Origin of the sequence: Cupriavidus sp. UME77 (genome assembly GCF_014170355.1) — a bacterium.
GTDB lineage: Bacteria > Pseudomonadota > Gammaproteobacteria > Burkholderiales > Burkholderiaceae > Cupriavidus > Cupriavidus basilensis.
The window spans coordinates 1-55,644 of the sequence record NZ_LZZU01000095.1 but is presented as its reverse complement, the minus strand read 5'-3'; the positions used below and the strand labels follow the sequence as shown (position 1 = coordinate 55,644).

Sequence of the window (55,644 nt, the reverse complement as noted above, 5' to 3'; positions counted from 1 at the left end):
TGAGGAATGTGCGCCAGTTGGCTACACTTCGGGCCTACGCTCTTTCCAATGGATATTCGCGTCATGGCTAGCTGGCCCAGCGCACGACAGTGGCTCTTTTCACTGAAGGCGTTTGCCGCCTCGATGCTAGCGCTCTATATCGCGCTTGCGCTGGGTTTGCCCCGCCCGTACTGGGCCATGGCAACCGTCTATTTTGTTTCTCACCCGCTGACCGGCGCGACCCGCTCCAAGGCCGCTTATCGCGTGGCGGGCACGGTCCTGGGCGCGACGGCCGCGGTGGTCACGGTGCCGTTGCTGGTCAACGCGCCGGTGTTGCTGATGGCCGCGATCGCCCTGTGGACAGGGGGCTTGCTCTATTTCTCGCTGCTGCAGCGCACGCCGCGCAGCTATGTCTTCCTGCTGGCCGCCTATACGTTGCCGATCGTGGCGCTGCCGGCGGTCAGCGAGCCTGCGCAAGTCTTCGACATTGCCGTGGCGCGCATCGAGGAGATCGTCATCGGCATCCTGTGCGCCGGCATGGTGGGCTCCATCGTCTTCCCGGCCAAGGTGGCGCCCGCGCTGCGCGCCCGTTCCGCCACCTGGCTGGCCGACGCGGCACTGTGGGCCACCGACATGTTGTCCGCCGATCCTGATGCCAATGCCACGCGCCACGGCAGCCGCCACCGGCTGGCCGCCGACATCCTCGCGCTGGACCAGCTCATCACCCAGCTCTCCTACGACACGGAAAGCGCGCACACGCTGCGCCACGCGCGCGCCTTGCGCGAGCGGATGACGATGCTGCTGCCCGTGCTGTCCTCGCTGGCCGGCGTGCTGCAGGCACTGCGGCGCCACGCCGAGGGCATACCGGATAGCCTGGCGCGCCATATGGCCGCCATGTCTGCATGGATTCGCGCGGGCTTCGACGGCCCCGCGCCCGCGCTGGAGCCGGAAGCGCTCCCGTGGGCGGACTACGCGCGCGCGCCGGGCTGGCATGGCGGGCTGGTTGCCACCGCCAACGATCAGCTGCGCACGTTGGCCGCGCTGTGCGAAGACTGCCAGGCCCTGCAGCATGGCATTGGCGACCAGGCGGCCAGCGCCGCCGCGCCATCCGTGCGCGCGCCTGGGCGCGGCGCCGAGCGCGCCGACCGGGCGCATCACCACGATCACGCCATGCTGCTGTTCTATGCCTGCTCCACCAGCCTGGCAGTGTTCTGCGCGGGCATGCTGTGGATCGCCTCCGGATGGGAGGACGGCGCGGGATCGGTCGCGGTGGCGTCCATCGCCTGCTGCTTCTTTGCCACCATCGAGGAGCCCCGGCCGGTTGCGCATTCGTTCTTGCGCTGGAGCGGATTCTGCTTCGCCGTATCGTCGTTCTACCTGTTCCTGGTGGTGCCGAACGCGCACAACTTCGAAACCCTGGTGGGCATGCTGGCGTTGCCCTACATGGGCATCGGCATGCTGATATCGCGGCCCGGCTTCAACCTGATCGCCATGCTGCTGTCGGTCAATACGGCGTCGTTCGCCAATGTGCAGAGCGTCTACGACACGAATTTCCTGACCACCTTCAACGGCAGCCTGGCCAGCATCGGCGGCATGCTGTTCGCGCCTTTGTGGGCCATGGCGACGCGGCCGTTCGGCGCGCGCGTGGCGGCGCACCGGCTGATCCGCGCGAGCTGGAAGGACCTGGCGCAAGCCGCCACGCGGCGCGAGCCGGGCGAGCACGCCCGCTTAGGCGGGCGCATGCTGGACCGGCTCAGCCAGCTGGTGCCGAGGCTTGCGGCCAGCGACGACAAGATGGCTTCGGATGGCTTTGCCGAGCTGCAGGTCGGGTTTGGCGCGCTGGCGCTGCAGCGCAGCTTGCCTGGGCAGAGCCCGGCCGCGCGCCGCGCCGTGGCCAGGGTGCTCAACGCGGTTGCCTTGCATTTCCGTGCGCGCCTGAAGGCCGGCCACGCGATGGCGCCGCCGGATGCGCTATCCGAGCGGATCGACAAGGCGCTGCGCGAGGTGGCCATGCAAGGCGGCGCATCGCAAAGTCCCGGCGAGCATGCGTGCTGTGCACTGGGCGCGCTGATTGCGTTGCGGGTCACGCTGTACCCAACGCAGACGCAGACCCTGCCGCAAGCCGCGGCGCCGCAGGTGCAGCCCTTGCGGGCCGTGCCTCTCCCGTTACGCGCGGAGCCCCGATGCTAAGCGCGGAAATCGATCTCTACGGCGTCTTCGTGCCCGGCTTGCTGGCGTTGATGCTCCTTACCTTCGTCATCACCGCCTGCATGCGCGCGGCCCTTGCGCGCGCAGGCTTTTACCGGCTGGTCTGGCACCGGTCGCTTTTCAATCTAGCCCTTTACGTCATCGTGCTGGGTGGCGTGGCCGCCATGGCCCGCTGGCTGCAATCATGAAATTCAAGTTCCGTTTGCTGGTCCCCGTGATGTTGACCCTGCTGGCCACCGTGGCCGCGCTCTTTGTCGGCAAGCATCTGTGGGATTACTACACCGTGGCGCCATGGACGCGCGACGGCCACGTGCGGGCCGACGTGGTGCAGGTCGCGCCGGATGTCTCGGGGCTGGTGACGCAGATACTCGTCAAGGACAACCAGCGCGTGCGGCGCGGGCAGGTGCTGTTCGTGATCGACCAGGACCGCTACCAACTGGCGCTTCAGCAGGCCATAGCGAGTGCCGCCGCGCAGCGCGCCACGCTGGCGCAGGCGCGCCGGGAGGCCGCCCGCAGCCACGCCTTGTCCGAGGTGGTTGCCACCGAGGTGGTGGAAGAAGGGCAGGCGCGCGTGCAGCAGGGCGAGGCGGCGCTGGCGCAGGCGGAGGCGGCGGTCGCGCTGGCCAGGCTCAACCTCGCCCGCACCCGGGTGGCCAGCCCCGTGGATGGCTTTCTCAACGACCGCCTGCCGCGCCTGGGCGACTATGTGGCTTTGGGCCGGCCGGTGCTGTCGATGGTCGACCTGAACTCGTTCTACGTCGAAGGCTATTTCGAAGAAACCAAGCTGGGGGGCATCCGCATTGGCAACCCGGTCTCCGTGCGCATCATGGGCGAGCGCACGATCCTGCACGGCCACGTGCAGAGCATCGCCGCCGGCATCGAGGACCGCGACCGCAGCAATGGCAGCAACCTGTTGCCCAATGTGAACCCCACGTTCAACTGGGTGCGGCTGGCGCAGCGTGTGCCGGTGCGCATCGCGCTGGACGACGTGCCGGCGGATGTGCGGCTGGTGTCGGGCCGCACGGCGACGGTATCCGTGGCGCAGGCGCGCAAGACCATCGCCGTGCTGCGCGACGAGACCACGCAGGAGCGCACGCAATGAGCAAGCTCGGCCTTGCCCTGCTGCCAGCCTTGGTCCCGTTGCTGTTCGCCTGCACCACCGTGGGCCCTGACTATCACGTGCCGGAGCAGGCGGCCGTGCGCGCGCCCGAGGCTAACGGTCCCTTGCTCGGCACGGACGGCCCGGCCGTCTCGGTGGCGCCGGTCCCGGACGACTGGTGGCGCCTGTACGACGACCCCAAGCTCGACGCACTGGTGCAGCAGGCGCTCAGCGCCAATACCAGCTTGCGCGTGGCCGCCGCCAACCTGCGCCGGGCCGTGGCGATCTATCACGAGGTGGAAGCGGAGAACCTGCCGCAGGCGGCCTTCTCCGCCAAGGCCGAACGCGCGCAGATCGCGGGCGAGAGCTTCCTGCTCAAGGAGAAGGTGCCGGTCTTCAACCTGGGCGACGTCGGCTTCTCGGTGTCGTACCTGGTGGACTTCTTCGGCAAGCTGGCCCGCGCCGACGAGGCCGCGCTGGCTAGTGCCCAGGCCAGCCAGGCCGCGCTGGACATGGCGCGCGTGAGCGTGGTCGCGCAAACCGTGCGGGCCTATGTGCAGGGTTGCGCCGCCACGCATGAGCTGGCGGTGGCGCAGGAGCAGCTTGCGCTGCAAACGCGCGGCGTGGAGATTGCCGCCAAGATGGTGGCCGCCGGCCGTGGCCAGCCTGCCGACATGCTGCGCGCCCGCGCGCAGGCCGAGACCCTGCGCGCGGCATTGCCGCGCTTCAAGGCGGAGAAGGAGGGCGCGGCCTACCGGCTCGCCGTCATGCTGGGCCAGCCGCCGGCAGCGTTGCCGCAAGCCGTATCCGAGTGTCTTGAGGAGCCGACGCTGCGCCAGGCGATGCCTGTCGGCGACGGTGCCGCGCTGCTCAAGCGCCGCCCCGATATCCGCCAGGCGGAGCGCGAGCTGGCGGTGGCCACGGCGAAGATCGGCGTGGCCACCGCCGATCTCTACCCCTCGGTCCGCATCGGGGCATCGGCCGGCCTGAGCGGCATCCTGAGCGATCTCGGCACCGGCCCGACCGCGCATTGGGGCATGGGCCCGCTGATCACCTGGAACCTGCCCACCAATGGCGTGCGCCCGCGCATCCACGGCATGGAAGCTGGCGCGGACGCGGCACTCGCCCGCTTCGACGGCGTGGTGCTCAAGGCGCTGGAGGAGACCCAGAGTGCGCTCAGCACCTACACGCGCGAGCTGGAGCGCAACCAGTCCTTGCGCGTGGCGCGCGACGACGCCAAAGAGGTCGCCCGCCAGCACCGGCTGCTGTACCAGTCCGGCCGCGTACCGTATTTGTCCAGCCTGGATGCCGACCGCACGCTGGCCGGGGCCGAGGCGGCACTGGCGGCGTCGGACAGCCAGGTGGCCCTCAACCAGATCAACCTGTTCCTGGCGCTGGGAGGCGGCTGGCAGAACAGCCCGAAGGTGGCAGAGCGCAGGATGAGCGAGGCACACTGAGTGGCTGCGGCCCTATCCCTATCCCTATCCCTATCCCTTGCCGCGTGCGCGCTTAGCCTTGGTGCCGGTGACATGCCGGACCGATTCGATAAAGCGCTGCACGCGTGGCGAGTGGCGCGCCGCCGAATACACGAACTCGATATCGACCCCATCGGTCAGGTCGGCCAGCGCGATGAAGGCGATGGTGGGCGGCGTGTGCAGCTGTGAGCTGGCGGGCACCAGCGCGCAGCCCATGCCGGCGGCGACCAGTCCCAGGATGGTTGGCGTGTCGGTGCCGATCTGGACGATATGCGGCGTGAACCCGGCCTTGGCGCACGCCGCAATCAGCAGGCTGTGCTGCGCGCTTGACTTCTCGCGGTTGAACCACACAAAGCGTTCGCCGGCGATGTCGGCCAGCCGCCGCGCGCGCTTTGCCGGCGCGACATGCTGCGCCGGCACGGCTAGCACAAAGCGCTCCCGGTACAGCGCGATGCCGCTCAGGCTGGCATCGTCCGGCGTGCGCCAGGCCATGATGCCGCCGTCCAGCTCTTCGCCGCGGATAGCCTGTGCCTGCTGCAACGACAACAGCGGCTCGATGCAGAGCAGGATGTCCGGGTTGTGCTCCCGGAAGTGCGCAAGGATCGCCAGCGTTACCGGCGAGGCCAGGTAGCTGGGCATGATGCCGAGCGAAAACGAGCCGGTCTGGCCCTGTGCAATGCGATAGGCCCGGTCGCGTGCCTGTTCCAGCTGTAGCAGCGACTGCTTCGCGTCGTGCAGCAGGCTGGTGCCGGCATCGGTGAGTTGCACGCCCTTGGCATGCCGCTCGAACAATGGTGCGCCGATCGTCGCCTCCAGATCCTGGATCTGCCGCGACAAGGCCGGCTGCGTGATGTTCAGCGCCCGGGATGCCGCAAGGATGCTGCCTTCTTCCGCGACGGCGATGAAGTAGCGCAAGTGCCGCGTTTCGATGTTTCGCATGCTCTGCCGGTTGCCTCTGAATGTTGCTATGCGCTGGAAGTATAGCTTTCAGGCTTGATAGGCATTTGACCGCATAGGCGGCAGGCTTCTACCATTCAAGGTTCTTCATGCCAGAACCAAGAAGCGCCGCTATGCCCCATGCTGACAACGCCCTGCCCGTGAGCCTGCACATCGTCACCCCGCTACTGCGATCCACGTCCTACTCGGCACGGTTGGGGCGATCGGTGTGGTTCAAGATGGAGGCGCTGCAGCCCCCGGGCTCGTTCAAGGCGCGCGGCATCGGCCATGCATGCCAGACCTACAAGGAGTGGGGCGCAAAACGCTTCGTGTGCTCCTCGGGCGGTAATGCCGGCATTGCCGTCGCCTACAGCGGGCGGCTGCTTGGCGTGCCGGTGACCGTTGTCGTGCCCGAGACCACCTCTGCCGCGGCGCGCGAGCGTATCGCGGCGGAAGGCGCCGAACTGGTGGTGCACGGACGCGCATGGAGCGAGGCCAACGATCATGCGCTCTCGCTGATGCGCCCGGAGTACGCGTTTATCCACCCCTTTGACGATCCCCTGCTGTGGGAAGGCCACGCGACGATGATCGACGAGGTGGCCGCCGCAGGCGTCAAGCCGGGCGCGGTGGTGCTATCGGTAGGCGGTGGCGGCTTGCTTTGCGGCGTGCTGGCCGGGCTGGAGCGCAATGGCTGGCACGATGTGCCCGTCATCGCGGCCGAGACCGTTGGTGCGGATGCCTACGCTGCCTCGCTGGCGGCCGGCGCGCAGGTCGAGCTGCCCGCCATCACCAGCATCGCGACCTCGCTGGGTGCCAAGAGCCCTTGCGCCAAAGCGCTCGAGTGGGCAAAGCTGCATCCGATCGTCAGCGAGGTGGTCACCGACAAGGAAGCGGTGGGCGCGTGCCTGCGCTTTTTGGCCGAGCACCGGATCGTGGTGGAGCCCGCATGCGGCGCTGCGCTGGCCGCGCTGGAGCGCAAGCCTGCAGCGGTGACAGCGGCGAGCGACGTGCTGGTCATCGTCTGCGGCGGGGCGGGTGCCACGGCCGAACAACTGCAGGCCTGGGATCGCGCCGCCTGACCGAAGCCTGGTGTATGGCGCCCTGGCGCCTTAGATGCCATTTCAAAAGGATTCTGGCGTCGTTGCGCGGGCCGACCCCGAGTTCATCAATCGTTCATGCGCGGCTCGCGCGGTTTTCTGTTGTGAAAAATTCGACTGGAAGTGAGACGTTTAATTCATCCCAGGAATGATCTGCCGTGGCTACACTGTGTGCTTGTACCGCGCTGCTCAATGCATCGAACGCAGTGAATACGCGGTGCAGATCAAAAGGCGAAACAGACGACATGCGGGACGCAAGAATCCGCCTATCCCGCTCCACACCCAGTGGAAAGTGCCGCCCAATCTGGAATTTAGCAGCAATCATGAATAAGAAGCGCTTCACGACCCTTGTTTCCGCAGCCGCCTTCGGCGTCTGCTTCCTGGCCGCAACGCAAGCCGGTGCAACGGGTCCGAAAGATAGCACCAACGCCGGCGACAAGTACGGCTACACACTCCACAACGGCAAGCGCGACCCCTTCACCGACGGTGCCCGCGTTGGCGACCGCCGCGACCCCTTCACCGATGGCGCTCGCGTTGGCGACCGTCGCGATTCGTTCACGGACGGCGCGCACGGCAGCGCAGCCGCGGCACTGGACCTCGCCGGGCGCGACCTGAGCGGTGTGTCGGCCCCGCCGGCGCATGGCGCGGCGGACAACCGCCAGGCCAGCGCCTGATACAGCGCTGCCGGTCCGGCCCTGGGACCCCTCCACCCACGGCCGGACCGGCAAGTCTCAAGATCCTCCACGCAATGTCAATGCCATTGCCAATTCTGTCTCAAGACAAATCATGAAAACCATCGTGCTGGCGCTGATGAGCGTCACGGCCCTCGCTGCCTCGCTGCCCGCCTTTGCCGGTCCCGACTGGACCGTTATCGAACGCGCGCGCGCCCAGAAGCAGGCGCAGGCAAAGCAGCAGGCGCAGACGCCCTGCGCACTGAAGTCCAACCAGGCAACGGCCACGTCCGGCGCCGACGGCAAGCAAGGCTGAGCTTTACGTTGTCGCTCGCCTGCGGGCCGGCGTCGCACGGTGTTCATCGGAACACCAGCGTCCGGCCCCCGCATCCATGGCATGGTCCACGCGTGACACTTCCTGCTCGATGATGGGCCCCTCGTCCAGTTCCGCCGTGACGTAGTGCGCGGTGGCGCCGATCAGCATCACGCCTTGGCCCTCGCGCTGGTCGGGTCGTAGGGCGCGCGCAGGTGCACGGTGGCGGGCAGCAGAGCGCCGGCCAGGTCGAGGTGATACGTGCCTTCGGCAATCCACTCGGCATTGGCCGCGCCATCGTCGCGCTGCAAGAGCGCCATGCCCACCGGGCAACCCAGCGTATGCCCGAAGGCCGCCGAGGTGACAAAGCCCGCCGGGCGCACCCCGCCATCCGGGCCGGTGCGCAGCACGGCTTCGCCGCCCCACAGCATGGCCTGGCCGGCGCCGTCGAGCGTCACCACGGCCACGCGGCGCTTCACCTGCGCCGCGCCGCCGGCCGCGCGCAGCTTCAGCAGTGCCTCGCGGCCACGGAACGGGATTGGCTTGTCGAGCTTGCAGGCAAAGGACAGCCCCGCCTCGAAGGGGTTGATGTCGGTGGTCAGCTCGCGGCTCCAGGCGCGGTAGCCTTTTTCGATGCGCAGGGATTCAATGGCGTAGTAGCCGGCGTTGGCCAGGCCAAGGGGTTTGCCCGCGGCCTGGAGCGTCTCGTAGACGCCCACCGCAAACTCCACCGGCACGTAGAGTTCCCAGCCGAGTTCGCCCACATAGGTCAGGCGCGTGGCCCGCACGGTGGCGTAGCCCAGGTCGATCTCGCGCGAGCTGCCGAACGGGAAGGCTTCGTTGGAGAAATCCGCGCGCGACACGCTCTGCAGCAACGCGCGCGAGCACGGGCCCATCACCGCCAGCACGCTGTACTGGCCGGTGACATCGACGATGGCGCAGCGCTGGTCGGCGGGGATCAACCGCTCGATGTAGTTGAAGTCGCGCGTGGTCTGCGCCGAGCCGGTCACCAGCAGGTACTGGTCGTGTGCCAGCCGGGTCACGGTCAGGTCCGACTCATAGGTGCCGCGCTCGTTGAGCATCGCGGTGTACACGGTCTGGCCGGCGGGCACGGCCACGTCGTTGCTCATCAGTTGCTGCAGCACGGCCTCGGCATCGGCGCCCTTGACGATGTACTTGGAGAAAGAGCTCATGTCGAACAGCGCCACGCCCTCGCGGCAGGCGCGATGTTCGGCGCCGCTCCACGGCAGCCAGTTCTGCTGCCCGAAGGAGTACGCGATCTCCGGCGTCTCGCCGGCGGGCGCAAAGAAGTTCGGCCGCTCCCAGCCCATCTTGCTGCCGAAGTTGGCGCGGGCGTCGCGCAGGTGCGCATACAGCGCAGAGCGGCGGAAGGGCCGCGCGGTATCCAGCTCGCGGTTGGGCCAGGGCATGGCGTAGTGCAGGCCCAGGGTCTCCTTGACGCGGTCGTGCAGCCAGCTTTGGTTGCCGTTGAAGCCGGCAAAGCGGCGGATATCGACCGGCCACAGATCCATGGTGGGCTCGCCCGCGACGATCCATTCGGCCAGCGCCATGCCCGCACCGCCGGCGGAGGCGATGCCCATGGAGTTGAAGCCCGCGCCCACGTAGAAGTTACGCAGCTCGGGCGCCTCGCCCAGGATGAAGTTGTTGTCGGGCGTAAAGGATTCCGGGCCGTTGTAGAACTGCTTGACCTGCGCCGTTTCCAGCGCCGGCACGCGTTGCAGCGCGTGGTGCATCAGGATCTCGAACTGGTCCCAGTCGTCGGGCAGCAACTGGAACTCGAACGGCTCCGGAATGCCTTGCATGCCCCAGGGCTTGGCGTTGGGCTCGAAGCCGCCCATGACCAGCCCGCCCACTTCCTCTTTGAAGTAGATAAAGCCGTCCGGGTCGCGCATCACCGGCAGGTCGGGATGCACGCCGGCGATGCGCTCGGTGACGATGTAGTAGTGCTCGGCCGAATGCAGCGGCACCGTCACGCCACACAGCTGGCCCACCTGCCTGGCCCACTGGCCCGCGCAATTGACCACGATCTCAGCGCCGATGGTGCCGCGGGCGCCGTCCTTGTCCTGCCAGCTGACGCCGCTGGCGCGGCCATCCCGGGTATGAATGGCGGTGACCTTGGTGTCCTGCACGATCAGCGCCCCCCGGGTGCGCGCGCCGCGCGCCAGCGCCTGGGTGAGGTCGGTGGGATTGGCCTTGCCATCGCCCGGCAGCCATACCGCGCCTTGCAGGTCGTCGGTGCGCATCACCGGCCATAGCTCGCCCGCCTCGCGCGCCGAGATGACCTGGCAGTCCACGCCGTAGGCGCGTGCCACGGCCGCGGTGCGCTTGAGCTGCGTCATGCGCTCGGCGGCGCGCGCCACCGACAACGAGCCGCACTGCTTCCAGCCGGTGCCCAGCCCGGTTTCGGCCTCCAGCTCGCTGTACAGGCGCGTGGAGTAGCGGATCAGCTTGGTCATGCTCTCCTGCGCGCGCAACTGCCCCACCAGCCCGGCCGCGTGCCAGGTGGTGCCGCACGAGAGCTGGCCCTGCTCGAGCAGGACGACGTCGTTCCAGCCCAGCTTGGTGAGGTGATAGGCCACGCTGCAGCCAATGATGCCGCCGCCGACGATGACGACGCGGGCGTGCTCGGGAACGGGGCGGCGGGGAGAGGCAGACATGGAGGCACCTGTGTAAAAAGCGCGCCGGAGGGCGCTGGGATTGTCTTGCCACAGTTTGCCAACAAAAAACACAATATGCAACATAACGAGCAATGAAAAAGCCACGCCGACGTGACTGGCGTGGCTTCCAGCATCAGTCTGATGCAGCGCGGTTCAGGACTCCATGACAATGACCATCCACAACAAGCCGAAGCGGTCGGCCGTCATGCCAAAGCGTGGCGAGTAGAAGGTCTTGCCCAGCGGCATCATCACCTGGCCGCCCTCGGCCAGGGCATTGAACACGCGGTCGGCGCTGGCTACGTCGGGCACGGTCACGGACAGCGAGAAGCCCTGGAAATCGGGCTTGCCCGTGCACCGGCCATCGGACATCATCACCGTGGTTTCGCCGATGCGCATGGACATGTGCATGATCTTTTCTTCGGTGCCGGCCGCGGGCGCGCAAGCGCCTTCGGGCGGGGAAGACTCCGGCGCAGGCGCCTCCTTGAAGCGCATCATCATGACCACCTCGGCGCCTACGGCGCGCTTGTAGAACTCAGCCGCTTCCTCGCAACGGCCTTCAAAGAACAGATAGGGTTGGACTAGCATCTTGTCTCCTTTCCACTTCCAGGGTTGAAACGCGTCAGGGGTTGAAACTCACCGGCATCGATGCGTGCTCATGCACCACCAGCCATCGGCCAGCGATCTTGCGAAAACAAACGGTGGCGCGCCTCCGGGCTGCGCAAGTGCACGGGCGGCGCCACATCGAAGATGACCACGTCTTCAGCATAGTTGCGCATCATGACAACGCCGTCTTTCGCGCGCATGGCGCTGACCCGGGTGTCGACCAGGGCACGCACTTCGGCTTCGCTGCCAGGGTGCGACGCGGGCTGGGAGGGCAGGGAGGTGTTCACCATCTTTGCTCCTTGAGCCAAGGGGGGCGCGGTGTCGTGGCGCCGATTCGCTCAATCATGTGTACACTGTCCACTACAATAGTAAAGAAAATGGACGCTGTCCACATGGTGAGGAAATGACCGGCGCAAAGCGCTCTTCAAGCATCCGGCGCACCGCGCGCACCGCGCGCACCGCGCGCATCGCGAGTTCAACGGATTCGGCCGACGCCGGCGGCACTGCCGTTCCCGCCGTTCCCGAGGATGCGGCGGTAGCCACCCCCCCTGCCATCCCAACGCCCCGCAGCACCTACCGGCATGGCGACCTGCGCCGCGCGTTGCTCGACGCCGGCATCGAACTGGCGCGTGATGGGGGCCCGGATGCCGTCGTGCTGCGCGAGGCCACCCGGCGCGCCGGGGTCGTGCCCAACGCCGCCTACCGGCACTTCGCCAGTCGCCAGGACCTGTTGCAAGCGGTGCGTGCCGCCGCGCTTGCGGCGCTGGCGCAAGCCATCGAGGCGGAGCTTGCCGCGCTGGACGAGAGCGCGCCGCCCGCGGACTTCGCCCGCGCCAGCCTGCGCGCGGTCGGCACCGGCTACATGCAGTTCGCGCTCGCCGAGCCTGGCCTGTTCCGCACGGCATTCTCGGTGCCGGACGAACTGGAAGGCGTGCCGGTCCCTGACAAGGCGGGCGACAGCGGCCTCAATCCCTACCAACTGCTCGGCGCGGCGCTGGACCGGATGATGGAGGCCGGCGTGCTGTCCACGGCGCGCCGTCCCGGCGCCGAATACCTCGCGTGGTCCGCCGTGCATGGCTTATCGATGCTGGTCATCGACGGGCCGCTGCGCATGGTGGCGATGTCGCCAGGGCAGGCACACCAGATCGGGCAGCGGTTGCTGGATATGGTGGAGAAGGGGCTGCAGGCGGCCGATGAGCGGTGACCGGTAACCGGTAACCGGTAACGCGCGCTGGGATTACCTCGCGCATTGGCGCCGCCTTTCCGTTACCAAGCGCTAAGAAGCCCTAACAAAATGCGCATCAAGGTGTTAACTTCAAATATCTTTTGTTAGCCTTTGCGTTGTTTCGCGCGCGCAAAGGACGTGGCCAAAGCAATACTTGACGACGGACCGTGGGCGCTTATCCAGCCACCGCTATCGCCGGCTTGTCAGGGATGGAAGGGGAGCGTCGCATGAGTCCTGACAGTGGGGAACAGAAAGGGGAGCAGAAAGCTGTGGCCCTTGCACTGCAGGGCGGTGGCATGCATGGCGCGTTTACATGGGGGGTCCTCGACCGGCTGCTCGAGGACGGGCGGCTCGGCATCGAGGGCGTCAGCGCGACGAGTGCGGGCGCCATGAATGCCGCCGTGCTGGCTTATGGGCTGTTGCAGGGCGGGCGCGACGGCGCGCGCCAGGCGCTGCACGACTTCTGGCTCGCCATCGCCCAATCGGCGCAAAGATACAGCCCGCTGCGCTGGGTGCCGTGGATCAAGGGAACCCATACCCTGGGCCTGGACCATTCTCCGCTGTATGCGATGGCCGACATCGTTCTGCGTCTCCTGTCGCCATACCAGTTCAATCCCAACAACATGAATCCGCTGCGGGATGTGTTGGCCAAGCAGGTAGATTTCGAGGCGTTACGCCAGCGCTGCCCCATTCATCTTTACCTGTGCGCGACCAATATCGAGACCGGAAGGATACGCATCTTTTCAGGCCACGACCTGTGCATCGACGCGGTACTGGCGTCAGCCTGCGTGCCAACGCTGTTCCAGGCAGTGGCCATCGATGGCCAGCACTATTGGGACGGCGGCTATGTGGGCAACCCGGCGATTTTCCCGTTGATTTATCACTGCAATACCCACGATGTCGTGATTGTGCACATCAATCCGATCGTGCGCCGTGGGGTGCCGACCACGGCCGCGGACATCCTCAATCGCGTCAGCGAAGTCAGCTTCAACTCATCCCTCATCCGAGAGATGCGCGCCATCGCATTCGTGACTTCGCTGATCCAGCAAGGCAAGGTCGACCGCAGTGAAATGAAGGAGATGATGATCCACTCGATCCGGTCCGATGAGACGATGGCCGCGCTGGGCGTGTCGAGCAAGTACAACGCCGACTGGGCCTTCCTTTGTTCGCTGCGTGACAAGGGAAGGACTGAGGCCGGGACGTGGCTGGAGGCGCACTACGACCACATTGGCCAGCGTTCGACCGTTGACATCAGAGGGGAATTTCTTTGAAGGAAGACGAGGCCCCGGATGCCGCCGGCTGCGCAAGCCGCCACGCCAGGTTGCGGCGTGCGCGCGCTTCATAGCGGGCATGGAACAGATCGGTCTGATAGATGCGAGGCAGATCGAGCAGGGCGCCCAGGAACGCCCGCTCGGCGCAATCATAGGCAACCTCACCCAGGTCAGGACGCTCGGCCCGTAAGTGCGCGCCGTTCTGGCGAAAGCGCGCGCGGGCACAACCCAGCACGGCAAGGTCGATGTCGGCGGTAAATTGGCCCGCCAGATCCGTGGCCATGCCAGCATGCGAGGTGCACAGGATCATCCCGGCGATGCGTTCCGTTGCGGCTATCCGGCCTCGGGCCCAGTAGCGGAGCCACTCAACGCTGCGTTGCTCGTTGTCGTGCGCCCCGGGAATATAGATGACGTCGTGACACCAGAGCGCCAGCTCGACGGCGTCAGTATCGGGAATCGCGCTGCGCGCCCAGTCCAGATCGCGCAGGCAGCGGCGAACATGGTGGAGCGTGTGATAGTGCCGTGCCGGCTCGGCATAGCAGCGGGCAAGATCCGCATAGGCCTGGACAGCCTGCGTGCCGCCTGAACGCGACCACAGTGCCAGGAAGCGGGTTTGCATCTGGGTCATTCGGGAGAAGGCACCGGGGTCGTGCCAATTTGCCGCGTCAGATCATCCAGCAGGGTTTTGGCCTCTTGCCAGTCGGCGGTATCGGCGCCCTCGCGGATGCTGCCATGGATCGCCGCCAGCGCATCGCGCGCCGCGTTCAGCTTTCCTTGTTGGCGCCATAGGACGGCCAGGCTCAGCACGGCCTGCAGTTCCAGTGACCTGGCACCTTGGGCGCGGGCGACCGCGATCGCTTTCTGAAAGCATGCTTCAGCTTCATCGCTGCCGGTGGTCGGGAAGGGCGCCAGGCTTGACTGCCGGAGTATCAGTTCTCCCTTGAGGCGATACAGCGTCGCTTCGTCAAGCCGCTCTCCCGTCTCTTCCGCCAAGGCTTGCGCCTCGGCCAGCGCATCCAGTCCGGCCTGGATTTGCCCCGCCCGTCCGTAGGCATGCGCGAGCAGGGCCAGGAGATTGGGTTGTCCCAGCGCTGCGCCGGTCTCCTGATAGGCGGCCAGGCCCCGCTGTATCTGGGCTATCCCCTGCGCATGATGCCCTTGTTCGGCCAGCACCCAGCCTAGCAGGACGGTGCCCCACGCCAGATAGATCGGGAATCCCTGCTCGCACGAGACCGCGATGGCGGCCTCGGCGTACTCTCGGGTCAGTTGCACCTCCCTGCGGCACAGGTGCACTTCAGCTGCGAAGACAAGGCAAAGTGCGAGGTTAAAGGCGTCGGGGCGCGTCCTGGCCATCGCCAGGGCCTCCTGGCTGCGCGTGCGGGCCTGATCCGGCATGCCGAGGTACCACAGGACCCAGCCCAATGTGCTCATGGCGTGGACGGCCGGATCGCGCCCGTATCCCATGAGAAAGTCATACACCGGCGGGTCCGGGCGCTGCAATGCCAGCACCTGTTCTATATGGTCGCGGGCCATGTCCAGCTTGCCAAGGCGGAACACCGTGGCGCCGATCGCGCGATGCGCCTCGGCAAGCTGCTTAGGCTTGTGCGTTTGCAGGGCGAGGCCAAGCAGCCGTTCCCCAAGTGGGTGTGCGATCTCGTATTGCGCACGCAGCTGATAAAACGCCCACAGTCCGAGCTGAGCCGAGAACGCGTATGGTGTTTGCCTCTCCTGCTCGCACAAGGCCAGCGCGCGCTTGTAGTTCGCCTCCACAGCCGGGGAGGCCTGACCGCGAGCAGCCATCAGGGCCGGGCCGAGGGTGAGCAGCAGCGTGAGTTCCTGGCGCGTGCGTTCGGCGTTATCCGGCATCCGCTTGAGCAGTTCGATGGCGGTGCTCAGGTGCCGGATCGCTTCAGCCTGGGCCGAACGCTGCAGGGCCTGCTGGCCGGCACAGTGAAGGTAGGCGACCGCCTTCGGGATATTGCCGCTATGGCTGTAATGGTGCGCGAGTTCGCTGCAGTAGTCCTTCAGCCGACCATGGAAGAGGGCCTCGATGGCCTGGGCCGTACTCTCATGCAACGCGCTGCGCCGCTCGCTAAGCAGCGAATTGCCGGCAACCTCCTGCGTCAGCGCGTGCTTGAAGGCGTACTCGATTTCCGGGAATGCGGGCCGCTCGTAAATGAAATCCGCCGCCTGCAGGTTGGCCAGAAGCGGGCGCAGCTTGTCTTCGGCCAGGCCGGTGACGTGCAGGATGAGACTTAATGGAAACTCCTTGCCGATCACGGCCAGGGTCTGCAGCAGGTCCTTCTGGGCGAGCGGGAGCCGGTCGATACGGGCCGCGAGCACGCCTTGGACGGTGGTGGGGATGTGCAGCAAGGCGGGCGCCTTCTCGATGCGGTAGCAGCCGGGCTGGCCGAGCAAGGCGGTCTCCTCGACCAGTGTCTGGACCACTTCCTCCATGAAAAACGGATTGCCTTCGGTCTTGTCCAGGATGAGTCGCTTCAGCGGCACCAGGCTGGGATCATCACCGAGCAGCGCGCAGAGCAGTCCCTGGGCTTCGGCCGGGCCCAATGGCTGCAGACTCAGCCGGGTGTAGTTGCCTTTGGCGCCCCAGTCATGGGAATACTCCGGGCGGTAATTGACCAGCAGGATGATCCTTGCCCCCGGCACATGGTCGATCAGCAGATTGAGGAAGGCCTCGGTTTCGCTGTCCAGCCATTGCAGATCCTCGAAAATGATCTCGAGGGGCTGATTCACGCTCTCGCGCACCAGCAGGCAGGCAATCGCTTCGAAGGTGCGCTGACGTCGGATCGAAGCGTCCATGGTCGGCAGTGCCGAGCCGGGTTCGATGCTCCCGAGCAGATAGAGCAAGTAGGGCAGATGGCGTTCCAGGGAACGCTCCAGCGTGAGCAGCCTGCCGGTCACCTTCTCGCGGCAGCTTCGGTCGCTGTCCTGCGCGGTGATCTGAAAGTAGTTTTTCAAAAGCTCGATCAACGGTAAATAGGCGAAGGCCTTGCCGTGCGAAACCGAGAAGGTCTCCAGCGCCAGGCAGTCTGCCTGCGATCGCGCCTTGAACTCGTGGAACAGCCGGGATTTTCCGACCCCGGCCTCGCCAACCACCGCAACGACCTGCCCTCGGCCCGCCTCGGCCAGCGCCAGCGCGTTGTGCAACTGTTCCAATTCGGCCTGGCGGCCCACAAACCTGGCCAGGCCGCGGTGCGCCGCGACTTGCAGGCGCGTGCGCATGGCGCCGAGGCCCATCACCTCATAGACCGCCAGCGCATCCCGGACGCCTTTGACATGTGTGGTGCCCAGGGCCTTGAACTCGAAATACCCCTCCGTCAGCTTATGGGTGGATTCGCTGACGAGGATGGATGCCGGCGTAGCGATACCTTCCATGCGCGAGGCGATGTGGATCGTGTGCCCGACCGGATCGTAGTCCGTATGCAAGTCATCCTTGCGAATCGAGCGCACCACGACCTCGCCCGTGTGGATGCCGATCCGGATCTGAAGCGGTATGCCTTGCTCCAGACGGACCCGGTCACTGTGCCGGCGCATCGCTTCCTGCATGCGCAGGGCTGCGTACAGGGCCCGCAGGGCATGGTCCTCGTGGGCAATGGGCGCGCCGAACAGCGCCAGGATGCCATCGCCCAGGAACTTGGCCACGTAGCCTTCGTAGTGGTGCACGGCCTCCATCATCAGCGTCACGACGGGGTCGATGAGGCGGCGCGTTTCCTCCGGGTCCAGGTCCTGGGTCAAGGCGGTTGAGCCCGCCATATCGGCGAAGAGAGCCGTGATGGTCTTGCGTTCACCTGCCGTCCCGCCCCTGGCCTCCATTGCCGCCTGCTCAGCCAGGATGCGCCCGGCCAGATGGGGTGGCGTGTAGTGGACAGGGGACGCGACTGATGGCCTGGAAGGCACGGGCGATGCTGATGGGGAATCCAGGAGCGCAACGCCACAGGCGCGGCAGAACCTGGCAATGGAGGTGGCCTCCTCGCCGCACTGCGGGCACATGCGCGCAAGCCGCGCCCCGCACGCCTCGCAGAAGTTGGCGCCTGCGAGGTTCGCGTAGCCGCAATTCGTGCAGCGCATATCGCCTCCTGACCGCCTTTGCCCACCCTGAATGATTAGACGCGTGATCGGCTCTTGTAGCAAGCCAGGCGTCCCGACGGATCCGCGTGCCTAAGCCCCCATCTCCACCCGCTGCGCCAGGAAATCCAGCAGCGCCCGCACCCGCGCCGGCAAGTGGCGGCCCTGGCCCAGGTACACCGCGTGCACCGCCTCCAGGTCGCCGGGGTTGAACGCTTCGAGCAGCGGCACCAGCCGCCCGGCGGCGATGTCCTCGCGGACCTGGAACACGGCCATCCTGGCCAGCCCCAGCCCGCCGACCACGATCCGCCGCAGCGCGTCGCCATTGCTGGTCATGGCATTGCCGAGCGGCGCCACCATGGTGGCTTGCCCGCCTTCGAGCATCGGCCAGCCTTCGATCGCGCGCGCGTAGCCTAGCTTCAGGCAGTTGTGCCCGGCCAGGTCGGCGGGCACGCGGGGCGTGCCGCAACGCGCCAGGTAGGCGGGCGCGCCCACCACCACCATGCGGGTCTCGCCCAGCTTGCGGGCCATCAGCTGCGAGCTCTTCAGCTCGCCGGCGCGGATCGCCACGTCAGTGCGCTCTTCCATCAGGTCGATGACCTGGTCGGTCAGCACGATATCGAGCTGGATGTCCGGATACAGCGCCAGGAACTCCGGCACCAGCGGCAGCAGGAAGTGATCGCCAAAGGGCACGTTGGCATTGATGCGCACGCGGCCGTGGGGCGCGGCGCTGGCGGCGGCACCGCGTTCGGCATCGTCCAGGTCGGCCAGCACGCGCACGGCGCGTTCGTAGAAGGCGCTGCCTTCCGCCGTGAGCTCGATGCGGCGCGTCGAGCGGTTGACCAGGCGAGCGCCGAGCCGGGCCTCCAGCCGCGCCACCAGCTTGCTTACGGCCGACGGCGTCATGCGCAAGGCGCGCGCGGCGGCGGAGAAACCGCCCAGCTCCACCACCCGCACGAACACTTCCATCTCGCCGGAGCGGTTGACTTCGAGCCTCGACATTGTGAATTCAATTCATAAATGTTGTTCGTGCGGGCAGTCTACCGCACCAATCTCCCCGTCCCCATACTTCGCTGCATGCTGCTCCGGCTTCCTGGACTTCCTTGACTTCCCGGATTGCATGTAACCCGTATCGCATACCGCTTCACATACTCCCTATGCCACTCGCTCTCTATGCCTTGACCGCCGGCGCCTTCGGCATCGGCGTCACAGAATTCATCATCATGGGCCTGCTGCTGGAGGTCGGGACCGACCTCGGCGTCTCCATCGCGGCGGCGGGCCTGCTGATTTCCGGCTATGCGCTTGGCGTGGTGGCCGGCGCGCCGGTCATGACCGCGCTGACCGCCCGCTGGCCGCGCAAGACGGCGCTGCTGGCCCTGATGGTGATCTTCACCATCGGCAACGCGGCCTGCGCGCTGGCGCCGAACTATACGTTGTTGATGGCCGCGCGGGTGCTCACCGCGCTGGCGCATGGCACGTTCTTTGGCGTGGGCTCGGTGGTTGCCACCGGGCTGGTTGCGCCGCACAAGCGCGCCTCGGCCATTGCCGTGATGTTCACCGGGCTGACGGTGGCGAGTGTGCTCGGAGTGCCGTTCGGCACCTGGCTCGGGCAGGCCTACGGCTGGCGCGCCAGCTTCTGGGCGGTGGCCGCCGTTGGCTTGCTGGCGGTGCTGGTGATTGCCTTGGCGGTGCCGGCCGAGCGCGAAGCACCGCAAGCCCCCGACCTGCGCCGCGACCTGCGCGCGCTGATGCGCCGGCCGGTACTGCTGGGGCTGCTGACCACGGTGCTGGGCTACGCCGGCGTGTTTGCGGTGTTCACGTATATCGCGCCGATCCTGACGCAGATCACCGGCTTTGCCGACAGCGCCGTCTCGCCCATCCTGCTGGTCTTCGGCGTGGGCCTGGTGGCCGGCAACCTGCTTGGCGGCAAGCTGGCGGACCGCCATCTGCAGGCCACCGTGCTTGGCAGCATGCTGGCGCTGGCCGTGGTGCTCGGGCTGATGAGTTTTGTCCTGCACAGCAAGGTGCTGTCCGTGATCTTCATCGGCCTGCTGGGCGTGGCCGCCTTCGCAACCGTGGCGCCGCTGCAGATGTGGGTGCTGGAGCGTGCCAGCGGTGCAGGGCAGAGCCTGGCGTCAAGCTTCAATATCGCCGCCTTCAACCTGGGCAACGCCATTGGGGCGTGGCTGGGCGGGGTGGTCATCACCCGCGGTCCGGGGCTTGGCGCGGTGACCCGGGTGGCGGCACTGGTGCCGGTAGCGGCCGTGGCCGTGGCGCTGCTGGCCATTCGGCTTGATCGTGGCACGCCGGCGGATGGTGGGGTCAAGCTGGCCTCGCCGCCTTTGCATTGATTTCGGCGCATTGCGTTGCGGTCGCGCGGGCGCTCGCATATGCTGGCGGCTATCCAGCTACGGGCCGCCGGCCATTCATTCGATGCAAACCGCTCTGATCGTGATTGACGTACAACGTGGCCTGTTCGACGATGCGCCACGCCCGGGCGATGCCGATGCCGTGCTCGGCCGCATCAACGGCCTCGCGGCACGGGCGCGCGCAGCGGGCGTGCCGGTGGTGTTCGTGCAGCACGAGCAGGCTGGCGGCGCGCTATCGTTCGGCTCGCCAGGCTGGGAGTTGGAGCGCACGCTGGTCGCAGCGGCCGACGACCACCGCGTGCGCAAGACCACGCCCGACTCTTTCCTGCATACCGAGCTCGCCGCGCTGCTGGACCGCCTGCGGGCGAAGCACCTGGTCATCTGCGGCTATGCCACCGAGTTCTGCGTGGACACCACCGTGCGCCGCGCCGCCGGGCTTGGCTATTCGATCACGCTCGCCGCCGACGCGCACACCACGCACGACAAGCCGCACGCCAGCGCCGAGCTGATCCGGCGCCACCACAACGCCACGCTGCCGGCCATCACCAGCTTCGGCCGGCCGATCCGGGCGCTGGCGTCGGAAGTCATCGGGTTTGGCGGCGGCGCGGCGGGCGGCTGAGGCAAGAGACAGAAAAAGAGAAGGCAGCATCGTCAAAGCAAAATCAACCCAGGACAACTACCCCACCATGATCACCTGCTACCTGCGTTATATCGTCGACGCCAACAAGCTCAAGGAGTTCGAGCACTACGGCAAGCTGTGGATTCCGCTGGTCGAGAAATTCGGCGGCCAGCATCATGGCTATTTCCTGCCGTCGGAAGGCGCCAACAACGTGGCGCTGGCCTTGTTCTCCTTCCCCACCCTTGCGCTGTACGAGGTGTATCGCAACCAGTCCTTCGACGATCCGGAGTGCCAGGCGGCGTTCCGCTACGCGCAGGAAACGCAATGCATCGTCAGCTACGAGCGTAGTTTCTTCCGGCCGGTGTTCGAGTAAGGCGGGTAAGGCGGGTAAGGCGGAGCAAACCAACGCATCGCGTGCGCCGCCGCGCTTTGCACCTTCACCGGGCCTTCACCGGGCCTTCACCGGGCCGTCAGCGCACCATCGCCTGCCCGATCAACTGCCCCAGCAGCTTCACCCCTTCCTCGATCCGCTCTTCCGCAATGGCCGTATAGCCCATGCGCAAGTGCGGCGACGGCGCATCGGTAGAAAAGAACACATCCCCCGGCTCGATGATGACGCCGTGCGTGAGCGCGATCGCGGCCAGCTTGCGGGCGTCGAGCCCGGGCGGGCCTTCCACCCAGAACGATGACGCGCCGGGCGAGTTGCGCGCGCGCGCCTGCGGCAGGTGGCGCGCCAGCATGTCGCGCAGGATCTCGGCGCGGCGCTGGAAGATGGGCGCCACGCGCCGCAGCAGCGCGTCGTGGTGGCCCAGCGAGATGAACAGCGCCGTGGCGCGCTGGTTGTTGGCGGGCGGATGGCGCAGCATGAAGCGGCGCAGCGCGCGCGCCTGGCGGATCACGGCGGCAGGGGCGACGATGTAGCCGAGCCGGATGCCGGGCACGAAGGATTTGGACAGGCTGCCCACGTAGATCACGCGGCCATCGCGGTCCAGGCTTTTCAGTGCGGGGATGGGCTGGGTCAGCGCGGGGTTCTCGGTGTCGTAGTCGTCCTCGATCAGCACCACGTCGTGGCGGCGGGCTTCGAGCAGCAGCGTCTCGCGCCGTTCCAGCGGCATGGTGACCGTGGTGGGGCACTGGTAGCTGGGCGTGATGAAGGCGTAGTCGCACTGGGCCAGCGCTTGGTCGGGGCACAGGCCGGACTCGTCCACCGCCAGCGGCACCACCTCGCGCGCGCGCATGCCGAAGATATGGCGCGCATCGTTATAGCCAGGCTCTTCCAGCCCGACCCGCGCGCCTTGCATCAGCAGGTCGGCCAGCAGGTAGAGCGCGTTTTGCGCGCCCATGGTGACCATGATCTCGTCGGGGTTGGCCCACACGCCCCGGCGCGGCAGGATGTGCTTTTGCAACTGCTCGATCAGCAGTGGATCGTCACGGTCGATCAGGTCCGACGCCCAGCCCCGGATCTCCAGCACGGCCAGCGCCATGCGCGAGCATTCGCGCCAGTCGGCAGTGGGAAACAGCGCGGGGTCGAACTGGCCGTAGATGAAGGGGTAGGGATAGTTTTGCCATTCGCTGGGTTTGACGATCGCACGTTTGCCGGTCATGTCCGGCAGTCGCGCGTCCCAGTCCGGGCCGCCTTCGCCTGCGTCCTCGGGCATGGCCGCGCTAATGGCCCGTGCCTGCGCCGAGCCGGGCCTGGCGGCGCTGGGCAACTGTTCCACCACGAAGTAGCCGCGCCGCGGCTTGGTCTCCAGGAAGCGTTCCTCGACCAGTTGCTGGAAAGCCAGGATCACCGTGTTGCGGGCGATGCCCAGCGTGGCCGCCAGTTCGCGGCTGGAGGGCAGGGCGCTGCCTTCCGGCAACTGCCGGGCGAGAATGGCCGACACCAGCTGCTGGCGCAACTGCGCCTGCAGGCTGACGCCGGAGTCGGAGGAAAGCTGCAGCAGCCGGTTCCAGAACGTGTTTGCCTTGCCTACGCTTGCCATGCCGCTCCCGTTGCTGTGGCCGATGCCGTGGACGCTGTTGTGGAGGTGCGCCGGGCCGTTGTCGTGTGCGGCAGATTATGGGCGAAGCCGCGCGCCGGGGAAATGCGGGTTGCCCGCAGTCCGGCGCCTCGGCCTCTCAGCGGCCGAGGATCCACCCCGCCAGGCTTTGCAGGTCTTCCTTGGAGAGCGCGGCATAGGCCGGCATTGGCACTTGCCCCCACTTGCCCGCGCCGCCCGCGCGGATGTTCTGCGCCACCAGCGTCGCGGCGCCCGGCTGGTTCGCGTACTTGGCCGCCACCTCTTTGAACGCTGGCCCCACCACCTTCTTGTCGACGGCGTGGCAGGCGGTGCAGCCATTGGCCGCGAGCAGGGCCTGGGGATCATGGCTGCCGGCAACCGTGGCAGGGGCGGCCGGCGCCGGCGCGCTGCCTTGCGCCGTGGCGTAGGCCGTGCGCTCCGCGCCATAGGTCTTGGTCAGGTAGTCGACCATGGCGGGAATGTCCTCATCCGCGAACGGCGCGCCGAAGGGCTTCTTCATCTTCTTGACCGTCGCCTCCCAGTAGCCGCGCGGCGACGATGGCGGTTGCGTCAGCACATACTGCGCGGAGTGGCAGGTCATGCAGTTCTGCTGCACCAGGCGATAGCCGGGCAGGTCGCTCGGCGTGTAGCGCGCGGTCTCCGGCGGCAGCGTGATTTCCAGTGCTTGCGCGGCGCTGGCCATGCTGGCAGCGCACAGGGCAAGGGCGAGTATCCCGGCGTGGCGGCGCAAGGGCTTGGCGAATTGCATGGCGGCCTCCTTCATGCTGCCACCACGCGCGTGGTTTCCACCACGTTGCGCATATAGCCGGCGGGGTTCCACAGCGCGGTGAGCGGCTGGCTCTGGCCGATACGGTTGCTGGCGCGCACCTTCAGTTCGTACTCGCCCTTCCTTGGCGGCGTGAAGGCCGCCGTCCATTCGCGGAAGGAGTAGCGGCCCAGGTCCTTGCCCAGTTGCGCCGCGCGCCAGGTGCGGCCGCCGTCCGTCGACACGGCCACCTCGTCAATGCCATGGCCGCCGTCGAAGGCGATGCCGCGCAGCACGGTCTGGCGCCCGGCCGGCACCCTGGCGCCATCGGCCACGCTGGTGATGAAAGAGCGCACGTTGAAGCGGTTGATCGGCACCGTGCGCGCGGGCGCCGTGCCGGGCGCCACGCAGGCGCAGGGATTGTCGGGGATGCGATAGGCCGCGTTCATCCAGAACCCATCGAACGGCTTGTCCAGCACCTGGATATCGGCCAGGTGCTTGACCCAGTAGGTGCCGTAGTAGCCCGGCACGATCAGGCGCAGCGGATAGCCGTTGAGCATGGGCAGGTCCGCGCCGTTCATGGCCCAGGCGAGCATGACCTCGCCGTCGAGCGCGTGGTCGATGGCCAGCGCTTTGACGAAGTCCGGGCCGCCTTCCAGCGGCGGGCGGTCCATGCCGTCAAAGCTCACCTGCATGGCGCCGGCCTGCACGCCGGCCTTGTCCAGCAGGGCTTTCAGGGGCACGCCGGTCCAGCGCGCATTGCCCATGGCACCGTTGCCGAGTTGCCCACCGTTGGCGCGCGGGGAGAAAAAGCCCCGGCTGTTGCCCGAGCACTGGTTGACCGCCACCAGGTCCACCGGGGTGGCCAGGCGCTTGATCTCGTCGAGAGAGAGTTCCAGCGGCGCGTTGACCTTGCCGCCCACGCGCAGCCGGTAGGTTTGCGGATCGATGCTGGTGGGGATGCCGCTCCAGTGGTAACGCACGAAGAAGGCATCGTTGGGCGTGATCGGGCCCTCGTTGAACACGCTGAATGGCGTCTCCAGCTGCGGCGGCCGGCTGGTCAGCAGGATCAGCGGGCGCTTCTGGGGGAAGGCCACCAGTTCGCGCTCGCCGTTCTCGAACGGCATCTCGATGCGCGCATCGGCGGCGGTGGCCGCCAGCGCTTGCAGCGCCGGGTGGGTCAGCGCGGCGCCGGCGCCCAGCGCGCCGAGCGAGCGCAGCACGCCGCGCCGGCCTGGCTGCGGGGGTACGGATTGTTGGCCTCGGCCCATGCCTGGCTCCTCGTCTTGAGTGGGGATAGCGGTTCCTGGGGGACCCCGCCTTTGCTCGCCTTCAACCTTCAACCTTCCCGGTTCAGATCACTTCATCCTTCATGTGATACCAGCGATACAGGAACCACTGCCCGAAGCGGCGGAACGGCGCGAACGCCTGCGCTTCCACCATCTCGCGCACATTCGGGAACGGCAGCGCCGAGCGGAAGATCGGCAGTTCCGGCCCCGCGCTCTTGCCCGCGATCAGCGCCGCCATGCGCTTGCCCGCCTGCGCGGAATACATCACGCCGTTGCCGCCGTAACCCATCGCGTAGTAGATGGTCTGGGCCGGGTCCGGCTGGAAGATGCGCGGCATCATGTCATGGCTCACATCGACCCAGCCCCACCAAGAATAGTCGATCTGGATGCCTTCGAGCGCAGGGAACTTGCGGTGCAGGTCGGCAATGAGCTTGTCCTTGTACTTATGCTGCGGCGCATCGTTGCCGGTGATGGCGCTGCGGCTGCCGATCTGCAGGCGGCCGTCCGGCATCAGGCGGTAGTAGTGCCGAAGGATGCGGGTATCGGTGATGACCTGCGTCGTGCGGAAATTGCACGCCTCGCGCTCCGTGGGCGTCAGCACCCGCGTGACGATGGAGTTCGACAGGATCGGGAACAGCCGGTTCTTGAGCTGCGCGTGCAGGCTCGGCGAGGTGTAGCCGCCGGTGGCCACGCCCACCGCGCGGGCGCGCACGATGCCGCCAGGCGTCCTGAGGTAATGCACGCCGCCGCGCGTCTCCCAGCTCAGCACCGGGCTGGAGGGATGCACCTTGGCGCCCAGCGCGCGCGCGCGGCGCAGGTAGCCGAAGGCCAGCTTGCCGGCATGGATGCCGATGCCTTCGGGCTCATGCATGGCGCCGGCGGCTTCCTTGTCGTCGACGTACTCGCGCTTGACGGTGTCGGCATCCAGGATGCGCGCATCGTACTTGAACACGTCGCGCAGCACCTTGGCTTCCTTTTCCAGCGCGGGCATGACCTTGGCGCGGTGGGCGATGTAGAGGTGGCCACCGGGCTGCGGTTCGCAGTCGATGTCCTTGATCAGGTCCTTGAAGGTCTCCATGCCGTCGCACACCTCCTCATGCAGCCGCAGCGCGGTGTCCAGGCCGTAGCGCTGGATCCACTGCGAGCGCTTGAGCCGGCCCGAGGCGCATTGGGCCTGGCCGCCGTTGCGCGTGCTGCAGCCCCAGCTCACGCGGTTGGCTTCCAGCACGGTCGCTTTGATGCCGTGCTCCTGCGCGAGGAAGATCGCGCAGGTCAGGCCGGTGAAGCCGGAGCCGATGATGGCCACGTCCACGTCGATATCGTGCGTGATCGGGCCATCGTCGGGCGGCGGCTCGCCGGCCGTGCCGATCCAGTAGGTGGGAGCGTACTCGCGGCCCTGGCCGGGCGTGGGCGCGACCAGCGGGTCGTAGGCCGGGTCGTACGGCTTCGAAGGCGCGGTGGCGCGGCCTTCGGGCAGGATCAGTCTTGCGGCGGTGGCGTCCATGTTTGTCATCCTCAAATGCCCTCTGGCGGAGCTGGAATCAGTTGGCGGCGCCGGCGCTGGCGGCGGCAACGGGCGGGCGATCCTTGCGGTACGCGTTCTTCACGGCGATCTTGCCGTCGCGGAAGGTGAACACGTCCACCATGCGCGCCTCGATGCGCGTGCCGTCCGCCTTGGTGCCGCGGAAGGTGGATTCGCTGACGCCGCGCTCGCCAGCGACGAAATGCTCGCCGTCAAGCCACGCTGCATCCGGGAACGCTTGCCAGGCCAGCTGGAAGCCCTCGCGTACCGCGGCGCGGCCTTCGAAGCTGCGGCCGAACAGCTCGCTGCCGGCCACGGCGTGGAACACGCAGTCCTCGGCCATGAAGCCCATCAGCGCTTCGATGTCGTGGCGGTTCCACGCGTCGCTGAAGGCTTGCAGGGTGGCTGCGGTTACCTGGGGGTTTGCCATTTGAGTCTCCTTGATGTCCTTGATGGTGCTGGTGATCCGGGCGCCGGACCTGTGCGGCTTATGACTGCAGCATAGAGAGGTGACGCGCAATGCTGTAGGGCCAGATCCGATGAATCGTTTGGGCCAGTGCGCCCCCGGCATGCCGCGCATCAGGTACACGGCCGGGCAGGCGCGGGCGGGCCGGCGCGGAAGATGGCCGCGGCGGCCTGCAAGGCGTTGGGAGGGAAGGCCGCGATGGCACGCATCGCGGCAAGCTGGTTCAGGCGCTGGGCGTGTCAGTCAGCCCGCCGCACCTTGCCCAGCGGCGCGGCGGCGGCGTGCTTTCGGAGCTGCTGGCGCACGGCGTACGCCAGCACCAGGATGCCAAGGCTGGCCACGCCCAGCAGCAGCGGAGTGCGCTGGTCGGGGATAAAGGCCATGGCGACCACGATGCCGACCATGCCGGCGATGGCGATCCAGGTCAGGTAGGGGAAGGCCCACATCCGCACCTTGAGCCGGTGCGGCGCCTCGCGCTCCAGGCGGGCACGCAGGCGCAGCTGCGAGATGGCGATCAGGATGTAGACAAAGATGGCGACGGTGCCATAGGAGTTGACCAGGAAGGCAAAGACCTTGTCCGGCGATACATAGGACATCACCACCGCGCCATAGCCGAACAGCGTGGCGAACAGGATGGCCCTGACCGGCACGCCGTTGCGGCTCAGCCTGGCCAGCCCCTTGGGCGCATCGCCACGCTTGGTCAGCGCGAACAGCATGCGCGACGAGGCGTACAGCCCGGAGTTCAGCGCCGACAGCACGGCGGTGAGCACGACGGCGTTCATGATCTGTGCCGCGGCCGGGATGCGCATGGCATTGAGCGCGCTGACATACGGCGTGGCGATGCCGGCGGAGTTCCACGGCACCAGGCACACCACCAGCAGCACCGAGCCCACATAGAACACCAGCACGCGGGTGATGACCGAGCTGGTGGCCCTGGCCACCGCCTTTTGCGGCTCGGCGGTTTCCGCCGCGGCGATGGTCACGATCTCGGCGCCAAAGTAGAACCCCGTCGCCGCTACCGCGCCTGTCAACACCGGCATGATCCCGTTAGGCGCAAAGCCGCCATGCACGGTGAGGTGTGCCACGCTGGCGGTAGCGCCCGGCCACATGCCGAGCACGAACAGCCCGGCCAGGAACAGGAACACCACAATGGCCGCCACCTTGATCGAGGCGAACCAGAACTCGAATTCGCCAAACGACTTCACCGAGATCAGGTTGGTGAGCGTGAGCATCACCAGCAGCACCAGGCTGATGCTCCACGCGGGAACGTCAGGGAGCCAGAACTGCACCAGGCTGGCCCCGGCCACGGCCTCCAGCGCAACCACGATCACCCAGAAATACCAGTACATCCAGCCAGTCAGGAACCCGGCCAGCTCGCCAATCGCCGGGCGGTCGCTCCAGGCTTCGCGGGCGTATTCGTAGAAGGAGCCCACGGTGGGAAGCGCGCAAGCCATTTCGCCCAGCATGCGCATGACGAGCACCACCAGCAAGCCGGTGATGAGAAAGGAAATGACAGCCGCCGGGCCGGCAGACTTGATGACGACGCCACTGCCGACGAAAAGGCCCGCGCCAATGACGCCGCCCAGCGCGATCATGGTCATGTGGCGCTGTTTCAGCCCGTGCTTCAGGCCGCTGGATTGCTGCTGCTGATGGTGAATCACTTTGCTTGTCTCCTGCTCTGCCCAGGGGTCACGCGCCACGGCTTATATAGTAGTTCGTAGGTCGGCGAATGGCTCGCCGCCGGGGGCCGTGGCCGCGCTCGATGACACCGGAGCGGGTTGCGGCAGGCGGCGCGTATCGCATGCGCCGCCTGCCGCCGGGTCCGGATCATCCCTTGCCCGGCATGTCCGGGCAAGGGATGATCACGTGCTTGTCTGCTCAGTTGTGTGCTGTCCGCTGTCTGCTCAGCGCTCAGACGTAGTCCTTGTACTTGTCGAGCATGCGCACGGGCTTTGCCAGCGCGTCGCGGCGGAACGGGTCGCCGAGCTCACGGGTGCACATGATCTCGATGATGGTGGTCTTGCCGTGGTGCATCTGCAGGTCGATGGCGCGCTTGAGCGCCGGGCCGACGTCTTCCAGCTTGTCCACCACGATGCCCTCGGCGCCCATGGCGCGGGCGATCTCCGCAAAGCTCTGGTTGTCCAGCTCGCCGGCGACGAAGCGGCGGTTGTAGAAGTCCACCTGGTTCTTCTTCTCCGCGCCCCACTGGCGGTTGTGGAACACCACGGCCGTCACGGGGATGTTGTGGCGCACGGCGGTCATGGTCTCCATCAGGCTCATGCCCCAGGCGCCGTCGCCGGCGTAGGACACGGCCGGGCGGTGGGGCGCGGCCACCTTGGCGCCCATGATGGTGGGGAAGGCATAGCCGCAGTTGCCCCAGCTCATGGCGGCGAAGAAGCTGCGCGGCTTGTTGAAGCGCAGGTAGCTGTTGGCCACCGAGTTGATGTTGCCGATGTCGGTTGAGACCATCACGTCTTCGGGCATGGCCTTCTCCAGCTCGCGCAGGACCTGGCGCGGATGCAGGTAGTGTCCGCCGGTGGGCGTGCGCTCCTGCTTCTGCTCCTCGATCATGTCCAGGCTGTAGGGGTCGCGCTCGTGGGTCCACTCGTCGAGTTCTTTCTCCCAGGCGGCCTTCTCGGCGGCGATCTGGCCGGCGCGGTCTTCGCGGGAGGCGTCGCAGGCCAGGGTGCGGCCGGCCAGGCGCGCGGTCAGTGCCACGGCAGCGGCCTTGGCATCGCCGCAGATGCCCACCGAGATCTTCTTGACCAGGCCGAGCATCTTGTGGTCGGCATCGATCTGGATGATCTTGGCGTGCTTGGGCCAGTAGTCCATGCCGTGCTGGGGCAGGGTGCCGAAGGGTCCGAGGCGCGAGCCGAGGGCGATGACGACATCGGCGCGGGCGAGCAGCTTCATGGCCGCCTTGGAGCCCTGGTAGCCCAGCGGGCCACACCACAGGGGATGGCTGGCGGGGAAGGAGTCGTTGTGCAGGTAGCTGTTGACCACCGGGGCGCCCAGCCGCTCGGCGAGGGCCTGGCATTCGTCAATCGCATCGGCCATGACCACGCCGCCGCCGGAGATGATGACGGGAAACTTGGCCTTGGCGATCAGCTCGGCGGCTTCGTTCAGGCGCTGGTCGCCGCCGGGGCCGCGGTCCAGGCGCTGGGGCTGGGGGATCTCGGCCTTGATGTGGCCGTAGAAGTAGTCGCGGGGGATATTGAGCTGGGTCGGCCCCATCTCGGCCATGGCGCGGTCGAAGCAGCGGCCGGTGTACTCGGCCATGCGTGCGGGGTGGGTGACGTGGCCCTGGTACTTGGTGAACTCCTGGAACATGGGCAACTGCTTGGCTTCCTGGAATCCGCCCAGGCCAATGCCCATGGTGCCGGCCTCCGGGGTGACGATGACCACCGGGCTATGTGCCCAGTAAGCGGCGGCGATGGCGGTCACGCAGTTGCTGATGCCGGGGCCGTTCTGTCCGATGACGACGCCGTGGCGGCCCGAGACGCGGGCATAGCCGTCGGCCATGTGGCCGGCGCCTTGCTCGTGCACGACGGGGATCAGGCGGATGCCGGCGGGGGCGAAGATGTCCATGGCGTCCATGAAGGCCGAGCCCATGATGCCGAACATGTCGGTGACGCCGTTGGCGGCCAGGGTCTCGACAAAGGCTTCCGACGGGGTCATCTCTTGCGGGCCGGTGGTGGCGGGCAGCGCGGTGGTCTTGATGGCTTCAGGCAGGTGTTCGCTCATGGTGTGTCTCCGGTCTGTTTATCAAAACGGAACTTATTGTCCCGAAAAGTGTTGTTGACAAAAATGTATGGCACATGGAGACGAAGGTCAATAGGTGAAATCAATAAACGAGATGATTTGTATCTAAAAACGAAACTGCCCTATCATGGCTAGAAAGGGCGCGCCCAAAGGAGACCGACGTGATGGATATCGTGACTGGCAAGCCGGACAAGATGGTTGCGGCACGCACCCTGTTTGGCATCGACTCCGGCCTGATGGTGCCGGCATTCAGCGAGCGCGACGACCACGTGCCGGAGATCGATGAGGCCTACCGCTTCAACCCCGAAGTGACGCTGGCGATCCTCGCCGGCTTCACGCGGGATCGCCGCGTGATGGTGCAGGGCCTGCACGGCACAGGAAAGTCCACCCATATCGAGCAGGTGGCGGCGCGCCTGAACTGGCCTTGCGTGCGTGTGAACCTGGACGGCCATATCAGCCGGCTAGACCTGGTCGGCAAGGACGCCATCGTGGTGCGTGACGGCCGCCAGGTCACCGAGTTCCAGGAAGGCATCGTGCCGTGGGCGTTGCAGCGCCCGGTGGCGCTGATCTTCGACGAGTACGATGCGGGCCGCCCCGATGTGATGTTCGTGATCCAGCGGATGCTGGAGCGCGACGGCAAGTTCACGCTGCTGGACCAGAACCGCGTGATCCATCCGCATCCGGCGTTCCGCATGTTCGCCACCACCAACACCGTGGGGCTTGGCAACCTGAACGGCCTGTACCACGGCACCCAGATGCTGAACCACGCGCAGATGGACCGCTGGAACGTGGTCGCCACGCTTAACTACCTGCCGCGCGCGGAAGAGGCCAGCATTGTGCTGGCACGTGTGCCGGAGCTGGCGGACGACGCCGGCCGCGCGCTGATCGCATCGATGGTGAGCGTGGCCGAGCTCACGCGCAAGGGTTTTGCCACGGGGGACCTGTCCACGCTGATGTCGCCGCGCACGGTGATCAGCTGGGCCGAAAACTGCCAGATCTTCCGCGACCCGGCGCTGGCGTTCCGGCTGAGCTTTCTCAATAAATGCGACGACGCCGAACGCCCGATCGTGGGCGAGTATTTCCAGCGCTGCTTTGGCCGGGAGGTGGAAGCCGCGCTCGGCGACGCGCCGCAGCCGTGCTGATGCCGCCGCCCCGGACGGCAAACCGCCGCGGCCAGCAGCGCGAGGCCTTGTGCGCGGCGGTGGTGCGTGCGCTCACGGGCGACCGCGCGCTGCATTATCGTGACGGCCGCCTGTGCCGCGACCTGCGGCCGCTGCCGCTGCATGCGCCGCACCTGCGCACCGACCCGCAGGTGGACGACTTTGCCTGCCTGCGCGGCGCGGCGGATGGGGCGGCACTACGGCTCGCGCAGTCGGACGCGGATCTGCACAAGCAGTTGTGCCCGGCGGATCCGGTGGAAAGGCTGGTGTTCGAACTGCTGGAACAACTGCGTTGCGAGTCGCAGCTGCCAGCCGGCATGCCGGGTGTCGCGCAGAACCTGCGCCACCGTTTCGCGGCCTGGTCCCGCGCGTTCCATCGCAGCGGCCTGGCCGAAAGCCACCTCGGCATCCTGCTGTACACCGTGGCGCAGATCGCGTGGTCGCGCCTGTCGGGCTGGCCGGTGCTGGAAGACACCGAAGACCTGATCGAAGCCACGCGCGCGGCCATCGTGCCGGTGCTCGGCGTGCCGCTGGCGGGCTTGCGCCGGCACCGCGCGGAGCAGGGCGCGTTTGCGATCCATGCCCTCGAACTGGCACGGCTGGTGGGCGAGATGCTGCGCGCCGCCCGCGCGCACGGGATGCAAGCCGATGAGCAAGAGGCCGAAGACAACGAAGCCGTGCGCGTGGCGTTCTCACTGGCGCTCGGGTGCGAGGACGACGAACTCGAAGCCATGGCCACGGCCGCCACCGGCAACAGCCGCGTCCTGCACGCGTGCGGCCAAGGCTACCGCGCCTACACCACGCGCTACGACCGCGAGATCGCCCCCGGCACGCTGGTGCGCAAGGATCTGCTGGCGGAGTACCGCGAACGCCTCGACCGGCGCATCGCCGAACAAGGCATCAACGTGGCAAGGCTGGCGCGCGCGCTGACGGCATCGCTCGCCGTGCCGCAGCGCGATGGCTGGTCCTTCGGCGAGGAAGACGGCCGCATCGACGGCAGGCGCCTCGCGCAGCTGGTCACCTCGCCGGCGGAGCGCCGTCTGTTCCGGCAGGAGCGGTACCGGCTGCAGGCGGACTGCGCGGTGAGCTTTCTGATCGATTGCTCGGGCTCGATGAAAGCGCATATCGAGCCGGTCGCCATGATGGTCGACATTCTCGCGCGTGCGCTCGACCAGGCCGGCGTGGCCAGCGAGGTGCTGGGATTTACCACCGGTGCGTGGAATGGCGGCCGCGCCCGGCTCGACTGGCTGGCCCGCGGCCGGCCCGCGCATCCCGGGCGCCTGAATGAAGCCTGCCACATGGTGTTCAAGGATGCCGCCACAAGCTGGCGGCGTGCGCGCGCCAACATCGCCGCGCTATTCAAGGCCGACCTGTTCCGCGAAGGCGTGGACGGCGAGGCGGTCGACTGGGCGTGCGCGCGGCTGCTTGCGCGCGCCGAGACCCGCCGCATCCTGGTCGTGGTATCCGACGGCAGCCCGATGGACAGCGCCACGGGGCAAGCCAACGATGCGTTCTACCTGGACAACCACCTGAAGGAAGTGGTGGCGCGCCACGAGACGCTGCGCGACGTGGAGGTGCTGGGACTTGGCGTGGGGCTGGACCTCAGCCCGTATTACCGCCGCAGCCTGGCGCTGGACTTGTCGGTGCCGATGGATATGCCGGTGTTTGGGGAGATGGTGCGGTGGATCGGGGCTCGGCGGTGAGGGGTCTGCCCACCGCCGAGCCGCCCCGTGCTTCCCCTTAGCCGAGCCAGCCCTTGATGGTTGCCGCCATGACCTTGGCCGAAATGCCGTAGCGATCGTGCAGCGTAGGCAGAGCGCCAGCATCGAGGAAGGCATCCGGCAGGCCAACTTGCCGGAACGGCGCGCTGACGCCCGCGCGCATCAACGCAGCCGCCACGCCTTCGCCAAGACCGCCGATCACCGTGTGGTTCTCGGCGACGACGACGAGCCGTCCGGAGCGCCGGGCCTCGCGCACGATGGTCTCGGTGTCCAGGGGCTTGATCGTTGGCACATGCAGCACGGCGGTGCCGATGCGGTCCGCCTCCAGCGCCTTGGCCACTTCGAGCGCGCGCATGGTCATGATGCCCGACGAGATCACGAGCACCTCTGCGCCGTCGCGCAGCAGCTTTGCCTTGCCAAGCTCAAAGCGATAGTCATACTCATCCAGCACCACGGGCACGTTGCCGCGCAGCAGCCGCGCATAGACCGGGCCGCGATGGGCCGCGATGGCCGGCACCATCTGCTCGATGTCCACCGCGTCGCATGGATCGATGACGGTCATGTTGGGCATCGCGCGCATCAACGCCAGGTCCTCGGCGGCCTGATGGCTTGGGCCGTAGCCTGTCGTCAGGCCGGGCAGCGCGCACACGATCTTCACATCCAGGTTGTCTTCGGCAATGGCCTGGTGCATGAAGTCATAGGCGCGGCGCGTGGCAAAGACTGCGTACGTGGTGACAAAGGGTTGCGCCCCCTCGTGCGCAAGGCCGGCGGCTGCGCCCATCAGCAACTGCTCGGCCATGCCCATCTGGTAGTAGCGCTCGGGGTACGCCTTGGCAAACAGATGCAGGTCGGTGTACTTGCCCAGGTCCGCCGTCATGCCGATCACTTCGGGCTTGTTGCGGGCCAGTTCCACCAGCGCCTGTCCGAATGGTGCAGGGCGCGTCGCCTGGCCTTCTCCGGCAATCGACGCGATCATCGCCGACGTCTTCAGACGCGGCTTGTTCAAGGTTGCGTTGCTCATGCTTGCCTCCCGGCTTCCAGTGCTTCCAGCGCGAGCTGCCACTCGTGGGCGTCGACGCGGATAAAGTGGTTCTTCTCGCGTTGCTCCAGGAAAGGAACGCCGCAGCCCATGCGTGTATCGCAGACAATGATGCGAGGCTGCGCGCCCGGATGCGACCGCGCCGCATCGAATGCCGCCGCCACCGCCGCGATATCGTTGCCATCCACGCGCTGCGTGAACCAGCCGAACGCCTCCAGCTTTTCCACCAGCGGCTCGAACGCCATGATCTGCGTCGATGGGCCGTCGGCCTGCTGGTTGTTGACGTCGACAATGGCGATGAGGTTGTCCAGCTTCCAGTGGCTGGCCGACATGATCCCTTCCCAGATCGCGCCTTCATCCAGTTCGCCATCGGAGAACAGCGTATAGACAAAGGCATCGGAGCCCTTGCGCTTGAGGCCCAGGCAGCGGCCAACGGCAATCGTCAGGCCTTGTCCCAGCGAGCCGCCGGACATCTCCATGCCAGGCGTGTAACTTGCCATGCCTGACATCGGCAGGCGGCTATCGTCGCTGCCATATGTCTCCAACTCGTCCGCAGGCAGGATGCCTGCTTCGAACAACGCGGCATACAAGGCAATGGCGTAGTGCCCGTTGGACAGGAGGAAGCGATCTCGCCCCTCCCACTCGGGATCTTCCGGACGGTACTTCATGGCGCCGAAATACGCGACGGCCAGGACGTCGGCAATGTCGAGTGCTTGCCCGATATAGCCCTGGCCCTGCACTTCGCCCATCAACAGGGCATTCCTGCGGATGCGATAGGCGCGCTCTGGCAATGGTACGGGCGCTACGGATGCGGATGCATTCATGTTCGTCTCCTGCGTGTATCTGATGATCAAGGGAATGGGAAATCTCAGCGGTTGACTGCCTTTGCCGGGACAAGGAAGACAAGCAATGCGCCGAGCACGATGGCAACCGAGATGAAGATCAGGCCGGCCGTCGATTTCCCGGTCAGATCGTTGAGCCAGCCGACGATGGCCGGGGAAAAGAACCCTGCGAGGTTGGCAACGCAGTTGACGGCGGCGATTCCGGCCGCTGCCGACATGCCACCCAGCAAAGCAGTGGGCAACGCCCAGAACTGCGACGACGACGTCAGGATGCCCGCCGCCGCGATGCTCAGGCAGATGATCGAGGCGCTGACGCCACCAAGCAGAGGGAGCGTGGCAAAGCCCGCCGCGGCCACCAGCATCGGGACCGCCAGGTGCAGGCGCCGCTCGCGGTGGTGGTCCGCGCTCATGCCGACCAGCGGCAACGCAACGATCGCGCACAGATACGGCAGGGCGGTGAGGATGCCCACCCACAAAGGATCGGCGACGCCAGCCTTCCTGACGATGGTCGGCAACCAGAACGTCAGGCCATACTGTCCGAGCACGACGCAGAAGTAGATGGATGCCATCAGCCAGAGCCGGCGATCGGCGATGAACGCGCGAATCGACACGTGCGAGACCTTCTGGGCGTTGTCGCCGGCGACGTTGCGCGCGAGCAGTGCTTTTTCCGCTTCGGTGAGCCACTTCGCACTCTGGATGCCGTTGTCCAGGTAGAGCAGGATGGCGATGCCGAGAACGAGCGAGGGCAGCGCCTCCAGCATGAACAGCCACTTCCACCCGGCGAGGTCCAGCGCGCCGTGGAACGCGTGCATGATGTAGCCGGAAAGCGGCCCGCCCACGATGCCCGCCAACGGAATCGCCATGAAGAACATCGACAGCGCCTTGGCCCGTCGTTCCGATGGGAACCAGTAGGTCATGTAGAGGATGACACCCGGCGCGAATCCGGCCTCCGCCACGCCTAGCAGGAAACGCAGCACGTAAAAGGAGGTAGGACTGCTCACAAACGCGAAGCTCGCCGAGATGACGGCCCACGTCAGCATGATGCGCGCGAGCCAGTTGCGCGCCCCCACCTTGTGCAGGATCATGTTGCTGGGGACTTCGAAGAGGAAATAGCCAAGAAAGAAGATGCCGGCGCCAAGGCCATAGATCGTTTCGCTGAAGCGCAGGTCATTGAGCATCTGCAGCTTGGCGAATCCCACGTTGACCCGGTCCAGGTAGGCGCCGAGATAGCACAGCATCAGGAACGGTATCAGGCGCCGCACCACTTTTGCGTAGGTTCTGGACTCAAAGGAGGCCGCATCCGCGTGCGCCATCACATCGCCCGCAACGGGCGAAGCGTATTTGGTTTTCATGTTGTCTCCTGCCATGCGCCCCGGGTTCGCCCGGGTGCGCGGATTGTTCCGCCAGCTGAAGGGAAGGCGGTAGTCGGGGACGATCAGTGAATCAGCATCCCGCCATTGACGTCGAGCGTGATGCCCGTCAGGTAAGCGGACAAGTCGCTGATCAGGAACAGGCAAGCATTGGCCACGTCGGCGGCGTCACCCAGGCGGCCCAGCGGAATCCCCTTGATGATGTCGGCACGCATTTCCACGGTGAGCTTGTCGCCGGTGATGTCCGTCTGGATCAGGCCGGGCGTGATGGAGTTGACGCGGATGTTGTCGCCACCGAATTCGCGGGCCATGGCACGTGCAAGGCCAAGCACGCCCGCCTTGGCCGCGCTGTAGTGCGGCCCCCCGAAAATGCCGCCGCCACGTTGCGCGGAGACCGACGACATGCAAACGATGCTGCCGCGCTTTTGCTCCTTCATCTGCGGGAGGACGGCCTGCGACATGTAGAGCGTGCCGCGCAGGTTCACGTCGACCACGGCGTCGAAATTGGCGGGCTGGATATCCAGCGTCCGTACCGGCTGCGTAATCCCCGCGTTATTGACCAGTCCATCGATCCGGCCGTATTTTTCCAGGGTGGCGCGCGCTGCCAGTTGGCAGGCCTCGCGGTCGGTCACATCGCAGGCGAGGCCGAGATGCCCTGCGCCAAGTTCCAGCGCTGCACGCTGGGCGTCGGCCTGCTGCAGGTCCAGCACCACCACCTTGGCGCCCTGTGCGGCAAGGACGCTTGCCGTTGCCCTGCCGATGCCGCGGGGGGAGGCGGCGCCGGTTACGATCACAACTTTGTTCTCGAGCATCATTTTTGTCTCCTGGTTGTTGAAATGATGATTCGAGTGTCGTGCCTCGGGCAGCGCCGATCAATGCAGTCCATCTCAGCTATTGCTGAGAAATTTTCAGTTGAGGGATTGGATTCCGGGAGACGAGGGTATTGTGCGTCGCACAATCACGGAACCTGCCGACTGCCTATGATGCGGCTGGGCTACTTCAATTCCCGGTCGATCCAGTCGAGAAAGCGCTGTACCCGGGGCAGATCCGCATTCTGCGATGGGCAGACGATGTGATGGCCCCCCACCTCAACGGCATACGTCTGGTCAAAGACCGGCACCAGCGTCCCCTTGCCGATATGGACCGACGCGAGCAGCATGCTTTCCAGCGCCACGCCGATGCCCAGTGCCGCGGTCTCCAGCGACATGTAAGAGCGGTCAAAGGAAAAGTCGAACGCCTGGTGCTCGCCGCCGGACACGCCAAACCTGGCAAACCATTGCTGCCATTGGACAAGCGGTGTCTCTGAGAAGACCAGGCGCTGGCCCAGCAGGTCAGCCGGCGTGCGTATGGGGTGTTTGGCAAGATACTCGGGGGAGGCCAGGGGCGCGATGAACTCGTTGCGCAATGTCTTGACCTGCAAGTCCCGCCAGTGCGCATAGCCGTAGCGGATATCGACGTCGTAGTAGCCGCTTGTGAAGGAGACATCCTCGTAGGAGCAGGCGATATTCAGCTGGATGTCGCCGTTGTCGGCCTGGAAGGACTTCAATCGCGGCAGCAGCCACATCAGGCCGAAGCTCGGGCTCGAATGCACCCTGAGTATGTCGACTTGCGCCTGGCTCGATGCGCGCTCGGTGGCGCGGTTCAGTTCCGCAAGCGATCCCGTGACGTCGCGCAGGTATTGCTCTCCGACTGGCGTCAGCGCCAGCCCTCGCCCCTGCCGGAAGAATAGCGGCTGGCCGATGATGGTTTCGAGGTTGGCAATCTGATGGCTCACCGCCGACGCGGTCAGGCCCAGTTCCTCGGATGCCCGGCTAACGCTCTTCGTTCTCGCGACGCTCTCGAACGCGATGATCGACTTCAGCGGCGGAATGCGCATGTTCGGCCCTCGGGCAACGGCAGCAGTACGAATGGGCGGGTGTGGCAGGCGGTGAAGTACCGAAGCTGGTGTGGTGTCATCTGCGCTGTCCCGAGCGGCAAGCAGGTGCCGATGCTGGTATCGATGACGTAGTGTAAGCGGGGGCCAATTCCAGCGTCAATTTGGCACCCGGCACCCGGGGGGCGGTTCAGAGCCGGTGATTGCGGGCGATGCGTGATGCGCCAGGCAAAACGCAAAAACGGCTTAGAGATCAAAGTTCTCTAAGCCGTTGGTTTGCTACTCGTGTCAGGTGGTGCGGCTGGCAGGATTCGAACCCACGACCCCTTGGTTCGTAGCCAAGTACTCTATCCAACTGAGCTACAGCCGCACGCGAGGGCAGGACTATATCGCACCTGGCGAAAAATACAAGGGGGTATGCAGATAAAAGTGGGGGGCCGTCCCTGATTGGCGGGCTAAGTCACCAGATCAACCAGCCCCGGCAACATCAAATACCCTCCCATCACCACCAGCACCCCAAACGCAATCCGCCGCGTTGCCACCGCCGAGAGCGGTGGCGGAAAACGCCGGGCCGCCATCGTGGTCAATGCCACAACCGGTACGGCAAGCGCTGCCTGCATCCAGATCTCGGCACTGAGTTGCCCCTGCCACGCACTGAACAAGGTGCGTGTCACGGAGGTCGCGGTGAACACAAGAATCAACGCGCAGCGGATCTCCACCAGCGACAGCGGCTGGCGATAGAACTGGAAGATCAGCGGCGGCCCGGACACGCCAAACATGCCGCTGAGCAAGCCGCCAAAGATACCGCTGACAAAGAAGCTGCGGTTGCCCGAGCGCCGTGGCAGCGGCGCAGGGTGCAGCGCGGCGCTAACGCCGCCGTACAGCACCACCGCGCCCAGCAGCCATTGCAGGATGCCGGCGGCGGCGCCGCTCAGGTAGTCGAGGATCAGCACGCCGACCACCACGGAGGGCAGGATGCCGAGCGTGGCCGCGCCTACCGCGCGCCAGTCGATGTGATGCAGCTTGCCGGGCAGCGCCACGGCGCTGTTGGCCAGCGTCACCAGGCTCACCAGCGTGGCAACGGTCGCCACCGGCGCGAGGTCCAGCCCGCTGGTCGCGCCCATCACGATCATGCCCAGGCCAAAGCCGGTCACCGTCTGGAAGTAGCTTGCCGCGCCCATCAGCGCGAGCAGCGGCAACAGGTGTTCCGCGGTCATGGCTGGCATGCGGCCATCGGGGCTTCCGGCTGGGCTTGCGCGGCGGCTTGCGCCTGCACCGCGGTGACGGCGATCACGTAAAACACGTCGTCGGCGCTGCAGCCGCGCGACAGATCGTTGGCTGGCTTTTGCAGCCCTTGCAGCAAGGGCCCGATCGCCTTGGCGCCGCCCACGCGCTCGGCCAGCTTGTAGCCGATATTGCCGGCCTCCAGGCTGGGAAAGACCAGCACATTGGCGCGGCCTTCCACCTTGGAGTGCTCGATCTTCTTCCTGGCGATCTCGGCAACGATGGCGGCATCGAGCTGCACGTCGCCATCGATGGCCAGCGCCGGGCGCTGCGCCTGCACCAGGCGCGTGGCTTGCACCACTTTATCGACCGCGGCATGCCGGGCGCTGCCGCTGGTGGAGAACGACAGCATGGCGACGCGCGGTGCATCCATCAGCAGGTTTTGCGCGCTGTCGGCCGCGGCCATGGCGATCTCGGCCAGCTCAAAGGCGTCGGGATCCACCACCAGCCCGCAATCGGAGAAAATCAGGCCGCCCTTCAATGCATGGAACGGCTCGCACAACATCATCAGGAAGAAGCTCGATACCAGCTTGAACGCCGGGTGAATGCCGATGACCTGGATGGCGGTGCGCACCACGTCGGCGGTGGTGTGCACCGCGCCGGCCACCGAGCCATCCGCATGGCCCAGGCGCACCATCAGGTTGGCGAAGCACAGGGGCTTGAGCGCTTCGCGCCTGGCGTCTTCCAGCGTCATGCCTTTTTTCGCGCGCAGGGCAAACAGCTTCTGCGCGAGGGACGGCGTGAGCGCGGAGGTGGCGGGGTCGATCACGTCCATGCCGGCCAGGTCGATGCTCTCGCTGGCGGCCGCCTGGCGGATGCGCGCCGCGTCGCCCACCAGCACGATGCGCGCGATGCCCTCATGGGCCGCGCGTTGCGCGGCGTGCAGGATGCGCGGGTCTTCGGCCTCGCACAGCACGATGCGCCTGGGTTCGGCGCGGGCGCGCTCGATGATGCGGTTGATCGCTTTCATGATGGGGTCGCTCAGAATGGAAAATGGCCGGAAGCAGCGGGCGCTGCCTCCGGCCACCGGCCAAGCGCCCGCTAACTCACTGGCTCAGACGTAGTCCTTGTACTTGTCGAGCATGCGCACGGGCTTTGCCAGCGCGTCGCGGCGGAACGGGTCGCCGAGCTCACGGGTGCACATGATCTCGATGATGGTGGTCTTGCCGTGGTGCATCTGCAGGTCGATGGCGCGCTTGAGCGCCGGGCCGACGTCTTCCAGCTTGTCCACCACGATGCCCTCGGCGCCCATGGCGCGGGCGATCTCCGCAAAGCTCTGGTTGTCCAGCTCGCCGGCGACGAAGCGGCGGTTGTAGAAGTCCACCTGGTTCTTCTTCTCCGCGCCCCATTGGCGGTTGTGGAACACCACGGCCGTCACGGGGATGTTGTGGCGCACGGCGGTCATGGTCTCCATCAGGCTCATGCCCCAGGCACCGTCGCCGGCGTAGGACACGGCCGGGCGGTGGGGCGCGGCCACCTTGGCGCCCATGATGGTGGGGAAGGCATAGCCGCAGTTGCCCCAGCTCATGGCAGCGAAGAAGCTGCGTGGCTTGTTGAAGCGCAGGTAGCTGTTGGCCACCGAGTTGATGTTGCCGATGTCGGTGGACACCATCACGTCTTCGGGCATGGCCTTCTCCAGCTCGCGCAGGACCTGGCGCGGATGCAGGTAGTGTCCGCCGGTGGGCGTGCGCTCCTGCTTCTGCTCCTCGATCATGTCCAGGCTGTAGGGGTCGCGCTCGTGGGTCCACTCGTCGAGTTCTTTTTCCCAGGCGGCCTTCTCGGCGGCGATCTGGCCGGCGCGGTCTTCGCGGGAGGCGTCGCAAGCCAGGGTGCGGCCGGCCAGGCGCGCGGTCAGTGCCACGGCAGCGGCCTTGGCATCGCCGCAGATGCCCACCGAGATCTTCTTGACCAGGCCGAGCATCTTGTGGTCGGCATCGATCTGGATGATCTTGGCGTGCTTGGGCCAGTAGTCCATGCCGTGCTGGGGCAGGGTGCCGAAGGGTCCGAGGCGCGAGCCGAGGGCGATGACGACATCGGCGCGGGCGAGCAGCTTCATGGCCGCCTTGGAGCCCTGGTAGCCCAGCGGGCCACACCACAGGGGATGGCTGGCGGGGAAGGAGTCGTTGTGCAGGTAGCTGTTGACCACCGGGGCGCCCAGCCGCTCGGCGAGGGCCTGGCATTCGTCAATCGCATCGGCCATGACCACGCCGCCGCCGGAGATGATGACGGGAAACTTGGCCTTGGCGATCAGCTCGGCGGCTTCGTTCAGGCGCTGGTCGCCGCCGGGGCCGCGGTCCAGGCGCTGGGGCTGGGGGATCTCGGCCTTGATGTGGCCGTAGAAGTAGTCGCGGGGGATATTGAGCTGGGTCGGCCCCATCTCGGCCATGGCGCGGTCGAAGCAGCGGCCGGTGTACTCGGCCATGCGTGCGGGGTGGGTGACGTGGCCCTGGTACTTGGTGAACTCCTGGAACATGGGCAACTGCTTGGCTTCCTGGAATCCGCCCAGGCCAATGCCCATGGTGCCGGCCTCCGGGGTGACGATGACCACCGGGCTATGTGCCCAGTAAGCGGCGGCGATGGCGGTCACGCAGTTGCTGATGCCGGGGCCGTTCTGTCCGATGACGACGCCGTGGCGGCCCGAGACGCGGGCATAGCCGTCGGCCATGTGGCCGGCGCCTTGCTCGTGCACGACGGGGATCAGGCGGATGCCGGCGGGGGCGAAGATGTCCATGGCGTCCATGAAGGCCGAGCCCATGATGCCGAACATGTCGGTGACGCCGTTGGCGGCCAGGGTCTCGACAAAGGCTTCCGACGGGGTCATCTCTTGCGGGCCGGTGGTGGCGGCGCCAGCTTGGGTGCCTGCGGCGAGGGTTTCGGGAAGATGTTCGCTCATGGTGTGGTGTCTCCGGTCTTCGATCAAAACGGAACCAAATGTTCCGAAAAGTGTTCGTGGATCGAAATGTAGGATGAGACTAAGCGATGGTCAATAAGAAAATCCGATAAACGGAATGCGGTGTACCTAAAAACGGTAGTAAATACCCTTTAAAGTGACGCAAGTTCAACCTGCGCGCCCATGTGGACCCACAGTTGGTCCCCGCTGGCTCTAACCCGGCGGCGGGCCGCTTTCTACCATACGGTTACACCTTGCCCAGCGCTGCTTGCCAAAGCGCCTGGTGCACGCCGCGACGACTCGCCAAAGCGCAGAGCGCCGCTAAGAAAGGAGAGGACGCAAAGACGTCCCAACCAGACGGAGACACTGGCATGCCTCATGCTTATCACCTCTTCCTCCTCGAGCAGGCACCGCCTTGGTGCCGGGCTTTCCCTGCCGGCGGACTCCGCCACAGCACATCACACCGTTCATCTTGAGGAGGTTCATCATGCGTTGGTTCAAGCAGCTTGCAGCAAGCGTGGCACTGGCGGCCGTCGTCGCCCCGGGCGCCTACGCGCAGACCAAGGAAGTTGTCATCGCCTACCAGGACATGGTGGTGCCATGGCGCTATGCGCAGGACATGAAGGAAGTCGAGAAGCAGACCGGCTACAAGGTCTCGTTCCGCCAGTTCGGCGGCGGCGGCGACGTGATCCGCGCCATGGCGTCGGGCCAGATCGCCATCGGCGAAGCCGGTACCTCGCCGATTGCCTCGGCGTTGTCGCAGGGGCTGGACGTGGAGCTGTTCTGGATCCTTGACGACATCAACGCGGCCGAGGCCATGGTGGCGCGCAACGGCAGCAATATCAACAGCGTGGCAGACCTCAAAGGCAAGCGGGTGGGCGTGCCTTTTGTCTCCACCACGCACTACCACACGCTGGTGGCGCTGGAGCAGGCCAAGATCAATCCCAAGGACGTCAAGATCATGAACATGCGGCCGCCCGAAGTGGCCGCGGCCTGGGAGCGTGGCGACATCGATGCCACCTTTATCTGGGACCCGGTGCTGGCCAAGCTCAAGCAAACGGGCAAGGTGCTGGTGACCTCCGGCAAGATCGCCGCCGAGACCGGCAAGGCCACCTTCGACGGCATGATCGCCAACAAGAAGTTCGCGCGGGAGAACCCCGAGTTCATGGTCAAGTTCGTCAAGATCCTGGCCGCGGCGGATGACAAGTATCGCCAGGACAAGGCGGCGTGGACCCCGGAGTCGCCGATGGTGAAGGCGGTGGCCAAGGTCTCGGGCGCCAAGCCCGAGGCGGTGCCGGCCAGCATGGCGCTATACGGTTTCCCCACGCTGGAGGAGCAGGCCTCGCCCCGCTGGCTGGGCGGCGGCGCGGCCAAGGCGCTGCAATCGGCGGCGCAATTCCTGAAGGAGCAGGGCACGATCCAGACCGTGTTGCCGGACTACGGCTCGGGTGTGAATGCGGAGTGGGTGAAGCGCGCCCTCGCCACCAGGACGCCGGCCTGATTTGCCAGTGCCGCGCGGCGGGCGACGCTGGCCGCGCGGCCTTGAATCCTCTTTTCAGGAAGTTTGCAGCTATGGCCAAACTCGAAATCGACAACCTGAGCGTTAACTACGGCGGCCGCGGTGGCGCCGATACGCTGGCCCTGTCGCAAGTCAATCTCACCATGGAGCGCGGTGATTTCGTGGTCGCGCTCGGTGCTTCCGGGTGCGGCAAGACCACCTTGCTATCGTGCATCGCCGGTTTCATGCAACCCTCGGAAGGCGAGATCCGCCTCGACGGCAAATCCGTGCACGGCCCGGGTGCCGAGCGCGGCGTCGTGTTCCAAAAGCATGCATTGATGCCCTGGCTCAATGTGCTGGACAACGTGGCGCTGGGCCTGCGGCTGCGCGGCGTGCCGCGCGCCGAGCGCCTGCGCATCGCGCAGGAAAAGCTGGCGCTGGTCGGCCTGGAGAAAGTGGCGGCCAAGCCGGTCTACCAGCTCTCGGGCGGCATGCAGCAGCGCGTGGGCATTGCCCGCACGCTTGCCAACGATCCGGCGGTGATGCTGATGGATGAGCCGCTCGGCGCGCTCGACGCGCTCACGCGCGAGACGATCCAGGCGCTGATCCTCAAGCTGTGGGCGGCGGAGCAGAAGATCGTGTTCTTCATCACCCACAGCGTGGAGGAAGCGCTGTTCCTGGCCACGCGGCTGATCGTGATGACGCCCTCGCCGGGCCGCATCGCGCATACCTATGAGCTGCCCTTCGCCCGACGCTTCATTGCCTGCGGCAACGCCCGCGAGGTCAAGGCCGATCCGGAGTTCATCCGGTACCGCGAAGAAATCGTCAACCTGATCCATGCCACGCCCTGAGGAGTCCGACATGTCTGCTTCTGCTCAAAGACTCGAGCCCGCGCCGGGCACCGCCGCCGTGGCCGCCAAGCCGCCCGCGCGCCGCATGAAGGCCGTCTCCGGCTACCGCTTGCCGGGCGAAGGCTCCAGCTCGCGCATCTCCACCATTACAGTGGTGTCGCTGCTGGCGCTATGGTGGATCGCCAGCCACCTGCGTTGGCTGCCGCCGCTGTTCCTGCCCACGCCGGAAGCCATCATCAACGCGTTTATCGATGCCTGGAACGGCAATGTGCAAGGCGGCCTGCCGCTGACCGAGCACTTTCGCGCCAGCATGGTGCGCGTGTTCGGCGCCTTTGCGCTGGCCACCGTCACGGCGGTGCCGATCGGCGTGATGATGGGGGTGTCGCGCATTGCGCGCGGCGTCTTCGATCCGCCGATCGAGTTCTATCGCCCGCTGCCGCCGCTGGCCTACCTGCCGCTGATCGTGATCTGGTTCGGCATCGATGAAACGTCCAAGATCCTGCTGATCTTCCTGGCTTGCTTCGCGCCGCTGGCGATGTCCGCGCAGGCCGGCGTGCGCTCGGTCACCATCGAGCAGATCAACGCGGCGTATTCGATGGGCGCCAACCGCTGGCAGGTGATCCGCCATGTGGTGATCCCCGCCGCGCTGCCGGACATCCTGACCGGCATGCGGATTGCCATCGGCTTTGGCTGGACCACGCTGGTCGCGGCGGAGATGGTGGCTGCCACCTCGGGCCTGGGGCAGATGGTGCTCAACGCGTCGAACTTCCTGCGCACGGATGTGGTGATCATGGGCATCGGGCTGATTGGCCTGATTGCTTATACCTTTGACCTGCTGATGCGCAAGACGGAGAAGTGGCTGGTGCCCTGGAAGGGGAGGATGTAAAGCCTGTGACTGGCCGGGCGGCGGCATGCGCTGCCCGATTGCCAGGTCACGCCGCTAGCTGGAAAGGGCGCTCCGCAATACCGGCGACACCGGGGCGAAAAGCGAATACCCCGCCGGCCAGCGGCTGCCCGGCTCGCACCGACGCATCGGCCGGGCGAATCGACGTGACGAACAAGGTCTTCATGTCGGCGCCGCCAAAGGCGCACATCGCCGGTTTTTTCACGGGAAGCGCGATGCTGCGGTCCAGGCGCCCCTCTGGCGTAAAACGGTGCACGACGCCGGCGTCATTCCCGCAGATCCAGTAGCAGCCATCGACGTCCACGGCAGCGCCGTCCGGGCGCCCCGGATATTGCCGCATGTCGATCCACAGGCGCCGCCGGTTGGCCACGCCGTCCGCGACATCGTAGTCGAACGCCCAGATCGCCTGCGCATCAGGATGCGAGTCCGACAGGTACATCGTCCGTCCGTCGGGCGACCATGCCATCCCGTTGGGAACGATCAGTCCCTCGATCTGCCGCTGCAGGCCACGCGCGTCGAAGCGATACACCGAGCCGATCGATTGCGCCGGATGCATGTCGAGGTGCATGGTGCCCGCCCAGAATCGCCCTTGCCGATCACACCGGCCGTCGTTGAATCGCATGGATGGGGCAGGGTGAGCGACGCTGGCGAGCCTTCGGCTGGTCATGCTGCCATCGGGCTGTGGTTGCAGGTGGAACAGGCCGCTCTGCATGCCGGCGACAAAGCCATCGGCGCTAGCCGGGGCGATGCATCCCGCCATTTCGGGCAATTGCCAGGTACGGATTGCCGCGTCGGCGGCGCGCCATTCGAACAGTGTCCGGGCGGGGATGTCCGACCAGTACAGGCATTGCGTCCGCGTATCCCAGAACGGGCTTTCGCCGACCGCATTGCGGACATCGGCAATCAGGTCGATGGGTGAATCAGTGATCATGATCTATCAGCTTGAACATCATCATGGCCGGAGCGGCTTCTTGATCTTAGTATGCGCCTCAGGCTGCTCTTTGTGTTGCGTTGTCGTACAACAAATTATAAGGAAATCCGAGAGTCGGTGCGAGAGACTTTCGTTTTCATCGATTATTACAGAGTGTTAACCCTGGACGTCCGATTTACTGCTTGTTTCGAAATCACCTAAGTCATAGGATGACGTATGAGTTTAGCGCCGAAACAGATCACGCGAATCCGCACCTTCCAGATAGGACTCACCGTATGAAAGCCAACATCCTGCAGCTGAACCCGATCCTCATCCCTGCCATCAACGACAAGCTGGATTCGCTCTACACCATGCACCGCTTGTTCGAGCAAACCGACAAGGATGCCTATCTGCGCGAGCACGGGCCCACGATCCGCGCGGTCATCACCGGCGGCCACACCGGCATTACCAGGGCGATGATGGCGCAACTGCCCGCGCTTGCGGTGGTGGCGGTCAACGGCGTCGGCACCGATGCGGTCGACCTCGAATATGCCCGCGCGCGCGGCCTGCCGGTGACCGGGACGTTCGGGGCGCTGACCGAGGACGTCGCGGATCTCGCCGTGGGCCTGTTGATCGCCACGTGCCGTGGCATGTGCGCGGGCGACCGGTTTATCCGTGCCGGCGACTGGCTCCGCCATCCGCAGCCAAGCGCTATCCCGCTGGCCCGCCGCGTCAGCGGCATGCGCGTGGGCATCGTCGGCATGGGTCGCGTGGGCCGGGCCATCGCGGCGCGCATGACGGCGTTCGGTTGCCCCGTCGCCTACACCGACCTCAAGGCGATGGATGACGTTCCCCACACCTTCGTGCCCGACCTCGTGGCACTGGCCCGCCAGAGCGATGCGCTGATTCTTGCCGCCGCCGCGGACAAGGCGGAGGGCATCGTCAATGCCGAAGTGCTCGACGCGCTGGGCAAGGATGGCTACCTGATCAACATCGCGCGCGGACGGCTGGTCAAGGAAGACGACCTGGTCGCGGCGCTGACATCCGGGCGCATCGCCGGCGCCGGGCTGGATGTCTTCGTCGATGAGCCGAACGTGCCGCAAGCCCTGTTCGCGCTGGACAACGTCACGCTGCAGGCGCACCGCGCCAGCGCCACGCACCAGACGCGGGCCGCCATGGGGGAGATGGTCCTGGCAAGCATTGCCCAGGCGCTGGCCGGGCAACGGCCCGAGTTCAGCCTCACGACCTGAGCGCTGGCAGCCCAGTTCGTTCGCCCGGAAGTCAGGAATCAAAATGAGAGGAGACAAGATGCAGAGCCAATATCTGGCGGCAATGGCCGTGACCGTGACCGTGACCGTGAGCGTGCTGGCGTCCGGCATGGCCGTTGCGCAGTCCTATCCGGCCAAGCCGGTCACCATCGTGATCGGTTCCAGCCCCGGCAGCACCACGGATGGCCTGGCCCGCGCAATGGGTGCCCAGATCACCCGGGAGACGGGCCAGCCGGTCATCGTCGACAGTCGCCCCGGCGCATTCGGCGGCATCGCGGCGCAGCTTGTCGCGCGCTCGGCGCCCGACGGCTACACCCTGTTCATGACCACCAACACCACGCAAGCGGCCAATCCGCACCTGGTGAAGAACCTGCCCTACAACCCCATCAAGGACTTTGCGCCGATCGGCCAGGTGGTCCAGGGCTACATGGTGATGGTGGTGAACCCCAACGTGAAGGCCACGAACGTGCCCGAGTTCATCGCACTGGCCAAGAAGGAGCCGGGCAAGCTGACCTTCGGCTCCGGCTCATCATCGGCGCGGGTCGCCACCGAGCAATTCCAGCACATGACCGGGACGAAACTCACGTACGTTCCCTACAAGGCCAATCCGGCCGCCGTGATCGACCTGGTGGCCGGACAGACCGACGTGATGATCGTCGACCTGACCACCAGCCTGCCGCAGGTCAAGGCCGGCAAGCTGCGCGCGCTCGGCGTCAGCAGCCCGCAGCGCTCGCCGCTGCTGCCCAACGTGCCGACCATCGCGGAGCAAGGCGTGAAGGGCTATGAGTCTGGTTACTGGAACGGGCTGTACGCCCCGGCAGGCACGCCGGCGCCGATCATCAACCGGCTCAACGCGCTGATGCGCAATGCCATGGCGACCGAATCCATCCGCCATTTCGTGACGGAGAACGGCATGGAGGTCAAGGTGTCGTCGCCGGAGGAGCTGGCTAAATTCCAGCTTGCCGAGCTCGCTCGCTGGGGCGCCATCATCAAGACGGCAGGCATCCAGCCTGAATAGCGGCGACGCTCACGGGCTGGATGCAAAACGGGCGCTCAGAACGTAGCGGCCAGCTCCCTCGCTGTTTCCTGCAGGCGCGGCACGAACTCCAGCGAGCGCGACAACGGCGAGCGTGCCGTAGGCGCATGCACGGCCAGCGCCGCCACCACCTGCCCGCGCTCATCCCGCACCGGCACGGCCACGCAGGAGATCCCCGCCACGAACTCTTCGTTGTCCACGCCAAGCTGCTTGTGCGCGCTGCGGTCCAGCTCGGCTTCGAGCAATTCCACATTGGTGACCGTGTTGGGCGTAAAGCGCTCCAGCGGCAGCTGCCGCACCAGCGCGGCGCGCTGCTCGCGCGGCAGCAGCGATAGCAGCAGCTTGCCACTGGCCGAGCAGTGCAGCGGCACGCGCGAGCCCGGCTTCAGGTCCAGCCGCAGCGGCCACGGCGCTTCCATGCGGTCCAGGTACAGCACCGAGGTTTCGTGCAGCATGGTCAGGTTGACTGTCTCGCCGATGTCCGCCACCAACCGCGCCAGGATGGCATGGCGCAACTGCCGCGTACCCGAATGCGTGACGATGGCCACGCCAAGGCGCGACAGGCGCGGCCCCACGGCATAGGCATTGCGCGCGCCCGGCTCGCGGATCACCAGCCCGCCGGCCTCCAGCGCGCCAAGCATGCGGTGCAGCGAAGCCTTGGGCGCTTCGAAACCCTGCATGATTTCCGCCAGCGACAAGGGGCGGTCGGCCGCAACCAGGAATTCGAGCAGGGCGAAGGCGCGCAGCGTAGGGGTGTCGCGGTCCGCCGCTGCCGCGTCGGCAGCCATGCTCGGGGCCGGCGCCGCGGCGGCCGGTTCCTCCAGGCGCAGGGACGCCTTCGCGCGCGCGGGTTTTGCGGGCTTGTTCTTGGGGGCCTCGGAAGGCGCTTTTTTGGGTGCCGCTACTGTTGCCGATTTCAATTCGGACTCCGTTCCGGAAAACGAGACAATTTGATTGTACTTCCGGAGCGGCATTCGCCACTAGCGGCGTATCAAGGCTTGATCCAGTTTTGCCGCCTGCACTTAAAGTCAAAGGCAACTGCAGTTTCACCACCCCTGCGGGGCGGCGACCTACTTTCTTGTCTTGCCAAGAAAGTAGGCAAAGACGGCGCCCCATACGGCCTTGGCACACCTTCACGGCTCGCTTCGCATCGCGCGTTCTTATCCCGCCGGTTGGCTCCCCTCTCCCATACTTGTGGGAGAGGGGCCGGGGGAGAGGGCGGGCGTTCGCCGGGGCGATGGCTCCGCAGGTGCTTCAAGCCGCCCTGGCCAGCGGTGCCTTCATCTGGATGCCCATTTCCGCGAGCGTCTCGCCGATTGCGCTCACCACATTGCGCATCTCATTGGCGTCGATTGCGCCGATGCAGCCCACGCGGAAGGTTTCCACCTGCGTCAGCTTGCCGGGATAGAGGATGTAGCCACGCTCGCGCACCTTGGCGTAGAAGGTCTTGAAGTCGTAGCGGGCGTCGTCCGGTGCGTGGAAGGTGACGATGATGGGGGCCTGCACTTCTGGTGAGAGGTAGGGGCGCAAACCCAGTTCGGCCATGCCGCCCACCAGCGTCCGGTAGTTGGCGCGATAGCGTGCGCCGCGCACCGGTTGTCCGCCTTCTTCCAGGAACTGGTCGAGCGCGGCGCGGAAGGCAGCTACCACGTGCGTGGGCGGGGTGAAGCGCCACTGGGTGGTCTTCTGCATGTAGGTGTACTGGTCGTACAGGTCCAGCGCCAGCGAATGGCTGTTGCCCTGGCTGGCTTCCAGCACGCTCTTGTTCACCAGCACGAAGCCCATGCCCGGCACGCCTTCGATGCACTTGCCGGTGGCGGCCACCAGCGCGTCGAACGGCATGGTGCGCGCATCGATCTCCAGCGCACCGAAGGAGCTCATGGCATCGACGATCAGGCCCTTGCCAAGGCGCGCGCACAGTGCGGCGATCTCGGGCAGGGGGTTGAGCACGCCGGCGCCGGTTTCGCAGTGCACCTGCGCCACGTGGGTGATGGACGCATCGCGCAGCAGCGCGGCTTCGATCAGCGCGGCGGTGGCGGGCTGGTCTTCGGGAATCGGTAGTTCCACGCTGGCTCGTCCCAGCACCTTGCAGATCTTGAGGATGCGCTGGCAATAGGCGCCGTTCTGCGGCACCAGCACCTTGCCGTCGCGCGGCACCACGTTGGCGATGGCGGCTTCCACCGAGAAGGTGCCGCTGCCCTGCATGGGCACGCAGACGTGCGTATCCTGCCCGCGCACGATGGCGATCAGGTCGTCGCACAGGCTGCGCGTGATGGCGTTGAAGCTGGTGTCCCACGATCCCCAGTCCCGCAGCATGGCTTGCTTGGTGGCGAGCGAGGTGGTGAGGGGGCCGGGGGTCAGCAGGATGGGGTCGTTGCCGCGGATCATGGCGTGCTCTTGGATTGGGATCAGGGGAGTGGTTGGCTCCGGCCGGTGTCTCCAGCCGGATGACGATGGGTCGATTAGTCGATGGGTTGCTTAACGTTTAGTCGTTGCGCCCGGATCGCCGCCAGGCCAGGGCGCCAGCACAAAGCACAGCAGGGCGAGCACCAGGCTATCCGGCGCCACCTTGGCGAAGCCGTCGGCGTATGGCTTCAACGTCTCGATTTCCCTCGCCGTGTGGACGGTGAGGTCGTCTTTTGCGCCAGCGCGGCACTAGCCGAACAGAGGGCCAGTGCACCGGCAGCCAGGTACGGAACGAGCCTGAACGTCGCTTTCATGTGGGGCTTCTTGTGGCATTTTAGGTGGTGTTGTGTGTCAATTTGGTGAATTTGTTGCAGTAATTTTGGTGTGTTGCACCACCAAAGAACAGCCCCATTTTACCGTTAAACGATTGTTTTTAAACACTTTAAATACAAATGTATGGCTTCTTCTGGATGTTGGAGGCGTTTCGCGCCTATCGCCGCTGCCAAGTTTGTTGACAATATACAAACTGCTTGCTTTAATGACAACCAGGATTTTCGATGTACCCGAATCAGGAGTCTTCATGTCACGGCCAGCCGCTCAGTCGAGCGATATCGCGATCCTGCAGAGCCAGTCGCTGACCACCCTGGTGCAGCGCGAGCTTGAAATGCGCATCGTGTCCGGCGGCCTGCTGCCAGGCGCCAGGCTCAATGAAATCGAACTCGCGGGCGAGTTCAATGTGTCGCGCGGCCCGCTGCGCGAAGCCTTCCGGGCGCTGGAGCAGGCCGGCCTGCTGCGCACCGAGAAAAACCGCGGTGTGTTCGTGCGCGCCATCTCCCTGGAAGAAGCCGACGAGATCTATGCGCTGCGCGCGGTGCTGGATGAGTACGTAGGCCGGCTGCTCGCCGCCAACATCACGGCGCAGGGCGTGCGCGAGCTGCGTGCGCTGATCGAGGCCATGGGCGCGGCCAGCACCGCGCGCGACCTCGACGAATACACCCGTCTTAACCTCACCCTGCATGACCGCATGGTCGAACTCGCCGGCAACCGCAAGCTGGTGGAAACCTACCGGCGCCTGGTCAAGGAACTCACCTTGTTCCGGCGCGAGGCGCTTTCCGCCGACAGCAACGCCATCCCCGCCTCTACCCGCGAGCACCGCGAGATCGTGTCGGCCATAGCCGCGCGCGATGTCGAGCTGGCGGGCAGGCTGATGCGCGAGCACGTGGAACGCGGCCGCGCCCGCATGCATGCCGCCGTGGCGCCAGTGGATGGCGGCGCCGCAACCGATCAGCCCTGAAGCCTTTCCTTTCCCGCACAGGAACCCCGACATGTCGAACCCGAATCTTTCCAGCGTCGCCGCCCCGAGCATCACTGTCAATCAGCGCACCTACCAATGGATGAAACAGCCCGTGGTGGTGGTCTGCGTGGACGGATGTGAATTCGATTACCTGGAAGCCGCCGCCGCCAGCGGCCGCGCGCCGTACCTGAAACGGCTGCTGGCCGAGGGCGCGAGCTTTCGCGGGGCATGCGTGGTGCCCACCTTCACCAACCCGAACAACCTGTCCATCGTGTGCGGCGCGCCGCCGGCGGTGCACGGCATCTGCGGCAACTACTTCTTCGATCGCAGCGCCAACGGTGGCCGCGGCGAGGAAGTGATGATGAACGACCCCAAGTACCTGCGCGCCGGCACCATCCTGGCCGCCTTTGCCGATGCCGGCGCCAGCGTGGCGGTGGTGACCGCCAAGGACAAGCTGTGCCGGCTGCTCGGCCATGGCATGCGCGGCATCTGCTTCTCCTCGGAAAAGGCCGACCAGGCCACGCTGGAGGACAACGGCATCGACAACGTGCTGGACCTTGTCGGCATGCCGGTGCCGAGCGTGTACAGCGCCGAGCTGTCCGAGTTTGTCTTTGCCGCCGGCGTGCGGCTGATGGAAACCCGCCGGCCGGACCTGATGTACCTGTCCACCACTGACTACATCCAGCACAAGTTCGCTCCCGGCTCGGACGGCGCCAATGCGTTCTACGCCATGATGGACAAGTACCTGGCGCAGCTCGACGCGCTCGGCTGCGTGGTGGCGCTGACCGCCGACCACGGCATGAACGCCAAGCACGATGACGCTACCAAGGCCCCTAACGTGATCTACCTGCAAGACCAGTTCGACAGCTGGATCGGCCGTGGCGTGGAAGCCGGCGGCGCGCGCGTGATCCTGCCGATCACCGATCCCTATGTGGTGCACCACGGCGCGCTTGGCTCCTATGCCACCGTCTACCTGCCGGAAGATGTCGACCGCGCCGCGCTCAAGGGCAAGCTGGCGGACCTGCCGGGCATCGAAAGCGTGCTCGACAACGCCGAAGCCTGCGCGCGCTTCGAGCTGCCGCCGGACCGCGTGGGCGACCTGGTGATCGTCAGCGACAAGCACGTGGTGCTGGGCACCAGCCAGAGCCGCCACGACCTGTCCGGGCTGGACGCACCGCTGCGCTCCCACGGCGGCGTGTCGGAGCAGACCGTGCCGCTGGTGTTCAACCGCGCCACGGCGGGTATTCCCGGCAAGGCGCAGCTGCGCAACTTCGACATCTTCGACGTCGCGCTCAATCACCTGCACTGAGCGCCGCCCGCATCCGCGGCCGTATCCGCATTCACCCCGATTCGTATCCGTCCCGAACTCCTGACGCGAGAACCGACATGAACGCCCCTAAGTTTTCCACCGGCCAGGTCAGCCCGCACTTCCGCGCCGAAGCGCTGCGCATCGATGGCAAGAAGGTCATGCGCGAGCGCGTGATCGAAGTGTGCAACCCGTACGACGGCTCGCTGGTCGGGACCGTGCCGATGGCCAGCGTGGAAGACGTGCGCCAAGCGTTTGCCGTGGCGCGCGCCTACCGCTCCACGCTGACCCGCTTCGAGCGTGCCGCCATCCTCAACCGCGCCGCCGCGCTGCTGCGCGAGCGCGTGGAGGAGGCGTCCGACCTGATCACGCTGGAGTCCGGGCTATGCAAGAAGGATTCGCTGTACGAGATCGGCCGCGTGGCCGATGTGCTTGGCTTTGCCGCCAACGAAACCCTGCGCGATGACGGCCAGCTGTTCTCGTGCGACCTGACCCCGCACGGCAAGAAGCGCCGCGTGATGACCCAGCGCTCGCCGTTCCTCGGCGTGATTTGCGCGATCACGCCGTTCAACCATCCGATGAACCAGGTCGCGCACAAGGTGGCGCCGTCCATTGCCACCAACAACCGCATGGTGCTCAAGCCTTCGGAAAAGGTGCCGCTGTCCGCCTACTACCTGGCCGATATCCTCTATGAAGCCGGCTTGCCGCCGCAGATGCTGCAGGTGGTCACGGGCGACCCGCGCGAGATCGCCGACGAACTGATCACCCACCCCTCGGTGGATCTGGTCACCTTCACCGGTGGCGTCGGCATCGGCAAGTACATCGCCAACAAGGCCGGCTACAAGCGCGTGGTGCTGGAGTTGGGCGGCAACGATCCGCTGATCGTGATGGACGATGCCGACCTGGAGCGCGCCACCGACCTGGCGGTGCAGGGCTCGTACAAGAATTCCGGGCAACGCTGCACGGCGGTCAAGCGCATGCTGGTGCACCAGGCCGTGGCGGAGCGGTTTACCGAGCTGGTGGTGGAAAAGACCCGGGCATGGAAATACGGCGACCCCATGGACCGCACCGTGGACATGGGCACCGTGATCGACGCCGAAGCCGCCGCGCTGTTCGAGTCCCGCGTGAAAGAAGCCGTTGCGCAGGGCGCCCGCCTGGTGCTCGGCAACCACCGCGACGGCGCGCGCTACTCGCCCACCGTGATCGACCGCGTGGACCCCGCCATGACGGTGGTGCGGGAGGAAACCTTCGGCCCGGTCTCGCCCATCATCACCTTCCGCGATATCGACGATGCCATCCGCATCGCCAATGGCACGGCCTTTGGCTTGTCCTCGGGGGTGTGCACCAACCGCATGGATGACTTTGCCCGCTTTGCCGATGAATTGCAGGTGGGCACCGTCAACCTGTGGGAGGTACCCGGCTATCGTATCGAGCTGACGCCGTTTGGCGGGATCAAGGATTCGGGGCTTGGCTACAAGGAAGGGGTGCAGGAGGCGATCAAGAGTTTTACTAATCTGAAGTCGATTACGATGCCATGGGGGTAGGGGGTAGGGGC

The 55,644-nt window shown here is 66.2% G+C and carries 49 protein-coding genes, 1 tRNA gene and 1 pseudogene; 22 read left to right on the top strand and 29 right to left on the bottom strand.

Annotated features, from left to right (window positions below; genetic code table 11):
• Positions 1–63: 63 nt before the first annotated feature.
• Genes A9975_RS36245 through A9975_RS36230 form a run of 4 tightly spaced genes read left to right on the top strand, consistent with a single transcriptional unit; the run spans position 64 to position 4,743 of the window.
• Positions 64–2,169 (top strand): FUSC family protein, encoded by a 2,106-nt coding sequence (locus tag A9975_RS36245; RefSeq protein WP_183036938.1) that lies wholly within the window; start codon positions 64–66, stop codon positions 2,167–2,169.
• A complete protein-coding gene (locus tag A9975_RS36240; RefSeq protein ID WP_150985049.1) occupies positions 2,163–2,375 on the top strand; it encodes a DUF1656 domain-containing protein in 213 nt (70 codons plus the stop codon). Before A9975_RS36245 ends, A9975_RS36240 begins: the two co-directional genes overlap by 7 nt.
• Positions 2,372–3,289 carry an HlyD family secretion protein gene (locus A9975_RS36235; protein WP_183036937.1) on the top strand — a complete coding sequence of 306 codons (918 nt, stop codon included), beginning with the start codon at positions 2,372–2,374 and terminating at the stop codon, positions 3,287–3,289. Before A9975_RS36240 ends, A9975_RS36235 begins: the two co-directional genes overlap by 4 nt.
• Positions 3,286–4,743 (top strand): efflux transporter outer membrane subunit, encoded by a 1,458-nt coding sequence (locus A9975_RS36230; RefSeq protein WP_183036936.1) that lies wholly within the window; start codon positions 3,286–3,288, stop codon positions 4,741–4,743. Before A9975_RS36235 ends, A9975_RS36230 begins: the two co-directional genes overlap by 4 nt.
• A 30-nt stretch (positions 4,744–4,773) precedes the next feature.
• Here A9975_RS36230 and A9975_RS36225 read toward each other — a convergent pair whose 3' ends face one another.
• The gene (locus A9975_RS36225) at positions 4,774–5,700 is read right to left on the bottom strand and encodes a LysR family transcriptional regulator (protein ID WP_183036935.1); all 927 of its coding nucleotides are present in this window, start codon (positions 5,698–5,700) and stop codon (positions 4,774–4,776) included.
• 158 nt (positions 5,701–5,858) lie between these two features.
• On the opposite strand from A9975_RS36225, the gene A9975_RS36220 reads away from it, so the two are divergent.
• The 3 genes from A9975_RS36220 to A9975_RS36210 all read left to right on the top strand — a co-directional run bounded on the left by A9975_RS36220 (position 5,859) and on the right by A9975_RS36210 (position 7,781).
• Positions 5,859–6,776 carry a pyridoxal-phosphate dependent enzyme gene (locus A9975_RS36220; RefSeq protein WP_183037001.1) on the top strand — a complete coding sequence of 306 codons (918 nt, stop codon included), beginning with the start codon at positions 5,859–5,861 and terminating at the stop codon, positions 6,774–6,776.
• A 341-nt stretch (positions 6,777–7,117) separates the two neighbouring features.
• Positions 7,118–7,468 (top strand): hypothetical protein, encoded by a 351-nt coding sequence (locus tag A9975_RS36215; RefSeq protein WP_183036934.1) that lies wholly within the window; start codon positions 7,118–7,120, stop codon positions 7,466–7,468.
• Between the two features lie 112 nt (positions 7,469–7,580).
• Positions 7,581–7,781: a hypothetical protein gene (locus tag A9975_RS36210; protein WP_183036933.1), complete on the top strand. Its 201-nt coding sequence runs from the start codon at positions 7,581–7,583 to the stop codon at positions 7,779–7,781.
• A 72-nt stretch (positions 7,782–7,853) separates the two neighbouring features.
• Here the strand turns inward: A9975_RS36210 and purU are convergent.
• The 5 genes and pseudogenes from purU to A9975_RS36190 form a co-directional block, all read right to left on the bottom strand.
• Positions 7,854–7,955: pseudogene (gene purU / locus A9975_RS36205) on the bottom strand (formyltetrahydrofolate deformylase); the annotation flags it as partial.
• On the bottom strand, positions 7,949–10,456 hold the full coding sequence (locus A9975_RS36200) for an FAD-dependent oxidoreductase (RefSeq protein WP_183036932.1): 2,508 nt from the start codon (positions 10,454–10,456) through the stop codon (positions 7,949–7,951). The pseudogene purU and the gene A9975_RS36200, both read right to left, overlap by 7 nt.
• A 153-nt stretch (positions 10,457–10,609) precedes the next feature.
• The gene (locus tag A9975_RS36195) at positions 10,610–11,041 is read right to left on the bottom strand and encodes a VOC family protein (protein ID WP_183036931.1); all 432 of its coding nucleotides are present in this window, start codon (positions 11,039–11,041) and stop codon (positions 10,610–10,612) included.
• A 34-nt stretch (positions 11,042–11,075) separates the two neighbouring features.
• On the bottom strand, positions 11,076–11,138 hold the full coding sequence (locus tag A9975_RS38690) for a hypothetical protein (protein WP_370565984.1): 63 nt from the start codon (positions 11,136–11,138) through the stop codon (positions 11,076–11,078).
• The gene (locus A9975_RS36190) at positions 11,110–11,349 is read right to left on the bottom strand and encodes a hypothetical protein (RefSeq protein WP_370565985.1); all 240 of its coding nucleotides are present in this window, start codon (positions 11,347–11,349) and stop codon (positions 11,110–11,112) included. Before A9975_RS36190 ends, A9975_RS38690 begins: the two co-directional genes overlap by 29 nt.
• A 113-nt stretch (positions 11,350–11,462) precedes the next feature.
• Here A9975_RS36190 and A9975_RS36185 point away from each other — a divergent pair, with 113 nt between their 5' ends.
• Together A9975_RS36185 and A9975_RS36180 are read left to right on the top strand one after the other, a co-directional pair.
• Positions 11,463–12,263 (top strand): TetR/AcrR family transcriptional regulator, encoded by an 801-nt coding sequence (locus A9975_RS36185; RefSeq protein WP_183036930.1) that lies wholly within the window; start codon positions 11,463–11,465, stop codon positions 12,261–12,263.
• A 248-nt stretch (positions 12,264–12,511) separates the two neighbouring features.
• The gene (locus A9975_RS36180; protein ID WP_183036929.1) at positions 12,512–13,555 is read left to right on the top strand and encodes a patatin-like phospholipase family protein; all 1,044 of its coding nucleotides are present in this window, start codon (positions 12,512–12,514) and stop codon (positions 13,553–13,555) included.
• On the opposite strand, the gene A9975_RS36175 is transcribed toward A9975_RS36180, so the two are convergent.
• The 3 genes from A9975_RS36175 to A9975_RS36165 all read right to left on the bottom strand — a co-directional run bounded on the left by A9975_RS36175 (position 13,536) and on the right by A9975_RS36165 (position 18,643).
• Positions 13,536–14,183, bottom strand: a complete 648-nt coding sequence (locus A9975_RS36175; protein WP_183036928.1) for a hypothetical protein — start codon at positions 14,181–14,183, stop codon at positions 13,536–13,538. The genes A9975_RS36180 and A9975_RS36175 overlap by 20 nt on opposite strands.
• Positions 14,180–17,644 (bottom strand): adenylate/guanylate cyclase domain-containing protein, encoded by a 3,465-nt coding sequence (locus tag A9975_RS36170; protein WP_183036927.1) that lies wholly within the window; start codon positions 17,642–17,644, stop codon positions 14,180–14,182. The genes A9975_RS36175 and A9975_RS36170 overlap by 4 nt, the downstream gene beginning before the upstream one ends.
• A gap of 90 nt (positions 17,645–17,734) precedes the next feature.
• Positions 17,735–18,643: a LysR family transcriptional regulator gene (locus A9975_RS36165; protein ID WP_183036926.1), complete on the bottom strand. Its 909-nt coding sequence runs from the start codon at positions 18,641–18,643 to the stop codon at positions 17,735–17,737.
• Positions 18,644–18,798: 155 nt separating this feature from the next.
• On the opposite strand from A9975_RS36165, the gene A9975_RS36160 reads away from it, so the two are divergent.
• The 3 genes from A9975_RS36160 to A9975_RS36150 all read left to right on the top strand — a co-directional run bounded on the left by A9975_RS36160 (position 18,799) and on the right by A9975_RS36150 (position 21,002).
• The gene (locus tag A9975_RS36160; RefSeq protein ID WP_183036925.1) at positions 18,799–19,992 is read left to right on the top strand and encodes an MFS transporter; all 1,194 of its coding nucleotides are present in this window, start codon (positions 18,799–18,801) and stop codon (positions 19,990–19,992) included.
• Between the two features lie 82 nt (positions 19,993–20,074).
• Positions 20,075–20,629, top strand: coding sequence for a cysteine hydrolase family protein (locus tag A9975_RS36155; RefSeq protein WP_183036924.1), 555 nt, complete (start codon positions 20,075–20,077; stop codon positions 20,627–20,629).
• Between the two features lie 67 nt (positions 20,630–20,696).
• Complete coding sequence (locus A9975_RS36150) at positions 20,697–21,002, top strand: NIPSNAP family protein (protein ID WP_183036923.1); 306 nt, start codon at positions 20,697–20,699, stop codon at positions 21,000–21,002.
• A 97-nt stretch (positions 21,003–21,099) separates the two neighbouring features.
• Here A9975_RS36150 and A9975_RS36145 read toward each other — a convergent pair whose 3' ends face one another.
• The 7 genes from A9975_RS36145 to xsc (A9975_RS36115) form a co-directional block, all read right to left on the bottom strand.
• Entirely contained in the window at positions 21,100–22,614 is a 1,515-nt protein-coding gene (locus tag A9975_RS36145) for a PLP-dependent aminotransferase family protein (protein ID WP_183036922.1), read from the bottom strand.
• Between the two features lie 136 nt (positions 22,615–22,750).
• Positions 22,751–23,401: a c-type cytochrome gene (locus A9975_RS36140; protein ID WP_255504253.1), complete on the bottom strand. Its 651-nt coding sequence runs from the start codon at positions 23,399–23,401 to the stop codon at positions 22,751–22,753.
• Between the two features lie 11 nt (positions 23,402–23,412).
• On the bottom strand, positions 23,413–24,669 hold the full coding sequence (locus A9975_RS36135) for a molybdopterin-dependent oxidoreductase (protein WP_183036920.1): 1,257 nt from the start codon (positions 24,667–24,669) through the stop codon (positions 23,413–23,415).
• An 82-nt stretch (positions 24,670–24,751) separates the two neighbouring features.
• Positions 24,752–26,191 (bottom strand): FAD-binding oxidoreductase, encoded by a 1,440-nt coding sequence (locus A9975_RS36130; RefSeq protein WP_183036919.1) that lies wholly within the window; start codon positions 26,189–26,191, stop codon positions 24,752–24,754.
• A gap of 37 nt (positions 26,192–26,228) precedes the next feature.
• Positions 26,229–26,639 (bottom strand): nuclear transport factor 2 family protein, encoded by a 411-nt coding sequence (locus tag A9975_RS36125; protein WP_183036918.1) that lies wholly within the window; start codon positions 26,637–26,639, stop codon positions 26,229–26,231.
• A gap of 275 nt (positions 26,640–26,914) precedes the next feature.
• On the bottom strand, positions 26,915–28,276 hold the full coding sequence (locus tag A9975_RS36120; RefSeq protein ID WP_183037000.1) for an amino acid permease: 1,362 nt from the start codon (positions 28,274–28,276) through the stop codon (positions 26,915–26,917).
• 310 nt (positions 28,277–28,586) lie between these two features.
• Complete coding sequence (gene xsc, locus A9975_RS36115; protein WP_183036917.1) at positions 28,587–30,419, bottom strand: sulfoacetaldehyde acetyltransferase; 1,833 nt, start codon at positions 30,417–30,419, stop codon at positions 28,587–28,589.
• A gap of 182 nt (positions 30,420–30,601) precedes the next feature.
• Between xsc (A9975_RS36115) and A9975_RS36110 the strand changes: the two genes are divergently transcribed.
• Together A9975_RS36110 and A9975_RS36105 are read left to right on the top strand one after the other, a co-directional pair.
• Positions 30,602–31,579, top strand: a complete 978-nt coding sequence (locus tag A9975_RS36110; RefSeq protein WP_150985074.1) for an AAA family ATPase — start codon at positions 30,602–30,604, stop codon at positions 31,577–31,579.
• Complete coding sequence (locus tag A9975_RS36105; RefSeq protein WP_183036916.1) at positions 31,579–33,300, top strand: cobalt chelatase; 1,722 nt, start codon at positions 31,579–31,581, stop codon at positions 33,298–33,300. The genes A9975_RS36110 and A9975_RS36105 overlap by 1 nt, the downstream gene beginning before the upstream one ends.
• 37 nt (positions 33,301–33,337) lie before the next feature.
• Here the strand turns inward: A9975_RS36105 and A9975_RS36100 are convergent, their stop codons facing one another.
• From A9975_RS36100 to xsc (A9975_RS36060), 9 genes are all read right to left on the bottom strand, one after another.
• The gene (locus A9975_RS36100; RefSeq protein WP_183036915.1) at positions 33,338–34,339 is read right to left on the bottom strand and encodes a transketolase family protein; all 1,002 of its coding nucleotides are present in this window, start codon (positions 34,337–34,339) and stop codon (positions 33,338–33,340) included.
• The gene (locus A9975_RS36095) at positions 34,336–35,181 is read right to left on the bottom strand and encodes a transketolase (protein WP_183036914.1); all 846 of its coding nucleotides are present in this window, start codon (positions 35,179–35,181) and stop codon (positions 34,336–34,338) included. Before A9975_RS36095 ends, A9975_RS36100 begins: the two co-directional genes overlap by 4 nt.
• Positions 35,182–35,225: 44 nt before the next feature.
• Positions 35,226–36,551 (bottom strand): MFS transporter, encoded by a 1,326-nt coding sequence (locus A9975_RS36090; protein WP_183036999.1) that lies wholly within the window; start codon positions 36,549–36,551, stop codon positions 35,226–35,228.
• Between the two features lie 83 nt (positions 36,552–36,634).
• Positions 36,635–37,384: an SDR family NAD(P)-dependent oxidoreductase gene (locus A9975_RS36085; protein ID WP_183036913.1), complete on the bottom strand. Its 750-nt coding sequence runs from the start codon at positions 37,382–37,384 to the stop codon at positions 36,635–36,637.
• A gap of 179 nt (positions 37,385–37,563) precedes the next feature.
• Entirely contained in the window at positions 37,564–38,445 is an 882-nt protein-coding gene (locus tag A9975_RS36080) for a LysR substrate-binding domain-containing protein (RefSeq protein WP_183036912.1), read from the bottom strand.
• Between the two features lie 290 nt (positions 38,446–38,735).
• Positions 38,736–38,812 (bottom strand) — tRNA-Arg (locus A9975_RS36075).
• 85 nt (positions 38,813–38,897) lie between these two features.
• A complete protein-coding gene (locus tag A9975_RS36070) occupies positions 38,898–39,659 on the bottom strand; it encodes a sulfite exporter TauE/SafE family protein (RefSeq protein WP_183036998.1) in 762 nt (253 codons plus the stop codon).
• Complete coding sequence (gene pta, locus A9975_RS36065) at positions 39,656–40,696, bottom strand: phosphate acetyltransferase (protein WP_183036911.1); 1,041 nt, start codon at positions 40,694–40,696, stop codon at positions 39,656–39,658. Before pta ends, A9975_RS36070 begins: the two co-directional genes overlap by 4 nt.
• An 84-nt stretch (positions 40,697–40,780) precedes the next feature.
• Entirely contained in the window at positions 40,781–42,619 is a 1,839-nt protein-coding gene (gene xsc / locus A9975_RS36060) for a sulfoacetaldehyde acetyltransferase (protein ID WP_183036910.1), read from the bottom strand.
• 484 nt (positions 42,620–43,103) lie between these two features.
• On the opposite strand from xsc (A9975_RS36060), the gene tauA reads away from it, so the two are divergent.
• The 3 genes from tauA (at position 43,104) to A9975_RS36045 (ending at position 45,851) form a co-directional block, all read left to right on the top strand.
• Complete coding sequence (gene tauA / locus A9975_RS36055) at positions 43,104–44,117, top strand: taurine ABC transporter substrate-binding protein (RefSeq protein ID WP_183036909.1); 1,014 nt, start codon at positions 43,104–43,106, stop codon at positions 44,115–44,117.
• A 71-nt stretch (positions 44,118–44,188) separates the two neighbouring features.
• A complete protein-coding gene (locus A9975_RS36050) occupies positions 44,189–44,965 on the top strand; it encodes a taurine ABC transporter ATP-binding protein (RefSeq protein ID WP_150986972.1) in 777 nt (258 codons plus the stop codon).
• A gap of 10 nt (positions 44,966–44,975) precedes the next feature.
• Entirely contained in the window at positions 44,976–45,851 is an 876-nt protein-coding gene (locus tag A9975_RS36045) for an ABC transporter permease subunit (RefSeq protein ID WP_150986973.1), read from the top strand.
• A 46-nt stretch (positions 45,852–45,897) separates the two neighbouring features.
• Here A9975_RS36045 and A9975_RS36040 read toward each other — a convergent pair whose 3' ends face one another.
• Complete coding sequence (locus A9975_RS36040) at positions 45,898–46,800, bottom strand: SMP-30/gluconolactonase/LRE family protein (protein WP_183036908.1); 903 nt, start codon at positions 46,798–46,800, stop codon at positions 45,898–45,900.
• Between the two features lie 275 nt (positions 46,801–47,075).
• Here A9975_RS36040 and A9975_RS36035 point away from each other — a divergent pair, with 275 nt between their 5' ends.
• A complete protein-coding gene (locus A9975_RS36035) occupies positions 47,076–48,029 on the top strand; it encodes a 2-hydroxyacid dehydrogenase (RefSeq protein ID WP_183036907.1) in 954 nt (317 codons plus the stop codon).
• 58 nt (positions 48,030–48,087) lie between these two features.
• The gene (locus A9975_RS36030; RefSeq protein ID WP_183036906.1) at positions 48,088–49,065 is read left to right on the top strand and encodes a tripartite tricarboxylate transporter substrate binding protein; all 978 of its coding nucleotides are present in this window, start codon (positions 48,088–48,090) and stop codon (positions 49,063–49,065) included.
• 35 nt (positions 49,066–49,100) lie between these two features.
• Here A9975_RS36030 and A9975_RS36025 read toward each other — a convergent pair whose 3' ends face one another.
• The 3 genes from A9975_RS36025 to A9975_RS36010 all read right to left on the bottom strand — a co-directional run bounded on the left by A9975_RS36025 (position 49,101) and on the right by A9975_RS36010 (position 52,071).
• On the bottom strand, positions 49,101–49,871 hold the full coding sequence (locus tag A9975_RS36025; protein ID WP_043356347.1) for an IclR family transcriptional regulator: 771 nt from the start codon (positions 49,869–49,871) through the stop codon (positions 49,101–49,103).
• Between the two features lie 466 nt (positions 49,872–50,337).
• On the bottom strand, positions 50,338–51,471 hold the full coding sequence (locus A9975_RS36020) for a 2-aminoethylphosphonate--pyruvate transaminase (protein WP_183036905.1): 1,134 nt from the start codon (positions 51,469–51,471) through the stop codon (positions 50,338–50,340).
• A 369-nt stretch (positions 51,472–51,840) separates the two neighbouring features.
• Entirely contained in the window at positions 51,841–52,071 is a 231-nt protein-coding gene (locus A9975_RS36010) for a hypothetical protein (protein WP_183036904.1), read from the bottom strand.
• Here A9975_RS36010 and A9975_RS36005 point away from each other — a divergent pair.
• The 3 genes from A9975_RS36005 (at position 52,070) to phnY (ending at position 55,633) form a co-directional block, all read left to right on the top strand.
• Positions 52,070–52,783 carry a phosphonate utilization associated transcriptional regulator gene (locus tag A9975_RS36005; RefSeq protein ID WP_183036903.1) on the top strand — a complete coding sequence of 238 codons (714 nt, stop codon included), beginning with the start codon at positions 52,070–52,072 and terminating at the stop codon, positions 52,781–52,783. The two genes, A9975_RS36010 and A9975_RS36005, sit on opposite strands and share 2 nt — an antisense overlap.
• Positions 52,784–52,814: 31 nt before the next feature.
• Entirely contained in the window at positions 52,815–54,092 is a 1,278-nt protein-coding gene (gene phnA, locus A9975_RS36000) for a phosphonoacetate hydrolase (RefSeq protein ID WP_183036902.1), read from the top strand.
• A gap of 77 nt (positions 54,093–54,169) precedes the next feature.
• Positions 54,170–55,633 carry a phosphonoacetaldehyde dehydrogenase gene (phnY, locus tag A9975_RS35995; protein WP_183036901.1) on the top strand — a complete coding sequence of 488 codons (1,464 nt, stop codon included), beginning with the start codon at positions 54,170–54,172 and terminating at the stop codon, positions 55,631–55,633.
• Positions 55,634–55,644 lie beyond the last annotated feature (11 nt).

Excerpts from the sequence above, each read along its gene's own strand:
- A9975_RS36245 (WP_183036938.1), top strand. The coding sequence starts at position 64 with ATGGCTAGCTGGCCCAGCGCACGACAGTGGCTCTTTTCACTGAAGGCG.
- A9975_RS36240 (WP_150985049.1), top strand. The coding sequence starts at position 2,163 with ATGCTAAGCGCGGAAATCGATCTCTACGGCGTCTTCGTGCCCGGCTTG.
- A9975_RS36235 (WP_183036937.1), top strand. The coding sequence starts at position 2,372 with ATGAAATTCAAGTTCCGTTTGCTGGTCCCCGTGATGTTGACCCTGCTG.
- A9975_RS36230 (WP_183036936.1), top strand. The coding sequence starts at position 3,286 with ATGAGCAAGCTCGGCCTTGCCCTGCTGCCAGCCTTGGTCCCGTTGCTG.
- A9975_RS36225 (WP_183036935.1), bottom strand. The coding sequence starts at position 5,700 with ATGCGAAACATCGAAACGCGGCACTTGCGCTACTTCATCGCCGTCGCG.
- A9975_RS36215 (WP_183036934.1), top strand. The coding sequence starts at position 7,118 with ATGAATAAGAAGCGCTTCACGACCCTTGTTTCCGCAGCCGCCTTCGGC.
- A9975_RS36210 (WP_183036933.1), top strand. The coding sequence starts at position 7,581 with ATGAAAACCATCGTGCTGGCGCTGATGAGCGTCACGGCCCTCGCTGCC.
- A9975_RS36200 (WP_183036932.1), bottom strand. The coding sequence starts at position 10,456 with ATGTCTGCCTCTCCCCGCCGCCCCGTTCCCGAGCACGCCCGCGTCGTC.
- A9975_RS36195 (WP_183036931.1), bottom strand. The coding sequence starts at position 11,041 with ATGCTAGTCCAACCCTATCTGTTCTTTGAAGGCCGTTGCGAGGAAGCG.
- A9975_RS36190 (WP_370565985.1), bottom strand. The coding sequence starts at position 11,349 with ATGGTGAACACCTCCCTGCCCTCCCAGCCCGCGTCGCACCCTGGCAGC.
- A9975_RS36185 (WP_183036930.1), top strand. The coding sequence starts at position 11,463 with ATGACCGGCGCAAAGCGCTCTTCAAGCATCCGGCGCACCGCGCGCACC.
- A9975_RS36180 (WP_183036929.1), top strand. The coding sequence starts at position 12,512 with ATGAGTCCTGACAGTGGGGAACAGAAAGGGGAGCAGAAAGCTGTGGCC.
- A9975_RS36175 (WP_183036928.1), bottom strand. The coding sequence starts at position 14,183 with ATGACCCAGATGCAAACCCGCTTCCTGGCACTGTGGTCGCGTTCAGGC.
- A9975_RS36170 (WP_183036927.1), bottom strand. The coding sequence starts at position 17,644 with ATGCGCTGCACGAATTGCGGCTACGCGAACCTCGCAGGCGCCAACTTC.
- A9975_RS36165 (WP_183036926.1), bottom strand. The coding sequence starts at position 18,643 with ATGTCGAGGCTCGAAGTCAACCGCTCCGGCGAGATGGAAGTGTTCGTG.
- A9975_RS36160 (WP_183036925.1), top strand. The coding sequence starts at position 18,799 with ATGCCACTCGCTCTCTATGCCTTGACCGCCGGCGCCTTCGGCATCGGC.
- A9975_RS36155 (WP_183036924.1), top strand. The coding sequence starts at position 20,075 with ATGCAAACCGCTCTGATCGTGATTGACGTACAACGTGGCCTGTTCGAC.
- A9975_RS36150 (WP_183036923.1), top strand. The coding sequence starts at position 20,697 with ATGATCACCTGCTACCTGCGTTATATCGTCGACGCCAACAAGCTCAAG.
- A9975_RS36145 (WP_183036922.1), bottom strand. The coding sequence starts at position 22,614 with ATGGCAAGCGTAGGCAAGGCAAACACGTTCTGGAACCGGCTGCTGCAG.
- A9975_RS36140 (WP_255504253.1), bottom strand. The coding sequence starts at position 23,401 with ATGCAATTCGCCAAGCCCTTGCGCCGCCACGCCGGGATACTCGCCCTT.
- A9975_RS36135 (WP_183036920.1), bottom strand. The coding sequence starts at position 24,669 with ATGGGCCGAGGCCAACAATCCGTACCCCCGCAGCCAGGCCGGCGCGGC.
- A9975_RS36130 (WP_183036919.1), bottom strand. The coding sequence starts at position 26,191 with ATGGACGCCACCGCCGCAAGACTGATCCTGCCCGAAGGCCGCGCCACC.
- A9975_RS36125 (WP_183036918.1), bottom strand. The coding sequence starts at position 26,639 with ATGGCAAACCCCCAGGTAACCGCAGCCACCCTGCAAGCCTTCAGCGAC.
- A9975_RS36120 (WP_183037000.1), bottom strand. The coding sequence starts at position 28,276 with ATGACCATGATCGCGCTGGGCGGCGTCATTGGCGCGGGCCTTTTCGTC.
- xsc (WP_183036917.1), bottom strand. The coding sequence starts at position 30,419 with ATGAGCGAACACCTGCCTGAAGCCATCAAGACCACCGCGCTGCCCGCC.
- A9975_RS36110 (WP_150985074.1), top strand. The coding sequence starts at position 30,602 with ATGGATATCGTGACTGGCAAGCCGGACAAGATGGTTGCGGCACGCACC.
- A9975_RS36105 (WP_183036916.1), top strand. The coding sequence starts at position 31,579 with ATGCCGCCGCCCCGGACGGCAAACCGCCGCGGCCAGCAGCGCGAGGCC.
- A9975_RS36100 (WP_183036915.1), bottom strand. The coding sequence starts at position 34,339 with ATGAGCAACGCAACCTTGAACAAGCCGCGTCTGAAGACGTCGGCGATG.
- A9975_RS36095 (WP_183036914.1), bottom strand. The coding sequence starts at position 35,181 with ATGAATGCATCCGCATCCGTAGCGCCCGTACCATTGCCAGAGCGCGCC.
- A9975_RS36090 (WP_183036999.1), bottom strand. The coding sequence starts at position 36,551 with ATGAAAACCAAATACGCTTCGCCCGTTGCGGGCGATGTGATGGCGCAC.
- A9975_RS36085 (WP_183036913.1), bottom strand. The coding sequence starts at position 37,384 with ATGATGCTCGAGAACAAAGTTGTGATCGTAACCGGCGCCGCCTCCCCC.
- A9975_RS36080 (WP_183036912.1), bottom strand. The coding sequence starts at position 38,445 with ATGCGCATTCCGCCGCTGAAGTCGATCATCGCGTTCGAGAGCGTCGCG.
- A9975_RS36070 (WP_183036998.1), bottom strand. The coding sequence starts at position 39,659 with ATGACCGCGGAACACCTGTTGCCGCTGCTCGCGCTGATGGGCGCGGCA.
- pta (WP_183036911.1), bottom strand. The coding sequence starts at position 40,696 with ATGAAAGCGATCAACCGCATCATCGAGCGCGCCCGCGCCGAACCCAGG.
- xsc (WP_183036910.1), bottom strand. The coding sequence starts at position 42,619 with ATGAGCGAACATCTTCCCGAAACCCTCGCCGCAGGCACCCAAGCTGGC.
- tauA (WP_183036909.1), top strand. The coding sequence starts at position 43,104 with ATGCGTTGGTTCAAGCAGCTTGCAGCAAGCGTGGCACTGGCGGCCGTC.
- A9975_RS36050 (WP_150986972.1), top strand. The coding sequence starts at position 44,189 with ATGGCCAAACTCGAAATCGACAACCTGAGCGTTAACTACGGCGGCCGC.
- A9975_RS36045 (WP_150986973.1), top strand. The coding sequence starts at position 44,976 with ATGTCTGCTTCTGCTCAAAGACTCGAGCCCGCGCCGGGCACCGCCGCC.
- A9975_RS36040 (WP_183036908.1), bottom strand. The coding sequence starts at position 46,800 with ATGATCACTGATTCACCCATCGACCTGATTGCCGATGTCCGCAATGCG.
- A9975_RS36035 (WP_183036907.1), top strand. The coding sequence starts at position 47,076 with ATGAAAGCCAACATCCTGCAGCTGAACCCGATCCTCATCCCTGCCATC.
- A9975_RS36030 (WP_183036906.1), top strand. The coding sequence starts at position 48,088 with ATGCAGAGCCAATATCTGGCGGCAATGGCCGTGACCGTGACCGTGACC.
- A9975_RS36025 (WP_043356347.1), bottom strand. The coding sequence starts at position 49,871 with ATGGCTGCCGACGCGGCAGCGGCGGACCGCGACACCCCTACGCTGCGC.
- A9975_RS36020 (WP_183036905.1), bottom strand. The coding sequence starts at position 51,471 with ATGATCCGCGGCAACGACCCCATCCTGCTGACCCCCGGCCCCCTCACC.
- A9975_RS36005 (WP_183036903.1), top strand. The coding sequence starts at position 52,070 with ATGTCACGGCCAGCCGCTCAGTCGAGCGATATCGCGATCCTGCAGAGC.
- A9975_RS36010 (WP_183036904.1), bottom strand. The coding sequence starts at position 52,071 with ATGAAGACTCCTGATTCGGGTACATCGAAAATCCTGGTTGTCATTAAA.
- phnA (WP_183036902.1), top strand. The coding sequence starts at position 52,815 with ATGTCGAACCCGAATCTTTCCAGCGTCGCCGCCCCGAGCATCACTGTC.
- phnY (WP_183036901.1), top strand. The coding sequence starts at position 54,170 with ATGAACGCCCCTAAGTTTTCCACCGGCCAGGTCAGCCCGCACTTCCGC.